Annotated in this window: 62 protein-coding genes (2 of these 62 only partly in view); 24 read left to right on the top strand and 38 right to left on the bottom strand. The window is 35.1% G+C overall.

What is annotated here, in order from left to right; all coding sequences use genetic code 11:
- Positions 1 to 453 carry the 3' portion of a tryptophan--tRNA ligase gene (trpS, locus tag MKY81_RS11665; RefSeq protein WP_066234158.1) on the top strand. It extends 537 nt beyond the left edge of the window, so only the last 453 of its 990 coding nucleotides appear in the window; the start codon falls outside the window, past its left edge; it ends in the stop codon at positions 451 to 453.
- A gap of 47 nt (positions 454 to 500) precedes the next feature.
- Here trpS and MKY81_RS11660 read toward each other — a convergent pair whose 3' ends face one another.
- The 7 genes from MKY81_RS11660 to MKY81_RS11630 all read right to left on the bottom strand — a co-directional run bounded on the left by MKY81_RS11660 (position 501) and on the right by MKY81_RS11630 (position 8,291).
- Complete coding sequence (locus MKY81_RS11660) at positions 501 to 1,247, bottom strand: YjbA family protein (protein ID WP_066234155.1); 747 nt, start codon at positions 1,245 to 1,247, stop codon at positions 501 to 503.
- Between the two features lie 155 nt (positions 1,248 to 1,402).
- Entirely contained in the window at positions 1,403 to 2,305 is a 903-nt protein-coding gene (gene opp4C / locus MKY81_RS11655; RefSeq protein ID WP_066234152.1) for an oligopeptide ABC transporter permease, read from the bottom strand.
- Between the two features lie 11 nt (positions 2,306 to 2,316).
- Positions 2,317 to 3,282, bottom strand: coding sequence for an oligopeptide ABC transporter permease (opp4B, locus tag MKY81_RS11650; RefSeq protein ID WP_066234149.1), 966 nt, complete (start codon positions 3,280 to 3,282; stop codon positions 2,317 to 2,319).
- Positions 3,283 to 3,317: 35 nt separating this feature from the next.
- Positions 3,318 to 5,045: an oligopeptide ABC transporter substrate-binding protein gene (opp4A, locus tag MKY81_RS11645; RefSeq protein ID WP_341117864.1), complete on the bottom strand. Its 1,728-nt coding sequence runs from the start codon at positions 5,043 to 5,045 to the stop codon at positions 3,318 to 3,320.
- A 26-nt stretch (positions 5,046 to 5,071) separates the two neighbouring features.
- Positions 5,072 to 6,082, bottom strand: coding sequence for an ABC transporter ATP-binding protein (locus MKY81_RS11640; RefSeq protein ID WP_066234146.1), 1,011 nt, complete (start codon positions 6,080 to 6,082; stop codon positions 5,072 to 5,074).
- The gene (locus tag MKY81_RS11635; RefSeq protein WP_066234143.1) at positions 6,079 to 7,107 is read right to left on the bottom strand and encodes an ABC transporter ATP-binding protein; all 1,029 of its coding nucleotides are present in this window, start codon (positions 7,105 to 7,107) and stop codon (positions 6,079 to 6,081) included. The genes MKY81_RS11640 and MKY81_RS11635 overlap by 4 nt, the downstream gene beginning before the upstream one ends.
- Before the next feature lie 392 nt (positions 7,108 to 7,499).
- Complete coding sequence (locus tag MKY81_RS11630; RefSeq protein WP_341117863.1) at positions 7,500 to 8,291, bottom strand: DUF2268 domain-containing protein; 792 nt, start codon at positions 8,289 to 8,291, stop codon at positions 7,500 to 7,502.
- A 186-nt stretch (positions 8,292 to 8,477) separates the two neighbouring features.
- Between MKY81_RS11630 and MKY81_RS11625 the strand changes: the two genes are divergently transcribed.
- The gene (locus MKY81_RS11625; protein WP_341117862.1) at positions 8,478 to 9,335 is read left to right on the top strand and encodes a nuclease-related domain-containing protein; all 858 of its coding nucleotides are present in this window, start codon (positions 8,478 to 8,480) and stop codon (positions 9,333 to 9,335) included.
- A gap of 45 nt (positions 9,336 to 9,380) precedes the next feature.
- Here MKY81_RS11625 and MKY81_RS11620 read toward each other — a convergent pair whose 3' ends face one another.
- The 3 genes from MKY81_RS11620 to MKY81_RS11610 form a co-directional block, all read right to left on the bottom strand.
- Positions 9,381 to 9,662: a hypothetical protein gene (locus MKY81_RS11620; protein WP_341117860.1), complete on the bottom strand. Its 282-nt coding sequence runs from the start codon at positions 9,660 to 9,662 to the stop codon at positions 9,381 to 9,383.
- A 151-nt stretch (positions 9,663 to 9,813) separates the two neighbouring features.
- Positions 9,814 to 11,052 (bottom strand): beta-ketoacyl-ACP synthase II, encoded by a 1,239-nt coding sequence (gene fabF, locus MKY81_RS11615; RefSeq protein ID WP_066234132.1) that lies wholly within the window; start codon positions 11,050 to 11,052, stop codon positions 9,814 to 9,816.
- Between the two features lie 90 nt (positions 11,053 to 11,142).
- Entirely contained in the window at positions 11,143 to 12,081 is a 939-nt protein-coding gene (locus MKY81_RS11610) for a beta-ketoacyl-ACP synthase III (protein WP_066234129.1), read from the bottom strand.
- A 203-nt stretch (positions 12,082 to 12,284) separates the two neighbouring features.
- Between MKY81_RS11610 and MKY81_RS11605 the strand changes: the two genes are divergently transcribed.
- Complete coding sequence (locus MKY81_RS11605) at positions 12,285 to 12,638, top strand: hypothetical protein (protein ID WP_066234125.1); 354 nt, start codon at positions 12,285 to 12,287, stop codon at positions 12,636 to 12,638.
- 50 nt (positions 12,639 to 12,688) lie between these two features.
- Here MKY81_RS11605 and MKY81_RS11600 read toward each other — a convergent pair whose 3' ends face one another.
- The 4 genes from MKY81_RS11600 to MKY81_RS11585 form a co-directional block, all read right to left on the bottom strand.
- Positions 12,689 to 12,874, bottom strand: a complete 186-nt coding sequence (locus tag MKY81_RS11600) for a ComZ family protein (RefSeq protein WP_066234119.1) — start codon at positions 12,872 to 12,874, stop codon at positions 12,689 to 12,691.
- A gap of 20 nt (positions 12,875 to 12,894) precedes the next feature.
- A complete protein-coding gene (locus MKY81_RS11595; protein ID WP_341118776.1) occupies positions 12,895 to 13,806 on the bottom strand; it encodes a BMP family ABC transporter substrate-binding protein in 912 nt (303 codons plus the stop codon).
- A gap of 121 nt (positions 13,807 to 13,927) precedes the next feature.
- Positions 13,928 to 14,731 carry a hypothetical protein gene (locus MKY81_RS11590; protein ID WP_341117855.1) on the bottom strand — a complete coding sequence of 268 codons (804 nt, stop codon included), beginning with the start codon at positions 14,729 to 14,731 and terminating at the stop codon, positions 13,928 to 13,930.
- Between the two features lie 20 nt (positions 14,732 to 14,751).
- Positions 14,752 to 15,438: a hydrolase gene (locus tag MKY81_RS11585; protein WP_341117854.1), complete on the bottom strand. Its 687-nt coding sequence runs from the start codon at positions 15,436 to 15,438 to the stop codon at positions 14,752 to 14,754.
- 288 nt (positions 15,439 to 15,726) lie between these two features.
- Here MKY81_RS11585 and MKY81_RS11580 point away from each other — a divergent pair, with 288 nt between their 5' ends.
- Complete coding sequence (locus MKY81_RS11580; RefSeq protein WP_108071793.1) at positions 15,727 to 15,909, top strand: YjzD family protein; 183 nt, start codon at positions 15,727 to 15,729, stop codon at positions 15,907 to 15,909.
- A gap of 36 nt (positions 15,910 to 15,945) precedes the next feature.
- Here the strand turns inward: MKY81_RS11580 and clpB are convergent, their stop codons facing one another.
- The 4 genes from clpB to MKY81_RS11560 all read right to left on the bottom strand — a co-directional run bounded on the left by clpB (position 15,946) and on the right by MKY81_RS11560 (position 20,068).
- Complete coding sequence (clpB, locus tag MKY81_RS11575) at positions 15,946 to 18,534, bottom strand: ATP-dependent chaperone ClpB (RefSeq protein ID WP_341117853.1); 2,589 nt, start codon at positions 18,532 to 18,534, stop codon at positions 15,946 to 15,948.
- An 84-nt stretch (positions 18,535 to 18,618) separates the two neighbouring features.
- The gene (locus MKY81_RS11570; protein WP_066234102.1) at positions 18,619 to 18,798 is read right to left on the bottom strand and encodes a YjzC family protein; all 180 of its coding nucleotides are present in this window, start codon (positions 18,796 to 18,798) and stop codon (positions 18,619 to 18,621) included.
- A gap of 84 nt (positions 18,799 to 18,882) precedes the next feature.
- On the bottom strand, positions 18,883 to 19,194 hold the full coding sequence (locus MKY81_RS11565) for a metal-sulfur cluster assembly factor (protein WP_066234099.1): 312 nt from the start codon (positions 19,192 to 19,194) through the stop codon (positions 18,883 to 18,885).
- A 103-nt stretch (positions 19,195 to 19,297) separates the two neighbouring features.
- Positions 19,298 to 20,068, bottom strand: coding sequence for an alpha/beta fold hydrolase (locus MKY81_RS11560; RefSeq protein WP_066234096.1), 771 nt, complete (start codon positions 20,066 to 20,068; stop codon positions 19,298 to 19,300).
- 104 nt (positions 20,069 to 20,172) lie between these two features.
- On the opposite strand from MKY81_RS11560, the gene MKY81_RS11555 reads away from it, so the two are divergent.
- From MKY81_RS11555 to MKY81_RS11545, 3 genes are all read left to right on the top strand, one after another.
- Complete coding sequence (locus tag MKY81_RS11555; protein WP_066234093.1) at positions 20,173 to 20,985, top strand: Cof-type HAD-IIB family hydrolase; 813 nt, start codon at positions 20,173 to 20,175, stop codon at positions 20,983 to 20,985.
- 194 nt (positions 20,986 to 21,179) lie between these two features.
- Entirely contained in the window at positions 21,180 to 21,335 is a 156-nt protein-coding gene (locus tag MKY81_RS11550; RefSeq protein WP_165797763.1) for a hypothetical protein, read from the top strand.
- Positions 21,335 to 21,520 carry a DUF3813 domain-containing protein gene (locus MKY81_RS11545; RefSeq protein WP_108071798.1) on the top strand — a complete coding sequence of 62 codons (186 nt, stop codon included), beginning with the start codon at positions 21,335 to 21,337 and terminating at the stop codon, positions 21,518 to 21,520. The genes MKY81_RS11550 and MKY81_RS11545 overlap by 1 nt, the downstream gene beginning before the upstream one ends.
- A gap of 25 nt (positions 21,521 to 21,545) precedes the next feature.
- Here MKY81_RS11545 and MKY81_RS11540 read toward each other — a convergent pair whose 3' ends face one another.
- Entirely contained in the window at positions 21,546 to 22,157 is a 612-nt protein-coding gene (locus tag MKY81_RS11540; protein WP_341117851.1) for a BsuPI-related putative proteinase inhibitor, read from the bottom strand.
- A gap of 115 nt (positions 22,158 to 22,272) precedes the next feature.
- Positions 22,273 to 23,127 (bottom strand): YitT family protein, encoded by an 855-nt coding sequence (locus tag MKY81_RS11535; RefSeq protein ID WP_341117849.1) that lies wholly within the window; start codon positions 23,125 to 23,127, stop codon positions 22,273 to 22,275.
- Positions 23,128 to 23,250: 123 nt separating this feature from the next.
- Between MKY81_RS11535 and MKY81_RS11530 the strand changes: the two genes are divergently transcribed.
- The 5 genes from MKY81_RS11530 (at position 23,251) to MKY81_RS11510 (ending at position 26,694) form a co-directional block, all read left to right on the top strand.
- Entirely contained in the window at positions 23,251 to 24,108 is an 858-nt protein-coding gene (locus MKY81_RS11530) for a DegV family protein (RefSeq protein ID WP_341117848.1), read from the top strand.
- 56 nt (positions 24,109 to 24,164) lie between these two features.
- Complete coding sequence (locus tag MKY81_RS11525) at positions 24,165 to 24,296, top strand: DUF3941 domain-containing protein (protein WP_084347787.1); 132 nt, start codon at positions 24,165 to 24,167, stop codon at positions 24,294 to 24,296.
- A gap of 127 nt (positions 24,297 to 24,423) precedes the next feature.
- Positions 24,424 to 24,990, top strand: a complete 567-nt coding sequence (locus tag MKY81_RS11520) for a hypothetical protein (protein ID WP_108071806.1) — start codon at positions 24,424 to 24,426, stop codon at positions 24,988 to 24,990.
- 67 nt (positions 24,991 to 25,057) lie between these two features.
- On the top strand, positions 25,058 to 25,549 hold the full coding sequence (locus MKY81_RS11515; protein WP_066234072.1) for a YajQ family cyclic di-GMP-binding protein: 492 nt from the start codon (positions 25,058 to 25,060) through the stop codon (positions 25,547 to 25,549).
- A gap of 860 nt (positions 25,550 to 26,409) precedes the next feature.
- On the top strand, positions 26,410 to 26,694 hold the full coding sequence (locus MKY81_RS11510) for a hypothetical protein (protein ID WP_066234068.1): 285 nt from the start codon (positions 26,410 to 26,412) through the stop codon (positions 26,692 to 26,694).
- Positions 26,695 to 26,803: 109 nt separating this feature from the next.
- Here the strand turns inward: MKY81_RS11510 and MKY81_RS11505 are convergent, their stop codons facing one another.
- Complete coding sequence (locus tag MKY81_RS11505; protein WP_066234065.1) at positions 26,804 to 27,313, bottom strand: GNAT family N-acetyltransferase; 510 nt, start codon at positions 27,311 to 27,313, stop codon at positions 26,804 to 26,806.
- A gap of 49 nt (positions 27,314 to 27,362) precedes the next feature.
- Between MKY81_RS11505 and MKY81_RS11500 the strand changes: the two genes are divergently transcribed.
- Positions 27,363 to 28,226 carry an SDR family oxidoreductase gene (locus tag MKY81_RS11500; protein ID WP_066234062.1) on the top strand — a complete coding sequence of 288 codons (864 nt, stop codon included), beginning with the start codon at positions 27,363 to 27,365 and terminating at the stop codon, positions 28,224 to 28,226.
- 29 nt (positions 28,227 to 28,255) lie between these two features.
- Here the strand turns inward: MKY81_RS11500 and MKY81_RS11495 are convergent, their stop codons facing one another.
- Positions 28,256 to 29,752 (bottom strand): alpha-amylase family glycosyl hydrolase, encoded by a 1,497-nt coding sequence (locus tag MKY81_RS11495; protein WP_108071812.1) that lies wholly within the window; start codon positions 29,750 to 29,752, stop codon positions 28,256 to 28,258.
- Between the two features lie 185 nt (positions 29,753 to 29,937).
- On the opposite strand from MKY81_RS11495, the gene MKY81_RS11490 reads away from it, so the two are divergent.
- A complete protein-coding gene (locus MKY81_RS11490) occupies positions 29,938 to 30,501 on the top strand; it encodes a DUF2777 family protein (RefSeq protein ID WP_108071814.1) in 564 nt (187 codons plus the stop codon).
- A gap of 46 nt (positions 30,502 to 30,547) precedes the next feature.
- Here the strand turns inward: MKY81_RS11490 and MKY81_RS11485 are convergent, their stop codons facing one another.
- The 3 genes from MKY81_RS11485 to MKY81_RS11475 all read right to left on the bottom strand — a co-directional run bounded on the left by MKY81_RS11485 (position 30,548) and on the right by MKY81_RS11475 (position 33,092).
- Positions 30,548 to 30,925 (bottom strand): YisL family protein, encoded by a 378-nt coding sequence (locus MKY81_RS11485; RefSeq protein ID WP_108071815.1) that lies wholly within the window; start codon positions 30,923 to 30,925, stop codon positions 30,548 to 30,550.
- 74 nt (positions 30,926 to 30,999) lie between these two features.
- Positions 31,000 to 31,896, bottom strand: a complete 897-nt coding sequence (locus MKY81_RS11480) for a fumarylacetoacetate hydrolase family protein (protein ID WP_341117847.1) — start codon at positions 31,894 to 31,896, stop codon at positions 31,000 to 31,002.
- A gap of 29 nt (positions 31,897 to 31,925) precedes the next feature.
- The gene (locus MKY81_RS11475; RefSeq protein ID WP_235598356.1) at positions 31,926 to 33,092 is read right to left on the bottom strand and encodes a DUF418 domain-containing protein; all 1,167 of its coding nucleotides are present in this window, start codon (positions 33,090 to 33,092) and stop codon (positions 31,926 to 31,928) included.
- 132 nt (positions 33,093 to 33,224) lie between these two features.
- On the opposite strand from MKY81_RS11475, the gene MKY81_RS11470 reads away from it, so the two are divergent.
- The 6 genes from MKY81_RS11470 (at position 33,225) to MKY81_RS11445 (ending at position 35,186) form a co-directional block, all read left to right on the top strand.
- Positions 33,225 to 33,446, top strand: a complete 222-nt coding sequence (locus MKY81_RS11470) for a spore germination protein (protein WP_066234043.1) — start codon at positions 33,225 to 33,227, stop codon at positions 33,444 to 33,446.
- 24 nt (positions 33,447 to 33,470) lie between these two features.
- Complete coding sequence (locus MKY81_RS11465) at positions 33,471 to 33,683, top strand: spore germination protein GerPB (RefSeq protein WP_084347785.1); 213 nt, start codon at positions 33,471 to 33,473, stop codon at positions 33,681 to 33,683.
- Positions 33,684 to 33,732: 49 nt separating this feature from the next.
- Positions 33,733 to 34,347 carry a spore germination protein GerPC gene (gene gerPC / locus MKY81_RS11460; protein WP_066234040.1) on the top strand — a complete coding sequence of 205 codons (615 nt, stop codon included), beginning with the start codon at positions 33,733 to 33,735 and terminating at the stop codon, positions 34,345 to 34,347.
- On the top strand, positions 34,337 to 34,513 hold the full coding sequence (locus MKY81_RS11455) for a spore gernimation protein GerPD (protein WP_066234037.1): 177 nt from the start codon (positions 34,337 to 34,339) through the stop codon (positions 34,511 to 34,513). The genes gerPC and MKY81_RS11455 overlap by 11 nt, the downstream gene beginning before the upstream one ends.
- Positions 34,513 to 34,887, top strand: a complete 375-nt coding sequence (locus MKY81_RS11450) for a spore germination protein GerPE (RefSeq protein WP_108071817.1) — start codon at positions 34,513 to 34,515, stop codon at positions 34,885 to 34,887. Before MKY81_RS11455 ends, MKY81_RS11450 begins: the two co-directional genes overlap by 1 nt.
- Before the next feature lie 77 nt (positions 34,888 to 34,964).
- Positions 34,965 to 35,186, top strand: coding sequence for a spore germination protein (locus MKY81_RS11445; protein WP_066234028.1), 222 nt, complete (start codon positions 34,965 to 34,967; stop codon positions 35,184 to 35,186).
- Between the two features lie 78 nt (positions 35,187 to 35,264).
- Here the strand turns inward: MKY81_RS11445 and addA are convergent, their stop codons facing one another.
- The 5 genes from addA to MKY81_RS11420 all read right to left on the bottom strand — a co-directional run bounded on the left by addA (position 35,265) and on the right by MKY81_RS11420 (position 46,713).
- On the bottom strand, positions 35,265 to 39,035 hold the full coding sequence (gene addA / locus MKY81_RS11440; RefSeq protein ID WP_108071820.1) for a helicase-exonuclease AddAB subunit AddA: 3,771 nt from the start codon (positions 39,033 to 39,035) through the stop codon (positions 35,265 to 35,267).
- The gene (gene addB, locus MKY81_RS11435; protein ID WP_341117846.1) at positions 39,032 to 42,514 is read right to left on the bottom strand and encodes a helicase-exonuclease AddAB subunit AddB; all 3,483 of its coding nucleotides are present in this window, start codon (positions 42,512 to 42,514) and stop codon (positions 39,032 to 39,034) included. Before addB ends, addA begins: the two co-directional genes overlap by 4 nt.
- Before the next feature lie 355 nt (positions 42,515 to 42,869).
- On the bottom strand, positions 42,870 to 44,279 hold the full coding sequence (locus MKY81_RS11430; RefSeq protein WP_108071824.1) for a sigma-54 interaction domain-containing protein: 1,410 nt from the start codon (positions 44,277 to 44,279) through the stop codon (positions 42,870 to 42,872).
- 94 nt (positions 44,280 to 44,373) lie between these two features.
- Positions 44,374 to 45,159: a 3-hydroxybutyrate dehydrogenase gene (locus MKY81_RS11425; RefSeq protein WP_108071826.1), complete on the bottom strand. Its 786-nt coding sequence runs from the start codon at positions 45,157 to 45,159 to the stop codon at positions 44,374 to 44,376.
- A 111-nt stretch (positions 45,160 to 45,270) separates the two neighbouring features.
- Positions 45,271 to 46,713 (bottom strand): GntP family permease, encoded by a 1,443-nt coding sequence (locus MKY81_RS11420; protein WP_066234013.1) that lies wholly within the window; start codon positions 46,711 to 46,713, stop codon positions 45,271 to 45,273.
- 444 nt (positions 46,714 to 47,157) lie between these two features.
- Between MKY81_RS11420 and MKY81_RS11415 the strand changes: the two genes are divergently transcribed.
- Positions 47,158 to 47,826 (top strand): hypothetical protein, encoded by a 669-nt coding sequence (locus MKY81_RS11415; protein WP_107920877.1) that lies wholly within the window; start codon positions 47,158 to 47,160, stop codon positions 47,824 to 47,826.
- A 50-nt stretch (positions 47,827 to 47,876) separates the two neighbouring features.
- Positions 47,877 to 49,373, top strand: coding sequence for a glycine betaine uptake BCCT transporter (locus MKY81_RS11410; protein ID WP_107920878.1), 1,497 nt, complete (start codon positions 47,877 to 47,879; stop codon positions 49,371 to 49,373).
- A 213-nt stretch (positions 49,374 to 49,586) separates the two neighbouring features.
- On the opposite strand, the gene MKY81_RS11405 is transcribed toward MKY81_RS11410, so the two are convergent.
- Together MKY81_RS11405 and MKY81_RS11400 are read right to left on the bottom strand one after the other, a co-directional pair.
- The gene (locus MKY81_RS11405) at positions 49,587 to 50,213 is read right to left on the bottom strand and encodes a TVP38/TMEM64 family protein (protein WP_108071828.1); all 627 of its coding nucleotides are present in this window, start codon (positions 50,211 to 50,213) and stop codon (positions 49,587 to 49,589) included.
- A 208-nt stretch (positions 50,214 to 50,421) separates the two neighbouring features.
- Entirely contained in the window at positions 50,422 to 52,407 is a 1,986-nt protein-coding gene (locus MKY81_RS11400) for a S9 family peptidase (RefSeq protein ID WP_108071830.1), read from the bottom strand.
- Positions 52,408 to 52,816: 409 nt separating this feature from the next.
- On the opposite strand from MKY81_RS11400, the gene MKY81_RS11395 reads away from it, so the two are divergent.
- Complete coding sequence (locus MKY81_RS11395) at positions 52,817 to 53,200, top strand: hypothetical protein (protein ID WP_107920881.1); 384 nt, start codon at positions 52,817 to 52,819, stop codon at positions 53,198 to 53,200.
- A gap of 122 nt (positions 53,201 to 53,322) precedes the next feature.
- Here MKY81_RS11395 and MKY81_RS11390 read toward each other — a convergent pair whose 3' ends face one another.
- Positions 53,323 to 53,889 carry a competence protein ComK gene (locus MKY81_RS11390; protein WP_066234000.1) on the bottom strand — a complete coding sequence of 189 codons (567 nt, stop codon included), beginning with the start codon at positions 53,887 to 53,889 and terminating at the stop codon, positions 53,323 to 53,325.
- A 190-nt stretch (positions 53,890 to 54,079) separates the two neighbouring features.
- Here MKY81_RS11390 and MKY81_RS11385 point away from each other — a divergent pair, with 190 nt between their 5' ends.
- On the top strand, positions 54,080 to 54,316 hold the full coding sequence (locus tag MKY81_RS11385; RefSeq protein WP_108071832.1) for an IDEAL domain-containing protein: 237 nt from the start codon (positions 54,080 to 54,082) through the stop codon (positions 54,314 to 54,316).
- A gap of 95 nt (positions 54,317 to 54,411) precedes the next feature.
- Here MKY81_RS11385 and MKY81_RS11380 read toward each other — a convergent pair whose 3' ends face one another.
- From MKY81_RS11380 to MKY81_RS11360, 5 genes are all read right to left on the bottom strand, one after another.
- Positions 54,412 to 54,876, bottom strand: coding sequence for a DUF5085 family protein (locus MKY81_RS11380; protein WP_066233994.1), 465 nt, complete (start codon positions 54,874 to 54,876; stop codon positions 54,412 to 54,414).
- Positions 54,877 to 54,879: 3 nt separating this feature from the next.
- Positions 54,880 to 55,323 (bottom strand): DUF5085 family protein, encoded by a 444-nt coding sequence (locus tag MKY81_RS11375; protein WP_066233991.1) that lies wholly within the window; start codon positions 55,321 to 55,323, stop codon positions 54,880 to 54,882.
- Positions 55,324 to 55,377: 54 nt separating this feature from the next.
- Positions 55,378 to 56,142 carry a hypothetical protein gene (locus MKY81_RS11370; RefSeq protein WP_108071834.1) on the bottom strand — a complete coding sequence of 255 codons (765 nt, stop codon included), beginning with the start codon at positions 56,140 to 56,142 and terminating at the stop codon, positions 55,378 to 55,380.
- Positions 56,143 to 56,193: 51 nt separating this feature from the next.
- Positions 56,194 to 56,937, bottom strand: coding sequence for a hypothetical protein (locus tag MKY81_RS11365; protein ID WP_341117842.1), 744 nt, complete (start codon positions 56,935 to 56,937; stop codon positions 56,194 to 56,196).
- A gap of 80 nt (positions 56,938 to 57,017) precedes the next feature.
- Positions 57,018 to 57,671: the 3' portion of a hypothetical protein gene (locus MKY81_RS11360; protein ID WP_107921366.1), read on the bottom strand. 120 nt of this gene lie beyond the right edge of the window; 654 of the gene's 774 nt are visible here — the last part of the coding sequence; its start codon lies beyond the right edge, outside the window; it ends in the stop codon at positions 57,018 to 57,020.

The following is a 57,671-nucleotide window of genomic DNA, read 5'->3' as shown; positions in this document are numbered from 1 at the left end:
GGTGCAAGAATCATGTCATTGCAAGATCCAACAAAGAAAATGAGTAAATCTGATCCAAATACGAAAGGATTTATTTCGATCCTTGACGATCCAAAAACGATTGAGAAAAAAATCAAAAGTTCCGTCACAGATTCGGATGGAATTGTTAAATACGATAAAGAAAATAAGCCTGGAATTTCGAATCTGCTTTCCATTTATTCCATTATCGAAAATCGATCCATTGATGAAATCGTTCGGGAATATGAAGGAAAAGGTTACGGAGAATTTAAAAATGATCTCGCTCAAGTACTCATAAAAAAACTTTCTGCGATTCAAGAAAAATACCTTTCATTAGTTGAATCGGATGAACTTGATCGTATATTAGACATGGGCGCAGAAAAGGCCAACAAAGCAGCGAATAAGATGCTAAAGAAAATGGAAAATGCAATGGGACTTGGAAGAAAGCGAAAGTAAAAAAAGTAAAGGTGCACCAGTTAAATCGGTGTACCTTTACTTTTCCATTAATTGACCTTTGGACCATGTTCCAATTCCCAAAGCTTTTCAAAAAATGGTTGTCCTTTAATTAAATTTTCACAGAGATTTTCGTGTTTTTCACTCCAACCTCTTTTCACTTCTTCAAATAGACGATTCCAAACATCATTAAAATCCATAACCTGAATTTCTTGATACTGTTCCGGAGCCCACTCTGTATACCAATAACGAATTTCAGCTGCGTTGTTTGAAGAATGAAGTTGATCTAAAGCCATAAAAAGCAACTGCTTTAATTGCCTTTCTTTCCTTGTTAAACCATACATGCTCGCTGGGTCTGGAGATAAGATATGATGTTCTTTTTCTCCAACTCCCCCTTCAAATTGATAATTAATTGGTTCATGCTGTTCAATCATATCATATACAAGCTGTTCTTGCCGAGGGATTAATCGGCTTTTTCTAATCGGAATATTATATCCTATCGTATCTACAGCTAAAATTCCGTTTCCATCCGTTACAACAAAACAATATTCCAATTGTACCCGTTCATGATTTTTTCTTGAATAGGCCTTTTGATAGACATCATTCATTAGTTCCTGCGGTAAGTCACTCAAATCATTTTCTATGTAATGAAACAATAAAGAATCCACCAATAATAACGGAACTTGATCTAATAATTCGATCGTGTCATCCCTTCTCCATTCGTGGAAATGACAAATGTTATAGCTATTCTCTTCCCCTTCAAACCAATTCACCCATACATCATGTAGATATAGCATCAATTATTACCCCCTTGCATCAACTATTTAACAATCAGTATGGGCATACTTTAGTAAAATTATTCCTTGATTTACATATAAATCATTCACTCTAAGGAATAAAAAGAGAATGAAAAACTCCAATCAAACGATTGGAGTTTTTCATCGGATATTTTCTAATTTTTTGGATTCAGTGCATCTTTTAAGCCTTCACCAATGAAGTTAATAGAAAGAATAGTAAGTGTAATAATTATCGCCGGTGGCGCCCATATCCAAGGTTTATATTGGAGAACGTCAGGCTCCTTTGAAGAAGACAACATATTTCCCCAGCTCGGAACCTCTTGTGGAATTCCGAAACCTAAATAACTTAGACCAGCTTCCGCAACAATCATACTAGCAAAAGTTATACTAGCTTGAACAATTATGGTAGAAAGTACATTAGGTAATAAATGCTTAATAATAATTTTAGAGGATGAGCAACCAATCGATTTCGATGCCAATACATATTCGTTTTCTTTTTCAGCTAATATTTTGCTTCGAACAATACGGGCAACGCCACCCCAGCTAAGAAAACTAATGACGATAATAATTACCCAAACACCTGATAATTTACCGAATAAAATAGCACTTAGAACAATAACGAAAACAAGAAATGGGAAATTTAATATAAAATCGGTAAAACGCATTAAAACGCTATCTATTGCACCACCAAAATATCCTGCAAGAGAACCAATGATTGTTCCAAATAGTATGACAAAAAATGTACAAGTTATTCCAACTAATAAGGAAACCCTGCCACCATATAGTAGACGTGTAAATACATCTCTCCCACTTTTATCGGTTCCTAAAAAGTGCTCGGATGATGGAGATAAAGACATTTGTCCAATATTAACCTTTGTTATGTCTTGAGTTAAAACGAATGGTGCAATTATCGAAACAATTGTTACAGCCAACAAAAATATTAAACTCACCATAGCCAATTTATTTTTTACAAATTTCCGCCTTGCAACTGCCCAAGGGGAAAGACTTTTTTGAACGCCGCCTACATTCTGACTTGATTTCTTAGTTACAATTTCCATGTCTTCCCCCCCTATTCTATTCGAATTCGCGGATCAACGACCCCATACAATATATCAGCAATTAAATTCCCGAATAATGTTAAAAACGAGAACATCATTGTCAAAGTCATTAATACTGGATAATCATTCGTTGAAACTGATTCAATGAATAGTTGTCCAATACCAGGATAAGTAAAAATTGTTTCAGTTATGATTGCACCACTAATAACGGATACAACATCAAATCCTAAAAATGTGACTAGCGGGATTATTGAATTCCTTAAAATATGAACATTATAGATTTTACTTTCTCTAGTACCCTTTGCTCTTGCTGTGCGTACAAAGTCTTTACGACTATTTTCAATAATATCATTTCGCAAAAATTGTGTATAACTGGCTGTACTTAAAAGACCGAGAACAACCGCTGGTAAGACAACATGATGAACTCTACTTAACCAATAATCCAATGTACCAGTAGAATACATAATATCAACCGAACCATTTGATGGAAAAATATTTAATTGAAATGAAAAAAAGTATATTGCAAATACAGCAGCAACAAATGATGGAATAGCTAGACCTAAATAATTCAAACCGCCAATTAAATGATCACCAATTGTATAAGGTTTTCGACCAGCATATATGCCCATAATAAAAGCTAATATGTAGGTAATTAAAAGCGACGAAAATCCTAGAAAAATAGTATTTGGAATTCTTTCACCTATTAGATCAGAAACAGGCATTTTATAACGTGAGGAATTCCCAAAATCCCCTTGAACAAAATTAGAAACCCAACGAAAATACTGAACATGGATCGGATCATTATATCCTAATTTTTCACGCATTTCTTTAATATATTCTGGATTCGTATTTGTTGGATCAATTTCTCCACTGAAGGAATCCCCTGGCATTAACTTTGCCAGGGTAAACACCACAATGGAGATAAGGAGTAACATTGGAATCATGCCCAAAATTCTTCTTATGCTATACTTCAACATGTTCATTCTCCTTATCTATTACCACTAAAAGTAAATTATTGTTCAATCCACCATTCATGTGGTCTATTCGTTCCGGATACATCTAATTTAACACCTTTTAAACGTTTACTTACTGCATATACTTCATCAGTTTCACCAATAGGTATCATTGGTAGTTCTTCGTTAACCAGTTTTTGCCATTCAACATACAATTGTTTACGTTTTTCTTGATCTGTTCCAACAATTTTAACATCTAATGCATCAGCTAATAATTTATCGTTTTGTTCATTTACCCAACGAGGATAGTTCCAAAGTGCATCAGAAGTCCAAAGTCCAGATGGATCTGGGTCCTTACCAGTACTCCAACCACCGTAGAATACTTCTAGGCTTTTATCTGCTTTATCAAGCATGTCATAGTAAAGATTTGAATCAATCATTTTTAACTTCGTTTTCAGTCCTACTGCTTCCCAATATTGAGTTAATGCTTTTGCTCGGGACTCAAATGTTGGGTTATCTGTTGCATAGTGACTGAAGTTTACGACAAATTCCTTACCGTTAGGATCTTCACGGAAACCATCTCCGTTCGTATCTTTATAACCGGCTTCATCTAACAATTTCTTTGCTTTTTCTGGATCGTATTCATACTGATTTGGTAACTCACTATTGTCAGCAGCAATCCAGTGTGCTGATGGTACAGGACGATTAACAGGTTTTCCTAATCCGAAGAAGAAAGCCTTTGTCCATTCTTCACGATTAATCGCATAAGCCATCGCCTGACGTAATTTTTTATTTTGATATTTATCAAAATTCATTACATTTTTATTTTTATCTCCATCCCATGTACCTAACCTAAATCCAACATAGAAATAAGATAAACCTGGAGCTTTTAACACTTCGACATTATTAAGCTTTTTAACTTCATCGTAAATACTCATATGAAATTTAGTTAAATCAAGTTTTTCATTTTTAAGTTCACCAACAACAAGACTAGGATCAATAACTTTTAATATAATCTTTTCAATATGTGGTTTACCTTGCCAGTAATCCTCATTTCGAACAAATTCAATTGATTCCCCAGGGACAATTTTATTTACTTTAAATGGTCCTGTCCCGATTGGTTTTTGACGAACTTGAGGAGATGACATCATATCTTTTACAGCTATACCTTCAAATTCTTTTCTAGACATTGGATGTGTCCAAAGATTTTCTAAGTTGTTTACACGTGCTTTATCAAAAGTAATTTCTATGTTATAGTCGTCAATTTTTTTCAATCCAGTAATTGTTTTTGCTTTTTTATTACGATATGCAGGTGCACCTTCAATATTTTTTACATTTTCATAACGTGGACCTTCATAATCTTTATTTGCAAGTGTTTCTATAGCAAAAATCCAATCATCAACAGTTAATTCTTCCCCATTATGCCATTTAACACCTTTTTTAAATGTAAATTTATATACTTTATTATCTTTAGTTTCCCATGAAGCAATATTTGGCTGTGCTTTTAATTGATCATCATATTTAATTAAGTCATCATCAAAAAAGTCAACAACCTCATGATCTACTGTATCTTTTTCAAAATTTATATTGAACAACCCTTTTGGAGCACTATCAAGTGCATAAACCAATGTTCCTCCATCTTTAGGAGCGCTTGCATTTTCGCCTTGTTTATCTGTGTCTTTGCCTTTTTCATTTGTATTTGCCTTATCCTTTCCACCACAGGCAGCAAGAAAGATCGACAACATAAGCATTAGCGCTGTCAATAGCAATATCGATTTTCTTCTCAATGTTATTCCCCCCAAATATTTATTTATTAATTATAAAGTACACAAGCAACTTGGTGACCAGGCTTCACCTCCTTTAAAGTCGGTTTCACCCTGGAACATTCCTCTTTCGCAACTGGACATCTCGTATGGAACGGGCAACCTGAAGGAGGATTTACCGGGCTCGGTACATCGCCTTGCAAAATGATACGTTCTTTCCGTTTACGAGGATCAGGTTCCGGTATTGCTGAAATTAATGCCTGTGTATATGGATGTAGCGGTTCTGCATATAAACTATTTTTATCTGCTATTTCAACTAAGTTACCAAGATACATAACCCCTATGCGATCACTCATATGCTTAACTACACTCAAATCATGAGCAATAAATAAATAGGTTAAATCAAATTCATCTTGAAGTTCTTTTAATAGATTCAGTACTTGCGATTGAACGGATACATCAAGAGCGGAGACTGGTTCATCTGCGACAATTAATTTTGGTTTTAAAGCTAACGCTCTTGCAATCCCAATTCTTTGCCGCTGTCCACCAGAGAACTCATGTGGATATTTATAATATGCATCCCCCGGTAATCCCACCTTTGTTAATAGTTCCATTACTTCATCTTTTAATTCTTTCATGCTTTTATTAGAGAAATTTCTTATTGGCTCAGATACAATGTCTCCAACCATTTGCTTTGGATTTAAAGATGCGTATGGATCTTGAAAAACCATTTGAAAATCTTTTCTAGCTAATCTTAATTCTTTTCCTCGTAACTTTGTAATGTCTTTTCCATCAAAAAATATTTTACCTGAGGTTGGGTCTAACAGCTTTAATATCGTTCTTCCGGCAGTAGACTTTCCACAGCCTGATTCACCAACTAACCCTAGTGTTTCGCCTTTATTTATTTCAAAACTAACATCATCTACAGCTTTTACTTCTGCTATCGTCCTTCTAAAAAAACCACCCTTAACCGGATAATAGGTTTTGAGATTTTGAATGGCTAATAATGATTCCGGATTTAATTCTTCCTTTACCTGATTTTTTGTAGCAGTATTGCTCATTGTAATTTCGCCCCTTCTTTCGGCATGCTAGTCTCATATAGTAAGCATGAAACCTCATGACCTGCATCTGTTTCGGCAAGCTGTGGAGTAATGCTTTTGCATTCCGGCATTGCTTTCGGACATCTATTAGCAAATCGACAGCCTACTTTAGGCATATTTTTCAATGAAGGTACAATTCCCTCAATTGAACTAAGTACTTCCACATCTTCATCCATTTTCGGGATAGCGCCCATTAAAAGCTCTGTGTATGGGTGCTTTGGATTATGAAATAATGTATCTACATCCGTTCTTTCAACGATCTTCCCAGCATACATTACGATAACTTCATCACACATTTCCGCAACTACACCCAAATCATGGGTAATTAAAATGATTGCCATATTATTTATTTCTTGAATTTCCTTTAATAAATCAAGAATTTGAGCTTGTACAGTAACGTCCAAAGCAGTTGTTGGTTCATCTGCAATTAGTAGTTTTGGTTGGCATGCTATAGCAATGGCTATCATGACACGTTGCCTCATCCCGCCTGATAATTGGTGAGGATATTCATCAACGATTTTTTCCGGTCGAGAGATTCCGACACTTTTCAAAAGAGCAATACTTTTTAATCTAGCTTCTTTTTTAGTAATTTCCATGTGATTGAAAAGAGTTTCCTGAAGTTGATAACCAATTGTAAAGACTGGATTTAATGATGTCATAGGTTCTTGGAATATCATAGAAACATCTTTTCCACGAAATTTATTCATTTCTTTGTCAGATAGCTTTTCTATGTTTCTCCCATCAAATATAACTTCACCTGCACGAATCTGTCCGATTCCCTTTGGTAAAAGTTTCATAACGGATAAAGACATAACACTCTTACCACAACCTGATTCCCCAACAACACCGACAATTTGCTTTGGCTTAACACTAAAGGAAACATCATCAACTGCATTATGTAGTTCACCATCTATTTCAAATGCTGTTTGTAAGTTCTTCACTTCTAAAATTGGTAATTGATTATTGAAGTTTGTTTTTGTACTCATCGATACACCTCAAACTCTTTTATTATTCTGAATGTTATTATATTAAACAAAATTTTATTACAATAAGATTACAATTGCAAGAACTTTTTAAAATTTCAAATCCAGGTGTAATGTGATTAAAATTCAAGTTTTCAAATTATAATTTTTTAGTTTCATAAATAAATTTTTGGAAACCTCCCCTCTTATGTGATGAATGTAGTTATCCATTCGATATATTTTTACATCATTTGTAATTTTGGTAAATAAAATGGGGAGTTTTCAGATTTTTGAACGACTCGTCTCCTGACAGGTTAATGTTCCAATTGATCAATAGCTAGATAGAAATGTTTTCATCTACCGGAAGAAACTACTAGACAGTATTATTTAATTAAAAAAACCCATTAAATATGGGTTCAGTCATTAAAAATATTACGCGAGATAAACTTTTCAGAAGTACTTGAAAACATTTTACCTATAGAGTAGATAGTATTTTTGTTATATTCCGAAATTATTTTATAACCAATCGCATATCCCATCATCGTTGGAACAAATTTTCTTCCGAAGAGGAGGTTATCATGTGTAGGATCTTTCTTTTTGATCGTTAATCTGTCTTTAAAATCACTATTCCAAAATCGTTTTAGTAATTTGTCTGAATAGGCTCTTGTCCATGGTGCTAAGTAATTTGCTCCGCAATAATGTTCTACTGCATATTCAGCTAATCCCTCTAATATCAATGAATCGAGTAATGTATAATTTAAAGGATCCCCAGACATATAAGACATCCTTGTTGCATGATTGTATTCATGGACAAAAAGTGATTCCCATTCCTTTAAATCCTCTGTAGGTCCAAGAAATAAGATCATTTTATCTTTAAACGTTACGCCCGATTTTCCATTTGTTTGGCGGATAAGAGATCGATTCAATCCGTTTATCGGCAAAATATAAATTTTGATTTCCGGTCCATTCCATAACTTTTTATACTTTTTATAAAACTCGTTTATTTTCTCCCATGCGTTTGCAGCTTTTAATTGTTTGAAAATGTTTTTTGACATTTTAGATGGTCTGTACATACCAAAAAACAACAAGTATTCATAGTACGCTCTGGCATTTTTTACGGCTGGATCGATTTTTTTACATATTTCCTCCGGTTGATCAATTATATCCTCTAACCATGCATCTGTTCGAACTACCCCATTTTTCGTCACCTCGCAATATCTCCTTTTATCATATGTGGATATTACTTAAAGTTTTATTGCAATTTTCGCAAAATTACTTGTACAGATTTGATATATCATTTAAAATGATGGGAAATAACAAGAAGGGAGTGCAATATTATAAAAGCTCGCAAGGAATCCAAAGAATTACTTTCATTTCGGTATCTAAACAAGAGGATGAAATTATTAGAGGCTGACTTATCTTACTTTAACTATCTTGAAAAAGGCTTTGCTGGTGAGAAAAAGTTTGACAATATGATTAAAGAGCATATTTCTATTGAGCATATTGTATTAAATGACTTATTACTTGAACACAATAACACCAAATTCCAAATCGATTCTCTTCTATTTCTTTCAAATACCATACACTTTTTCGAAATTAAAAATAATGAAGGTGATTATTATATTGATAATGATCTATGGTATAAAAGTCCAAAGAAGGAAATAAAAAATCCACTTCATCAACTAAAGAGAAGTACAACTTTACTAAGAGGACTCCTTCAAGAACTCCGTATTAATACCCAAATAGTTGAACACCTTGTATTTGTAAATCCTGAATTTCATCTTTATAATGCCCCAATGAATTTACCGATTACTTACCCCACACAACTTAACCGTATGATGGATAAACTTAATAGTTTAAACAATTCTAAAATAAATGAAAATCATATGAAATTAGCAAATCAGTTATTAAACCTTCATATAAATGAGCCTTCATACTTCAGACTACCAGATTATACATTTGATCAGCTTACAAAAGGGATTACTTGTGCTAACTGTGATGCATTTATAGATAGATACCAAAAAACAACGATTAGATGCAATCATTGTGGATTTAAAGAAAATATTACAAATGCAGTTATGCGTAGTATCGATGAATATTCTCTGCTCTTTCCTGATAGGAAAATAACTAAAAACACGATCCAAGAATGGTGTAAAATTGCATCCCATAAAACAATCAAACGCATTCTTACAAGTAATTACAAACAATTAGGTAAGAGTGTATCAACACACTATGTAAAACAAGGTAATTAACATGTTTTTTGAGAAGGTGTGGTAGTAATTTGACAGTTCATCTAATTAGGCGTTCCCATTACTGCCCATTCTTCCTGCCCATCGGACCGCTACTCCTCTTACCGGACCCATAGCCATACGTGTTCCTTCTCCATCGGACCGCTTTTCTTCTTTCCAGCCCCATAGCCTCACGTGTTCCTTTTCCATCGGACCGCTTTTCTTCTTTCCAGACCCATAGACACACGTGTTCCTTTTCCATCGGACTGCTTTTCTTCTTTCCGGACCCATAGCCACATGACTTCCTTCTCCATCGAACCGCTTCACCTCTTTCCGGACCCATAGCCACATGACTTCCTTCTCCATCGAACCGCTCTTATTCTTATTCTACCTTATACTGATTTATTAACCTAAAAGTGCACCCTGCTCATTCTTTGTACAGTCCTAAATTACTAAAATATAAAGAAAGGACAGAGAATTATCCCTGTCCTTTATCAAACCTTTATTCATATTTTCTAAAGACAATTGTTGCGTTATGACCGCCAAAACCTAAAGAGTTACTTAGAGCAACGTTAACATCTTGTTTGCGTGCTCCGTCGGAAACGTAATCAAGATCGCATTCTGGGTCTGGTGTAACTAAATTAATTGTCGGCGGAATAATTCCTTCTTTAATTGCAAGAACCGTCAGGATAGCCTCTACTCCACCGGCAGCACCGAGTAAATGGCCTGTCATTGATTTCGTTGAGCTTACAGCTAGTTTGTAGGCATGTTCACCAAATACTTCTTTAATTGCCATCGTTTCATATTTATCATTGTATTCCGTGCTTGTACCGTGAGCATTAATATAATCAAGTTCCTCAGGTTTAATATTGCCATCATTAAGTGCCGCCTGCATCGCACGGACACCGCCTTCGCCACCCGGTGCGGGTGCTGTAATATGATGGGCATCACCTGTTGCACCATACCCTACGATTTCTGCATAAATCGTTGCTCCTCTAGAAAGAGCATGGTCTAATTCTTCTAAAATAACGATACCTGCACCTTCGCCAATGACAAATCCATCACGATTTAAATCAAATGGGCGACTAGCTGTTTGAGCATCAGGATTTGTAGATAAAGCTGTATTTGCACAGAATCCTGCAACAGACATACGAGTGATTGGAGCCTCGGCACCACCTGTAATCATGACGTCCGCATCACCGCGTTGAATAACTTTAAACGCATCACCTATAGAGTTTGTTCCAGTGGCACAAGCCGTTACCGTACATGAATTTATTCCTTTTGCTCCAAGAAAAATTGATACTTGGCCCGCAGCCATATCAGGGATCATCATCGGGACAAAAAATGGACTTACACGACGATAACCACGTTTTTGGAATGTTTCAAATTGGTTTTCAAATGTTTCCATTCCACCAATACCAGAGCCAATCCAAACACCCACTCGATTTGCGTTTTCTTCATTTATAGTTAAATGAGCATCTTTTACAGCCATCATCGATGCAGCAATTGCATAATGCGTAAATCGATCCATCTTTCTTGCTTCTTTTCTCTCAATAAACTGCTCAATATCAAAATCTTTAACTTCCGCTGCTACTTTTGCTGGATAGTCATCCGCATTCACTCTTGTTAATGGGCCAATACCAGATTTACCTGCAATGATATTTTCCCAAGTAGTTTTTGCATCATTTCCAACAGGAGATACTGCTCCAATACCAGTAACAACTACACGTTTGTTTTCCATTTTCGGATCTCCTTCCAAATCAAGAAGATTTTCTATTTATTATATCCTTTTTACATAATACCCTTTACTTATCGAAATTTCCAGTAACACCTACCGGCCCCATTTTAATGCGATGGCACCCCATGTAAGCCCGCCGCCAAAACCGACTAGAACGATGACATCATCATCTTTGATTTTACCTGCTTCATATTCTTCAACAAGTGCCATTGGAATGGAGGCTGATGATGTATTCCCGTATTTATGGACCGTCTTAGACATTTTTTCAATTGGTAAGTCTAAACGTTGTCTAGATGCTTCCATAATTCTAATATTTGCTTGATGAGGAATAAGGAAGTTTACGTCCTCCTTCGTTAAGCCTGCCTTTTCAATTACATTGACACATGATTCGCCCATTTGCCTAACAGCAAATTTAAAGACTTCTCGCCCATTCATAATGATATGTTTGTTTTCGTCTTCGTACAAATATTTTCCACCAGAACCATCAGCACCTAGTTCGAAAGCTAGAACTCCTCTTCCTTCAGAAACCGGCCCCATAATAGCTGCGCCTGCTCCGTCACCAAAAAGAACAGCCGTATTACGATCTTCCCAATTCGTAATTTTTGATAATTTTTCAACACCTATAATGAGAACATATTTATATGCATTCGTTTCAATAAATTGTTTTGCAGTAATTACTCCATACATGAATCCGGCGCAGGCTGCACTGACATCCATTGCAGCTGCTTTTTTCGCTCCTAAACGATCTTGAAGCATGCAAGCAACAGATGGAAATGGCTGGTCAGGTGTAACTGTCGCAACAAGGATTAAATCAATCTCTTCCGGCTTTATGTCTGCATCTTCTATTGCTTTTAATGCCGCTTCATACGCCATGTCAGATGTATCCATGTCTTTATCTGCTATTCGACGTTCCTCAATACCAGTACGTGTACGAATCCATTCATCCGATGTATCCATCATTTTTTCTAAATCAAAATTTGTTAAAACCTTTTCAGGACTGAACTTCCCAACTCCAATTATTCCTGCGTTCATCACGTGCATCTCCTTTTTAAAGGCAAAAATATTATTTATAGTTAATCTTATGACCTGCTCCTAATTATAGCAGTTAATTTTATTTTTGTCACTTATCTGTTTTGGAGAAAGCATGATATTCATCTATCCCCAAAATAATTATTTGCATATTTTATATCGATGAGAATTTTAAAAGAGACTTTAAAAAGGAGGTGTATGTGAAAATGAGTGAAGAAATTACCCCTGAAGTGGAAGATAATATTGAAAAGATTGAAGAAGAGAAAAAAGAAGAAGAAAGTCTTCATCCATTTGATCGAATGTTTTTTGGTGGTGGTGGACCCGGGAACAGACGCCCTTTATTTGATCGACCAGTTCAACAAACAGAACGTTCCAATGAAACTGCGAACGAAAATGATATGTTAAGCAGTATATTAAATCATCCAAATCTTAAAAACATCAATTTAGATGAAATGATGACGCATGTTGATAATTTAATGACATCCCTCGGTGAATTAAAACCGATGTTTCAAAAAGTTTCCCCCTTAATTAGCAAGTTTATTCAGAATTCAAAAGAATAGGAATGGATGAGAAAGAGGCCTTCGCAAATGAAAGCCTCTTTTCACGTAATCTATTTACTTAATGCGTCCTTTTTCCCTAATTCATAGGCTTCATTCATTACTTTAGTAAAGAGCTCCATGAATGGTTGTAGTAATTCAAAAGAAATTTCAACACCAGCTTGATCCAATTTCTCTTTTGCCTCTGGTAAGTATTTCATCGCTATTTGCATGAATTCCATTGATTTGTCTTGATCCATTATTACATCCTCCACTTTTTCTAACTAGGTAATTTTCCTGTTTTTTTGTATTTTTGAACATTGTCACGAATTTTGTTTTGAAATTTTTTATCAACTAGTGGACTAAATTTCCCCATAACAATAACACCATCTTGAAAGTCAAATGAAAGATTTCCGGATGGAAGTTCACCTTCGGCATATTTTTTTGCAACAATATCGTACAGTTTACTTACTTGTTGCACAGTACTCGTTAAGACGGTATTTTTCCCTAATTCAGCTTGGTCCGAAACATAGCCTATTGCATAAAGCCCTTTTTCCTTTAACCTTTCAATGACGGGTATATTAAATCCATCTCCCGCAGGATAAACAACATCTACACCTTCAGCGATTAATTGATCGAGTAGAGCTAATGCTTTTTGACCATCATCCCAATTGTCTGTGTAAATGATTTTCACCTTTGTTTGAGGATCTTCAAATTTCGCACCGTTAACAAACCCTTTTATTTCCGGTTGCCAACTATGTGTTCCAATAATTCCAATCTTTTTTTTGGAACTCATATGTGCTGCGGTCATCCCGCCGAAAAAGCCCATCGCATGTCCTTCAAATTTAATGCTTGTTGTATTCTTTTTTTTGGCTTCCCCGTTAAAACTAACAAAATGAATGTTCGGATACTTATTTGCAATTTCATTAAAGGTATTTGCATATTCAGCACCATGACCAAAAATTAAGTTCACTCCCTTTTGACTTAATTCCTGGACGGCTTGTTTAATCGCGTAATCACTTTCAATGCCTTCCCGATAATATACATCTACATTGAAGTCATTTTGAATATTTAATATCCCTTTATACCCTTTTGTACCCCAAACTTGATCATTTATCGTTTCGGGAACGAGCAGTCCAACCTTTTTTATTTTACCCTTTTCAATAGGATTCGAGCAACTGGCCAGAAGCATAACGAGAACGAATAATACTACTTTTTTCTTCAAATAATAAGCAACTCCTTTTTCAAGCAGCACAAAAACATACAAATAAATTCTTTCTTATTTTACTTGTATGCTAAAAATATGAAAAGATTTATTGTTTTTTTCGAGAATAGCAAGCGATTTGTTTATCAATACCTTCCTTAAATGATATTGATTCTTTTACTTTAAGAATTTCTACATTGTAACGGTTCATTGATTCACTTCGCTCTGGTAATGGATAAGAGGGGTTGAGATAAAGAACACATTTCCTCCAGTTATCCCCTGTCTCACTTTGCAAATAAACGGTTTTACCACAAAACTTATCATCCATATTTTCAAGAATTGAATGGACAGCATCCTCAACATAAATCGCATCCATTAGATCATCAAAATAGCTATTCAATTCAGATTCTGAAATGATTTGCTGAAATAAAAAACAATTGGGCTGCCATGGACCAAAAATAGTTGGCAATTGAAATTCAATGACTGGAGTTTCTTCACTATTAATTACTTCATTTTTCAATTTCTTATAAAAATGTTCATTAGCTTTTCGTTCATTTGAGGACCATTTCACTGGATTTATGAAAATAATCCTCTCAATAGAAGATTTTGATTCTTCATAAAGCTTTTGCAAGTTAATGGTCCAATCCATTATTAGTTTCTCATTTTTTACGGTAAATAAATCGTATAAAGGTATAAACCAAATATAGGATTGATCGTTTAAGTCAATGTTAGTATTGAGAGGTTGATAAGTAACGTTTGCATTTCTTCCAATTTCAAGCCATTTTTCATTACTGTAATCATTTACCATTTGTTCATGCTCAATTGCCATCACTTCATAACCTTGATTCAATAATTCTTTACAAATCTCAAAACCAAGAAATTGCTGGGCAGCAAAAACAATTGCTTGATCCATATCAATACCTCCTCATAGTACTATAAAACTTTTTCATTTTCTTTTAAAAACCGTATGATTTTTTCTGTAATGTATTGACGATTTTCAAGCAGAATATAATGAATTTCGACGGGCAGCTTTTTTTCCTTCCGTTTAAGCAACAGTTGATGAATCAATTCAAGTTGATCTTTATAACGATTTTGGTCAATTACTTGAATAATGAATAAAGATTCCTTCATTTCCTCGATTGGCTTTTCTGTGTTTATATGAACACTTTCTTCATTAAAGGCGGCCTTTATTTCTTTCATTAATTTTTTGTAGTAAAACTTTCTTGTTTGTTCTTGTTCAATATGTTTTTCTAATGAAATGCATGGGGCAAATAAAACAATTGAACGGATGTTATCCTCCATGAGTGGAATTAACTGTGCCGCCGTAAGTGTTCCCATTCCCTCTGCCAATATATGAATTTTTTGATTTAATATTTCTTTTCTCATAATTAGTTGATATAGATTATATGAATGTTCAACAGATTGTTGATTTCCCCAGTTTTTTTCAAATAAATTAGAGTAATAGACAAAATATCCCGCTTGTGTTAATCTTTCTATCATTTGTTTGCGTCCAATATTATCGATCCAAAAACTGGATTCTTCATTAACATAATGCTGCTGATCTCCGATGATAAAGATGGCAAACCATTTGGTTGTTCGGGATAATGAAGCATACACCATTGTTGATCGAACAGAAGTGTTCTCAACATTTTAGAAAACTCCTTGTATAATTATTTCTACTGTTTTTTCCGTTTTGGACATGTATTCAGAAATACGGATTTGGTCATTATAATGTATGCATGCCAAGTATCTTTAGACAGGGAAAATGCCTAGATTATTGATAAATTAATCTTTGTAGAATTTTTGTGAAATCCATTTATAATTTAATCAAGCTATGTTAATATAAATTGGGATATTTATTAGTATATACTGTTAAAATACATAGTTTATTTAAATGAGGTGAATTGAATGAAATTAATAGCCACTTTATTTTGGACATTTATCCTTGTACAAGTTTTAGGATATGTTGCAAGCTCAATGACGAATACAGAATATAGTATACAAACCATTTCAATCATTGGTGTAATTGCTACTGTACTTATTGCTGTTCTTGCTGCAATAATTCCGAAACCATCTGTTGAAACTCATTAAAAATAAGAAAATAAAAACCTCGCCTTAGCGAGGTTTTTATTTTCTTATTTTTAACATATTATTTTCAACATCAATCATAATTTTGGTTTGTGGATGTATATTCCCACGAATGATTTCTCGGGCCAATTCCGTTTCAATATGATGTTGAATATACCGTTTTAACGGACGGGCACCATAAATAGGGTCATATGCTGATTTCGCGATCCATTCTTTAGCTTCTTCCGTTATATCCAATTGAATATGTTGTCCACTTAAACGCGATTGTAATTCATGAATTAGTTTTGAGACGATCCCTTTTATATTGCCAATTGTTAATGGTTTAAAAATAACAATGTCATCGACACGGTTTAAAAATTCCGGTCTAAATGATGCCCGTAAATGACTTAATACTTTCTCTTTCGTTTCTTCCGTAATTTCCTCTCCCAAGTTATCCCTTTCCAATAAAAAGGAAGAACCGAGATTTGATGTCATTATGATGACGGTATTTTTAAAATCAACCATTCGACCTTGAGAATCTGTCACACGCCCATCATCGAGTATTTGAAGAAGGACATTAAAAACTTCCGGATGTGCTTTTTCAATTTCATCCAATAAAATAACGGAATACGGTTTACGCCTAACAGCTTCAGTTAATTGACCGCCTTCTTCATAACCAACATATCCTGGAGGTGCTCCAATAAGCCTTGATACTGTATGTTTCTCCATATATTCGGACATATCCAGTCGAATCATTTGTTCTTCACTATCGAATAAACTTTTCGCTAACGCTTTGGCAAGTTCCGTTTTGCCGACACCTGTAGGACCTAAGAAGATAAAAGAGCCAATGGGACGATTTGGATCTTTAATACCTGCCCTTGCTCTTATGACAGCATCACTGACAAGACTAACAGCTTCATCCTGCCCAATTACCCGTTCATGTAAAATTTGTTCCAATCGTAATAATTTTTCCCGTTCGCCCTCAACTAGCCTTGTTACAGGGATTCCAGTCCAACGTCCAACAATTTCTGCGATTTCTTCTTCCGTAACTTCTTCCCGGAGCAATTTATTATCATCTTCGTTTGACATGGATGCTTCTAAACTTGTTAATTCTTTTTCTAAAGCAGGGATTTTTCCATGCCTTAATTCTGCTGCTTTATTTAAATCGTAATTATTTTCGGCATCCTCAAGTTGCCTTCTTAGTTTTTCTAACTGCTCTCTCTTTTCTTGAATACTTTGAAGCTCTTTTTTCTCTAATTGCCATTTTGCTTTCATTTCATTCGCTTTTTCCTTTAAATCAGCTAAATCCTTTTGCAAAATGGCTAAACGCTCTTTGCTCGCTTCATCAGATTCCTTAGTTAAAGCCGCTTCCTCAATTTCAAGCTGCATGACGCGTCTAGTGACTTCATCTAATTCACTTGGCATCGAATCAATTTCGATTCTGATTGTGGCACATGCTTCATCCACTAAATCAATCGCCTTATCTGGTAAAAACCGATCAGTAATATAACGATTCGATAAAGTTGCAGCTGCAACAAGTGCACGGTCATGAATTTTAACACCATGATGCACTTCAAATCGTTCTTTTAATCCACGTAAAATGGAAACGGTATCTTCAACATTTGGTTCTTCCACTAATACTTGTTGAAATCTTCGTTCCAATGCTGGATCTTTTTCAATATATTTCCGATATTCGTCAAGTGTTGTCGCACCGATACAATGGAGCTCACCTCTTGCTAACATTGGTTTTAGCATATTTCCGGCATCCATTGCCCCTTCCGTTTTTCCAGCACCTACAATCGTATGAAGTTCATCGATAAATAATAGGATTTGACCGTTACTTTTCTTAATTTCTTGCAATACTGCTTTCAGTCTTTCTTCAAACTCACCGCGAAATTTAGCTCCTGCAATAAGTGACCCCATATCTAAAGCAAAGATCGTTTTATCTTTTAGTCCTTCGGGGACATCTTTTCTAACGATCCTCTGAGCCAATCCTTCAGCAATCGCTGTTTTACCAACTCCGGGTTCCCCTATTAAAACAGGATTGTTTTTTGTTTTTCTCGATAATATTCGAATTACATTACGGATTTCACTATCTCGTCCAATAACAGGATCAATTTTTCCTTCCTTAACCGCTGAAACTAAATCACGGCCATATTTTTTTAACGTTTCATATGTAGATTCAGGGTTTTGTGATGTCACTCGTTGATTCCCCCTTATATTCATTATTTCCTTTTTTAACGCGTCTTTTGTTATCTTTCGTTTGCTTAAATATTGTACGATTTCATTGGAAGGCTGTTTCATTAATGCAAGAATAAGATGTTCTACTGAAACATACTCATCCTCAAATTGTTTCGATTCCTTTTCTGCATCATTAAATAATGTAGTTAGCTGTGCAGATATGTAAAAATTTTGAGTACTTCCAGTAACTTGAGGTTTTTTTGATAAAAGTTGTTTAAACAGCTGTCTTAATTCTTCTGTTGAAATTCCTAAACGATTATAAACACTCGTTAATAAGCTGTCCGGCTTATCTAATAATGCCGACCATACATGGATAATATCTATTTCAGGGTGTTCGTATTCCACACATAATTGTTGAGCTGCAGCAAGTGCTTCCTGAACAGTATAGGTAAACTTTTGAATATCCAATAATCTCACCTCTTTAAAATGAGTATAACAGCTATATTATACAGTTCCACAATTATGAAGGAAAAAACCATCCGAATGGATGGTTTATGGTTTTCTTTTATACGTCCATTGACGATCATCATTCGATGATTCAGGGAAAGGATCGCCGGCTTTTAATTTTATTTGTTTCGGGTTTTTGACATTGCTCCCCGTTTCCCCAACTTCAATATATATCCCATTATTTGGTGCTTTATCTCCAGATCGAAAACGATGACTTTGTCCCATTTGTTTTCCCCCTTATTTAATCAATCACAATATTATTTTGTGTAATTAATATTGTTTATAACGAGGAAAATAATAGAAAAAGGATTAGTCAGTTATTCCTAATGCAATTTTCGCATAGCGTGACATCCGGTCTTTAGACCATGGCGGATTCCAAACAATATTTACTTCCGTTTCTTTTACTTCCGGCAAGTCTTTAAGGGCTAATTGAACTTGATCAACAATGATGCCTGCTAACGGACAACCCATTGCAGTTAAAGTCATCGTAACTGTTACTTTGCCTTCTTCATCCATTTCTATATCGTAAACAAGCCCTAAATTAACGATATCAATCCCTAATTCCGGATCAATAACTTGTTCTAGTGCTCCAAGAATACTTTCTTTTAATTCCTCATCCATTTGATTCACTCCTTTTTTTAATGTCTAGCTCCAGCGCTGATCAAGGCGCTTGCGCTTTTCCTAATATCATAACAAAAAAATCTAAATAGTTAAAACAACAGACCTAAGACAACCAAGTATCAAACCATTCAACGGTTTTGAGCAAGCCCTCACGGGAAACTTTATGTCCTGATTTTTCATCCGTTAGAAATAGCAGTTTTTCCGGGTGCTTGTTGTATCTTTCTTTAATTTTATTATAAAAATGAAAAGTTGGATCATATGGAACTGTTTGATCTTTTTTACCATGCCAAAACATTAAGGGACGATTTTGAAGCTTTTCTATATGTTTACTTAAATCGTAGGGAATTAATGCTTCATATTGTTCATTAAGCTCATCTTCTGTAAATGGAATATGTACACCTAATTCCTGAAAATGCTGAACTTGTCCTTTTGCAAATTCTACATAATAAGGACTTCCCATTAAGCTTACTGCAGCTTTTATCCAGTCGTACTGTGTTAATGCACCTAATGTGACAATTCCGCCCATTGAGGTACCGACTACACCGATTTTATCTTCGTCTGCAAGTCCAATATGTACATAATGATTTTTCAGTATATTTAGTTCATGAATTGTCTGAATGATCACTTCCCAGAAACGAAACATTAAGTCATGCTGATTAAGTTCTGCAGACCTTTCACCATGATATAAACTTTCAGGTAAAACCACTCGAAATCCTTTTTCCGCTAATAGATAGGCATAATGTAAATTATGTTCTTTAGCTGATTCAAATCCATGTACAAAAATGATAAACGGAAGTTTTCTTTCTTTTAACTCCTCTTTCACTACGTGTAAGACGGGAACTGAATCAATTACCGGATGATCTACTATTATCACTTTTCTCTCTCCTTCTAGGATGTTATCCTTCTAATTGATTGGATAATTTAGTATATTGTAGTAAACAGTTAATTTTTCAATATTACATAATAAAGGAGACAATTATGACCAATCAATATTTAATCGCATTAGATTTGGATGGAACTCTTTTAACTGATGATAAAATAATTTCTGAAAGAACGTTAAAAACAATAAAAAAACTTCAACAGGAAGGGCATATCGTGATGATATCAACAGGAAGACCTTTCCGTTCTAGTGTTAAATATTATCATGAATTAGGATTAAATACACCTATTGTAAACTTTAATGGTGCTTTCGTTCATCATCCAAAGGATGCAAACTGGGGTTTGTATCATAGCCCAATGTCATTAAATACAGCAAAGGAAATAGTTGAATCATGTAATCAATATCGTATACATAATATTGTCGCTGAAGTTTTGGATAATGTTTATCTCCATTATCATGATGAAAAACTTCTCGATGTATTTAATATGGGGAATCCGAAAATTACTACTGGTAATCTTGGCGAGTTTTTGACCGATAACCCAACATCAATGTTAATTCATGCAGAAGAAAAAGACGTCCCTTATATTCGTGAACATTTAAGTGAGGTTCATGCCGAGGTTATTGATCACCGTCGTTGGGGAGCCCCATGGCATATTATTGAAATTGTCAAATCAGGATTGAATAAAGCGGTCGGTATTCAACGTGTGGCTAAGCATTATAATATTGAACAGAAGAATATCATTGCTTTCGGTGATGAGGATAATGATTTAGAAATGATTGAATACGCCGGCATTGGAGTAGCAATGGGAAATGGCATTAAACAGTTAAAAGACATTGCAAATGAAATTACTTTTTCTAATATGGATGACGGGGTATCTGTCTTTTTGGAGGACTTTTTTAGGCTAAAATAAGAAAAGCGAAAGCGCCTTGATCAACTCCGACAAGCAAATAACCTTCGAGGGGCTAGGCGCCGTAGCTGGAGAACGTTAGAAATATTTGAAATCCCATTTTTTTCTCGTTGTAATTCATTTAAAGTGTTCCATACTAATTAACGAACGGGGCCACTTTCCGTTCATTAAAGAAAATTTAAAAGGCGGTGTTTCGTTTGGGTAAAAGAAACAAGTCTAAACGCTTTGTTCAACAAGGAAAAGACGCGGTATCTAAACACGCTGAGCGCTTTCCATATCGCTCCACGTTAGCTGAAGCCGAAGAACGCCAGGTTGAATATATGAAAGAATCCTCATTAGGAGGAATAGAATAATGGCGAATAGATTGTTTCAACAAGCGAGACAAATGGTAGAACTAGCGAAGGATGCTACCGGCAGCGGTCAGCATGAGATGATTGCGAAAGCTAAAAACGCTTTATCATCCGCTCGTGCAAATTCTACTTTTGCTGAACAACGACAATTACAAGAGCTTCAAAATGAATTAAATCAATTGAAATAGCTGCCTTTATGGCAGCTATTTTTACTTAAAAACTTCCAACATAAACCGGTTTTCCCTCTTCATTATAAATGGTAAGAATATACGAATTAGTTTGAAGAGGAAGCTCCAAAGAAAATTCCCCGTTCTTTGTATTTAAAGATGTTTTCTTTATTAATTCATTATGGCCATCATCAACAGAGTATGAATATCCTGTCAATGAATGAAATGTCTTTCCTGTTACGAGCACACCATTTTCCAATTTTTCAATAGTAAAATCTTTAAATAATGGGATTGAAAATTCCGAAGTTGCCACAAATTTTTTCGTCGGACGTTCACCATTAATTTTGGTTGGAAGTAAAGTCGCTTTTAACATAAACAGTCCATCTTCTAGCTTTTTACCTTGTACTGTATAATCCCAGCTGCTTTTCCAGACTTTTTTCGTTCCTTTTGGGATGTTGACATATTGAAACGCTTGCAAAAAATACCGTCCTTTACTAAATCGAAAAACCTCTTTATTACTAGCATCATAAATAGAATAATCATAATACTGACTAGTTGGAAACTCCAATGTGACATCACTATCCCCATTGTTGCTTACTATAAATTCAATGTCTAGTTGATTCGGCTTAGGTGTTAGATGGACATTCCACGATATCATTGATAAACCATCCCTTTCAGCCTTTGCTTGTAAAGGTATCAAGCAGGTAATAAGTATTGAGAAAAACACAATTAACTTTTTCAATTGTAACTTTCCTTCCTCCATAGTTTACTTCTTAATCCTTTCGAAAGAAACCAAAAATTGCAGTTGTTTGAACAATATTTGTAAAGGCTTGTGGGTCAACGTCTTTGATAATGTGTTCTAAATCATACAGCTCATATCTCGTAATAACAATCATCAGCATTTGCCGTTCTTCATTTGAGAATGCCCCTTTTACTGGAATCATCGTAATTCCTCGAACCAATTTCCCATGTATGGCTTTTTTCAGTTCGTCCGGTTTTTTTGTAACAATCATAGCAGTAAGCTTCTGAAACCGTGTGTGAATGGCATCAATTACCCTCGTTGATGCATATAATGATAAAAGCGTGTACAATGCTTTATCCCATCCATATACAGCACCTGCTGTTATGATAATTCCTGCATTGAGGATAAAAAAGTAATTTCCGACCGGTTTATCCTTCATTCGTGATAAAACCATTGCAATAATATCTAGGCCTCCAGTAGATGCACCGAACTTTAAAGTAATTCCGACCCCGGCAGCGGAAATAACCCCTCCAAAAATGGAATAAAGCAAAATATCGTTAGATGATTTCTGAATTGGGATGATTTCTAGTAAGAGAGACATAAATATAACTGATATAAAACTGTATAATGTAAACATTTTACCGATCTTTCTCCACCCTAAAATAGCGACTGGAATATTTAATAGGAACAATAGTAATCCAGTTGATACGTTTAATGGAGTAAATTGAGTGATAATTTTCGATAATAATTGAGCAATTCCTGTAAATCCACTTGCATAAACATTCGCTGGTTTTAAAAAATAATTCATTGCAAAGGCATTTAAAATAGCCCCAATAAATACGATAACAAGTTTTTTAATATGCTCCGAAAGCGAATCGATTTTCATAAGCGGCCTCCTTCTCATTATTGATTTACCCAATTCTCTAAAGTTCATACTGAAATGATTGTGATTTTCCCCGAAAATGGTAAACTGAATGTGAAATTATCTTTTCATTAAGGGGTGAAACAAATGACTGTAAAACTATTTGCTGATAGTGCAAGCGATATGCCACTATCCTTTTTTGAAGAAAACCAAGTTGCTTTAATTCCTCTACGCGTATACATAGATGGCACAGAATATGAAGATTTGAAAACAATTGATCCTACACAAGTATTTCAAGAAATTAAAGCAGGTAAAATGCCAAAAACATCTCAGCCAACTCCGGAGGATTTTCATAAATTATTTACTGAACTGGCAAAATCAAATGAATCAGGAATTTATATAGCTTTTTCATCCGCATTATCAGGAACATACCAAACGGCCGTAATGGTTCAGGAACAGGTAAAAGAAGAATATCCCGAATTAGATTTAACAATCATCGATACGAAATGCGCTTCCGTCGGATTTGGTCTTGTTGTGAAAGCTGCTGCTGATTTAGTAAAGTCCGGAGCATCTAAAGAAGAAATTATCGAGGATATCCAGTTCCGATCTCAGCATATGGAGCATTTATTTACTGTTGATGATCTTGACTTCCTAGCTAAAGGCGGTCGTCTTTCGAAAGCATCTGCCTTCTTAGGCGGGCTATTGAATATTAAACCCCTTCTGCACGTAGACGACGGGAAACTAATACCAATTGAAAAACATCGTGGAAAGAAAAAACTTCTTAAAAGAATGCTTGACGTAATGGAAGAAAGAGGGATTGATTTAGAAAATCAACTAATTGGGATTAGCCATGGTGATGATGAGCAATCGGCACTTGAATTAAAATCATTGATTCAAGAACGCTTTGGTACAAAAGATTTTTATATTAATATTATCGGTGCTGCTGTTGGCTCCCACGCGGGACCAGGGACACTTGCTCTCTTCTTCTTAAACGCAAAAAAATAGCGTTCATATTCTTCTTTCAAAAGGAAAAGCTATACTTTGAAAGGAGAATGACGTTAATGCCACATACATCTGATAATGATAAAAAAGCAAAAGACAATAATGCACTAAGACATGAAAAAAACATGCAAAGAGAAAAAAATCGCCAAGCAGGGAAAAATCAATACTCGAAGAAAACGGATCATTTATAGAAAAAACAAGGCATATCTCGCCTTGTTTTTTCTTTTTCCAATGCCTACCAATCGTAATATAATTATACATATAAATATTTAACTATTAATCATTTGTTTATGCTTGTTAGCGAGCTGCTCAAATCAAGTGGAAACCGCAAAGAAAAACACAATAAAACCTGCAAAATTAACAAAATCAGAATCAAGCTTGCTAAAGGCGGTTGGGATAGAAAAACAATTTATTTTTGATGTTCAATTAGCCCAAAGATCGTCATATTTGGAATATTGGGTGGATCATTATGAAAAAGGAAAAAAAATTGAGTCCTTATCAAAAGGTACAACTGATACCGAATGGAGAAAAAAAGATAAAAACAAAAAATATAAAATCATCTTTCATAAAGCAACAAATCCTGATGAAGGAAAAAAGTCAGAGGACTTTTTTATCTCTGTAATTGATGATAGTGGATATACAAAAATGGACTTTGAAGTACCTGTTTCTAAACAAAATAGGGGAGCGTTATCGGTCGCTATACAGGAAAGCAAACAATTACAAGTAGGGAAACCAATAACAGTCGGAATGATCATCGAATCGAAGGATGGAAGAATAGAAGCACAAGATATTTCTCACTATAACTCAAACGCTGAAATAGAGAAAAAAGTAAAAAAATATGACCAAGCGTATTTCTTTAGAGTGAAATTACTGGCGAACAAATGAATGGTTGGACTTTCCACTTATAATTTGATATTTTCTAATTAAACTTTACGTAATTGGGAGGATATTCATGGCAAAAGATAGTTCGTTTGATATTGTATCAAATGTTGATTTCTCTGAAGTGACCAATGCAATTAATTTGGCAACGAAGGAAATTCAAACTCGTTATGATTTTAAAGGCAGCAAAAGTGAAATCAGTCTGGATAAAGAGGAATTGGTGCTCGTTTCAGATGATGAATTTAAAATGAATCAATTAAAGGATGTTCTCTTTAGTAAATTAATTAAGCGAGGCGTACCCGTTAAAAATCTTGACTATAGCAAAATAGAAAAGGCTTCAGGAGGTACTGTACGCCAACGTGCGAAACTTATTCAAGGCATTGATAAGGATAACGCAAAAAAGATTAACGCCATCATTAAAGATAGCGGCGTAAAAGTAAAAAGCCAAATTCAAGATGATCAAATTCGTGTAACCGGAAAAAGCCGAGACGATCTACAAAAAATAATTGCAGCTATCCGTGAAGCAGACTTTCCGATTGATGTTCAATTTGTAAATTATAGATGAGATAAAAGAATGGGTAATTCAACTAACGGGTTCGGAACGTGGGAAGATAACATTAAAAAACATACCAAATGTGGACACAATTCCTGATGGTTTAAGACTCCGTTCCGGATATAAGTGAAAAATTACATTTTAGGAACAAATATAATAATAGTAAACACCACTAGATCAATTTAGATGTCTGGTGGTGTTTTATTGAAATAATTAGCCGCTTTGACTATTTCCCAAGATCCGATGACCAAAGGGAACTAGTTGTCATAGCGAGAGAATGCCTCCCAAGATCGGAATTCAAATGGGACTTGGTCGTCATAACGGGAGAATGCAGCCCAAGATTAGTATTCAAAAAGGGACTTGGTCGTCATAACGGGAGAATGCCTCCCAAGATTAGAATTCAAAAGGGAACTTGGTCGTCATAACGGGAGAATGCAGCCCAAGATTAGTATTCAAATGGGAACTTGGTCGTCATAGCGAGAGAATGCAGCCCAAGATTAGTATTCATAAAGGGACTTGGTCGTCATAACGGGAGAATGCAGCCCAAGATTAGTATTCAAATGGGAATTTGGTCGTCATAGCGAGAGAATGCAGCCCAAGATCGGAATTCAAATGGGAACTTGGTCGTCATAGCTCTCAAGTGTAGGTACAAATTATCATACCCGTAATTGGGAAGTACTGATCCTAACTACTCGTTCAACAGCCCTAAAATCGCGACTTACTTATTTAGGTTATAAAATTTTGTACTAAAATAGATTATAAGTAAATGGCTTATTCAGCAAACAAGCCATCAAAATAGGATAACTGACCTTTTAAAATATATTTTTAGAAAAATGTTCATCTTAAATAAAAATATAATGGGGGAAATAATTTTGTGGTTAATATTAGGACTTATTGCCATAGTAGCAACTTTTATAAATCTTTATATGTATAAAACAGGAAAAGATTATAAACTTGCGATGGCAATGGGATTATCATTTACAGTATTGACACTCTGTGCAGAACATAGCCTTGTATCTAATTGGGTAAAAGGTGAAGATTGGTCAGCTTTATTGGATGTTGTACCTACTATGGAAAAGGCATTATGGTTTTTGACAATTGTTTCTATCTTACTAAATATAGTACCTATACTTTTAGAATTAAAAAATAAAAAATAATTACTTATTGTCGCATCATTTACTCCTGTAGCGTAAATAACGGTCTAAGTTTCCAAAGACAACAAGGAGGAAATATACTTTTTTCCTCCCAATCTTTAAGCTAGGTGGCCTATTTTACAAACCTAGACATTAGTATTTCATCAACATACGTGCCATCCTCAAATTTGATATGTCTTTTCTTTCTCCCCTCCTCAGAAAAGTCTAATGATTTATATAAATAAATCGCTCTTTCGTTATGGGAAAATACTTCTAAAGATACTTTTTCGATCATTGGATGATTTTCAGCCCATTCAATCATATAATTCAGCATTTTTCTTCCAATTCCCATATTCCAATAATCTTTTTGAATGCTAATGCCAAACATACAATTATGACTTACTCGTTTCCGTTGCGAACGAGAAGCATTTAAAAAACCCACGATTTTACCATTCACTTCACAACCCAATAATAGATTTCCTAAGGTTGATTGTTGGATGATCCATTCCCGTTGCTTCTCTACGTTTAATACAAATTCCTCCGGAGTTGTTAATAAGAACGAAGATTGGGTAAACACTAATTGAGTGTGATGAAGAAGAGCTTCAGCGTCTTCTCTATTTATTTCACGGATAGAAATATCCATTTGCACTCCCCCCTTTCTATCCTATTTTAGCAAATGAAGGAGTGATTTGATGAATAATCAACCAAAAAAAACGATGCCAAAACAACATCAAAATCAGCAGCCAGGAATTGAATCAGAAATGAATCCACTTCCTAAATCAATTGATCCCTCATATAAAGGAAGCGGGAAACTTCAAGGTAAAGTTGCCATTATTACCGGTGGTGATAGCGGCATAGGAAAAGCGATTGCTATTTATTTTGCTAAAGAAGGCGCTGATGTCGCCATTTGTTACTTAAACGAAAATGAGGATGCATCAGCAACAAAAGAATTAATTGAAAAAGAAAATAGAAAATGCTTACTTATTCCCGGTGATGTGGGTGAAGAAAAACATTGTCAATCCACAGTGAAGCAAGTGATTGATCATTTTGGTCACATCGATATTTTAGTTAATAATGCCGGGGAGCAGCATCCGCAGCAGACCATTTTAAATATAACGTCCAGTCAGCTATTGAAAACATTTCAGACTAATATTTTTTCATACTTTTATATGGTACAAGCATCTCTTCCTTATTTAAAAAAAGGGAGCTCCATTATTAATACAGCTTCCGTAACAGCATATAAAGGTCATAAAACATTGATCGATTATTCTGCAACAAAAGGGGCCATTGTTTCTTTTACAAGATCATTAGCTCTCTCATTAGCGAGTAAAGGAATTCGGGTAAATGGAGTGGCGCCAGGTCCTATTTGGACACCGCTCATTCCTTCCACATTCACAGAAGATGAAGTAGAAACATTCGGTTCCAACGTTCCGTTATCACGGCCAGGTCAACCTTATGAACTTGCGCCTACCTATGTTTATTTAGCGTCCGAGGATTCAAGCTATGTATCCGGTCAAATTTTACATGTTAACGGCGGAACGATTGTCAATGGGTAAACATCAAAAAACCTGCCACAAGGCAGGTTTTATTGTATTTTTTTCTGTTTTCCACGCTTCCAAGCGATAAATAAAAAGGCAAAAAATACGATCCAAATAAGAACTAAAATTGCGATAAACATAAAGTTTATGCCTGTTTTCTCAACAACATTATAGATTTCGGAAGTTTCTCTTTCGAAGGCTAGCTTAAACGTTCCATTTTCTGCTCGGACGACACCGCCGCTAATTAATCCTCGTAATTCCTCTTTATCATTCTGCAATTGATCTTTAGATAACTTAATCACTTGCGTTTTGTCTGTATTATTTATACCGATAAGATTGATTTGATCCTTATATTGTCGTTTGAAAACGACCATCCCATTTTTTTCATAGAGAATTTCCATTGATCCCTTTGTCAATGCCGGTTGTTGCTGACGAATTTCACCAATCATCGTAATATAATCAATCAATTCTTTTTCTGTCCTGAAATTCATCATTTTACGATTTTCGGGTACTCCGCCACTATCCTCAGCTATTTCAGTTCCGTAATAAACAATCGGAATTTCAGGCTGAGTATATAAATATGTTAATGCTAATTTCCATCTAGTACCCGGAAATTGTTTGTTTATCACCATATCTCTCGTATATCTTTTCATATTATGGTTATCGAAAAAAGCGCCCATTAAGGAAGGTTGATCAAATTCTTTTCTATTGTCAGCTTCAATGGAAAGTACTTTTTTAAGTGATTGATTAATAGTTGCAAATGAATCACGTAAAGGCTGATTTAACCGAAAATCCAACGTCCCATCAATCCCAGCCTCTTGGTATTGCTTCACTAATTTACTGTCTTTAGAATTGACTTCACCTAATAAATAGAAATCTTTTTTAACTGATTTCACACTACTAGAAAATTGCTTCCAAAATTGTGTCGGCGATTGATTTGCATTGCTTAGTAAATACCCATCAATATCCGTTTTGGTAACCCACCATTTCGCCGCATCAATGAGATATTGATTTACTTCCGAATTTGTATGATCAAATGAAACTAATTGATCATTTGTTTTCCCGGAGAACCAATTCTTCTTCTTTGGATCCTTAACTATAGAACTACTTGCACTTACTTGATTCGTTGGAAAATCAATGATAATCTTCATCTTTTTCTTATGTACTTCACTAACTAATTTTTTAAACTCATTGATGGTGCCAAAGTGGTCATCCGTTTTATAAAAGTCAGTAATCCGATACCCATCATATCCCCTGTCATCATTTTTAAAGATAGGTGTAAGCATTACTGTTGTAAAACCTTGATCTTTAATAAAATCTAATTTATCAATAATACCTTTAAAATCTCCACCTTGAAAGCCTACTGGATCAAGAACTTTTACGTTACGATCATTTGTCGAGTCGCCATTATTATATCGATCAACCATTAAAAAATAGATTGTCTCATCTTGCCAGTTTCGTTTTACTTTTTCAGCAGCATTCGCCGGAACAGTTTGAAAAAGTAAAATGAAAATGAAACAAAATGCCAAAACTTTTTTCAACATTTTTCGTCCTCCTAATTATTCCTCACGAAATAAGATTATCCTTTCTCGTTTATCACGTCAAACTGATTCAAATGAATCTAAGAAAATATCTAAAAAAGTTTGAAATTTATATGACATATATTATGTATGAAATTCCTTCTGTTTGTCTAAAACGATGTTAGATGATGATGAATGGAGGTAATTTGTTGGATCAATTGCAGAGATTACAATTAATAGAGCACCAATCCCGTGCCTTTTTAGAGGGAGACATTGAAAATATCAATGATCAATGGGTATTTTTTGATAACGAAACAGATGAAGCAACCATGTTGGAACACTACGTTAATCAAGAAATAGAGGTTTATTATCATCATAAATGGATGAAAGGTAAATTACATCCGGATGGTCGGATTCTACATAGAAATGAAACAATCTTTCTTTTAGATAAAATGAAACTGAGGATTAGAAAGCAAATTTTGTTCTCATTTGAAATGCTCCTTGATGAATTAAGTGATGATATATTTTTCCACTTCATAAATACATTAAATTCACTTGAGTTTTCTGTTTATGATTGCATATTTAGTCATAACCATCTTTCTTTTTTAGATTCAAATGATAAGAAAAAAGGTGTTAATATCCTTATTTTTGATAATGGAGAGGTTGTTCTTGCTGTACATCATCATTTTCATCATGAAGATAAAAAAGAAGATCGTTTTGAATTTACTTTAAGTACCGGAAAAAGAGTAATTATAGATAAAATGCAAAAATAAAAACGAGGGATTCCTCGTTTTATTTTTATCATATTAAGATGATTTACTATTTTCCAAACGGGTGTAATCCCATTGGAAGTTTGACAAATCCTAAATAAAGAACAATAGCGAAAAAGATAATAAACAATAACCAGAAAATACCGGAACTCTTTCCTTTTTTCATACGTGATAAGACCATTTCCATCATACCAATAACTAATAGCCCGCCTAACAATTTCATTCCATATAATGCTGGACCATAAGCAGATTGGAATTTAAAGAACAATATTCCACCTGTAATAATGATTAGTATGTAGAATAACCGTAAAATCATATTTACAATTTTGGCGCCCTTTGTTTTACCACTTTTATATAGGGCAGCAGCAATGATAAATAATATAATGCCAATCACCCATGTTGTTACATGTGCATGTGTAGTGTACACGTTTATGTCCTCCTCAAATAATCATATTTTTCTTATCGTATCACATATAAACCAGTTAAGAAATAAATACTGGTTTATTGTACCTTATTTGTCAAAGTTCCAATCCCTTCAATACTTATTTCAATCACATCGTCTTTTTTCAAGAAAATAGGCGGCTTGAAACCTTTACCGACACCAGCTGGAGTTCCTGTTGCAATAATATCCCCCGGCTCAAGTGTCATTCCTTTGGAAAGTGTTGATATAATCTCCTCTATTGGAAAGATAAAATGTTTCGTATTCGAATTTTGGCGGATTTCATTATTCACCTTCGTTGTGATATTTAATTGATTGGCATTATTAATTTGCGAATGGTGAACAATCCATGGTCCGATAGGGCAAGACGTATCTAAGCTTTTTCCAATAAAAAATTGTTTATGGCGATCTTGAAGGTCTCTTGCCGTGATATCGTTTAAGATGGTATAGCCAAATACATGTTGGAGTGCGTTTTCCCTTTTAATATTTTTTCCTCCAACACCAATAACAACAGCTAGCTCCCCTTCATAGTCAAGTTCATTTGTAATTTCTGAATGTGCGTCAATCGGTGATAGATGACCAGTCACAGCTGTTGGAGCTTTCGTAAAGACCATCACATGTGCCGGAATATCTGCTTCACTTCCCATTTCAATCGCATGATCTCGATAATTCTTTCCAACACACATAATGTTTTTCGTAGGATGTGGAATCGGTGAAAGCCAAGTAATAGAATCACTTTTTACTAAAAAAGTTTCCTTTTCTTTCTCTAATTTTCTTAATGCCCTATCTACTTCAGCAACAAAAGAATCTCCTTGTTTAATCCCCTCTATAAGGGTAAGCGGTAAACTAAAATTTTCTTTATTTTCAACAACTGATGAAAGATTTAATATATCATTTGTTTGTTCATCAATCACACCATATTGTTCAATGCCATTCCATTCAAAACTAACAAATTTCATTTTCCAATCACCTCATCATAATTATTAACTTAGACACTTTTTCCGTATGTGAAATACCGCCAAATTTTTTCCAATGGTCCATATTTAAACTTCATAAACCAAATTTCCGCAAGTACAACTTGAATGATAAATATTCCTATTGCTAATAACATACTTGTTCCCAGTGTAAGTTTACTATATAATCCTAAACCATATCCGTAAAAAATGAACGTTCCAACAATAGATTGGGTAATATAAATTGTTAATGACATTCTCCCAGCTGCCGCGAATGGTTTCAGTAATCTTCCAGTCCATTTATACGACATGAACAGAGCAATTATCGCTACATATGCAAAACTAAGAATGGTGCCCCCTAATGATTGTTCAATATACTTAAACGCAAGATTGGAATCAACAAACATAGGCAGTGATTTCAGGAATAGACCTAAAGGGAGAGATATAATCAAAATGAATAACCATTTCTTTCTTTCGCTTTGCGCACTTTGTAACCATTTTAGTTTAGCGGCACCAGCTCCAATCATCATTAACGGAATGACAGAAAAAAGGATAAAGATTATATTTGAAGATCCGTTAACCAGCATCCAATCCTTAAATCTTTGGACGGTAATATTCCAATAATTACTCGATGAATATATATCCATAGATTTTGTGAGATTCATAATATCAGTATACATGCTCATATCCTGAGAAGACACTAAAGTTATGATCATAAGATACAAACTAAAAAACAGATTAGGAATGACAAACAGAGACAAACCAATAATCATAAGAGATTTCCCGGATAATTTCAGCAAAAAAATTAATATGAAACCAAATATAGCATAATTGATTAGGACGTCGCCTGACCAAATCAAAAAAGCATGGATAATTCCGATAATTAATAAAATAAAAAGTCGTTTTACGGCAATTTTCTTAAATTCACCCCCCTTTTCAATTGTCCGATTTCTAATTAAAACTAACCCATAACCAAACAGCATAGCAAAGATTGGATAGAAGCTAGCTTGTACAAATAATTCAATCCAATTGTATAATGATTGATCTGTTCCTTGCCACCATTCTTTTGGATTATAATATAATATTGGAGATTCATAGGACATCATATTAATGAGAAATATCCCCAATAAACTAAATCCACGTAATCCATCTAACGAAGAGATCCTTTCGAAGAATTGGGTTGGGTATAACTTATTTTCCATCATGTCACCATCTTAATAAAATTTTGTTCTTCTTTTTATTTTACAATGACTTCATAATTTAGGCGAATGAATCACATTTCAATCGATTACTCATATGATATTTTATAAATTATTTTAAGGATGTGAACGGTCATGCCTGCAATCGTCGGCGCCGTTCAAGTTATGAACATTGGTTCGAGCGGTGTTTTTCATATCGGTGATGTTTTTCAACTTACTCCCATTTCAACTGCAAAAACATTTGCAGGAGCTGGTTCATTTAATACAGGAGAAACTTTAGCCATTCAGAATTATCAATCCGCAACAAATACGTTTGATAATGATGGCATCGATCAAGGAATTAATTTTAATGTGTGATAGCCATTTTAAACAGGTGATTATATGAAAATTAGTGTGCAACAAACGATACAAATACGCATGATTAAAATTGGTGGAATATCCAATGCATCTGTTTTCCAAATTGGTACAGCAGGAATCATTAAACCCGCTGCCTACCTATATAATACCGGATGCTTTACAGAACCCGCACCTGTGATTAGTCATGCACAAGGTACAGAAGGCATCCCTCCATTAGTCGTTCCATTTAGGAATTGATGGCTCAAGTTCCGTCGGATTGTAGAACACCAAAAAGGGAGGTTTTCAAATGATCGATTACAATAGACAAATCCAACAATTGTATCAATATATCCAATACCAGCAAAAAAAAATTTCCCAATTTGAAAAAACATTAGAAAACTTAACTAAAGATATACAATCTCTAAAAGAAAAGCCACCTATAAATGTTGAACGTCTAGAATATAAATTTGACCAATTAAAAATTGAAAAACTTGATGGCACTTTAAATATTGGGGTTAATCCCGCCGACTTAAATAGTATTGAGGATATGGACGTTCCATCCTCACCAATGCCGCAAGCCTTTTTAATGAACCCGGCCTTTAAACAAAACCTATTAGAAAGGGTAAATCAATATATTAGTAAAGACCTAAATTCAGTCATCCATGAAACAGAAGATCAATTAGGCTATAGGCTTGATACGCAATATCGCGATTTCATCATTGCTGATTTGCAAAAGCAAATTCCACAGCGAATCGATTATTTTATTAATATACTAGCTGGGGAAAATCACAAAAATGAATCCCAGGAAGAAGTATTGAATCAACTTTTTGCAAGAATGAAAGCAGATATTGATCAAGCGGTTTATATGTTTATATCAAAGTTACCTCAAAATATGAATGGAGATGATCCGAATGGAGCTTAATGTGGTAAATCGAGATATTAATGTTGAAAATGTACGGATTATTGGGATAGCAAGCTCATCATTATTCTTAATTGGTGATGCTGAAACGATTCAACAGGCAGCCACCTTTGACACGCCTGCTGAATCACTAATAATTGGCCCTTTAACCCCATTTGTTCCGAAATAATGTTTAAATCGAATCGAAGCTCGATTGTCAACCAAGTAAAAATTAATGATATATTTTATGCATCAAGTTTCAATATTGGAGATTCATCGTATATTAATGCCTTTGCAAAGGTTTTTGCCGTTCAAAGGGAGCAAGAGCTATTTTATGGATTTGAAGCAGATTACGAAGACTTCGCCAATTTCAAGGAACTAATTCCACTCCCACCAATTACAGAAAAATTACAATTTAACCGCTTTAATGCGAATCCTACTATTCACGTGTCAAAAGTGAGAATTATCGGGATCTCCACAAGTTCTATTTTTCAAATTGGAAACACGAAAAGAGCATATCTAGAAGCAAGAGTTCACCATACTCGACAGCTGGAACATAGGTAGGAAAACAGACACAAAACATCATCTCTATCATAAACTATAATAGTAAATTATTTTCTTTATAAAAAGGATGTTGTCTCATGCCTGCTATCGTCGGAGCTACACAAATTGTAAATGTTGGTGGCAACGGTGTTGTACATTTTGGTGATACCGCGGTTATTTCTCCTAAAACCAGTACAAAAGCATCTAGTGGATCGGGATCTACAAATACTGGTGCCCTCTTCTATGTTGCTAATGGATTTAGTATCAATCCTACCATTGACACCAATTTAGTTGATCAACCGATTGCGGGAAATAACTAAGTAAATGTGGAGGACAATAAAAAATCGGCGCAATGCCGATTTTTTTACGTTTTTATTGAAGTGAATAGTAGCTAAAGCCTACATTTTTATTAAGTGTCCACCATCAAAGAAGTATAGGTACTTCCCCGCAACTTCTTTTTTCAATATTTGCTTTAATGCTTTTTCGTATATATCAATTTGGACTCTGTATCGATTTTCGAGGATCGGCTTTGCTTCCTCAAATCCACCTTTATATCGATCATGAATCCCATCTGTTTTATAATCAAGGAGATAAATCCCTTCATCGTTTTCAATGATACAATCAATTACCCCTTGAACGAGAATCGTATCATCATTCAATTGATAATCTGAATAGATGTCCTTATCCTGAATGGCCATACTAAAAGGAACTTCCCTTTGGATATTGTTCGCCGCTAACATCATTTTTCCGATTTCTTGAGAAAAAAGGGACAGAATTTGCTCTATATTTATCACTTCAATTTGTTCTGCTGTTAATAACTCTTTTCTTTTCATTTCCTCTAACAATTCTCTGATGCTATCGGCTGTAGGTGTTGCATTTAACGGTAAATGTTGCATTACCATATGCATGGCCGTTCCTCGTTCAGCAGGAGATAATGATTTTTCTCTCATAAAGCGAGGACGGTTAAAAATTGGTTTATTTACTTGTCTTAATAACTCAGTACTCGCTGATGCATCCCGAATTTCATACAAACGTTTAATTTCTGAAACGGATTGTTTTGAACGTTTACTTGTTGACTCTTCATACGGATATTTATATGCTAGTCGATCAAATATCTCGTTCTTTTGTGAAGAGCTAAAATTAACCGTTTTGCCTTCCTTTACATTTTCAAGCCATGTATCATCGTTTTCTAGGTCTTCCACAGGGCTTTCAACAAGACTTGATTTGTTAATTATTTCGATATGCCAACGAGACATATGATTAGTAATGTCTTCAGGAATAAGTGGATTTCTTTCTACATTCGTAAGTCCAAATGTTTCACTTTGTTCGTGTCGAATGATCGCAGGGCCAATCCAATCTAAATAATTGGAAGCTCTTGCTCGAAGGCTATCCTTTAAAAGCCAATCCGTATGTCTTAACGTTTTTCCCCAGCGATTCAATGATTTCTCCGCATTTTTCAGGGAGCCTACGAGATATAGCTTTTCCTTCGCCCGCGTTAATGCAACATAAAGCACGCGCATTTCTTCTGAGATAGTTTCTAATTTCTTCTTTCTCTTTAATGCTAGTTGTGGCAAAGAAGGATAGGTAATTCGTTTCGCTATATTCACATATTTTGTTGCAAATCCTAATTCTTTATCAAATAAATAAGAATGATTGATGTCCATCATATTAAACTTTCGTGATAGTCCAGCAACAAATACCACCGGAAATTCTAATCCTTTACTGGAGTGAATGGTCATTAATTTTACAACATCTTCTTGCTCACTTAGTGCCCTTGCTGTCCCTAAATCATCCCCTCGCTCTTGCATTTTCTCAATAAAACGAAGAAAACGGAATAAGCCACGAAATGATGTTGCTTCATATTGTCTTGCCCGATCATAAAAGGCACGCAAATTCGCTTGTCTTTGCTTTCCTCCAGGCAGTCCACCAACAAAATCATAGAAATGGGTGTCGCGATATAATTGCCAAATAAGTTCAGATAGGGCTCCTTGGCGTGCCAAACTTCTCCAATCATTTAGTTGATTAATAAACATGCTAAGCTTTTCATGAAGTTCCCCATTTTCAGGGGTTGGCTTTATTATCGTGAAATTTTTTACCGCCTCATAAAATGTTCCGTGCTTGGAATGAATACGAATCGTAGATAATTCTTCTTCGTCTAACCCACAGACAGGCGAACGCAAAACGGACGCAATCGGAATGTCTTGATATGGATTGTCAATCACCTTTAATAAGGAAAGCATGATTGATATTTCAGTTGCATCGAAATAACCTGTCCGGAGATCCGCATAAATCGGAATTCCTTCAAGTTTAAACTGCTCCATAATTTCCGGTGCCCATGGCATGGATCGTAAAAGAATAACAATATCACGATATTGAATAGGACGGTAACTTTTAGTTTTCGGATTATAGACGGGCACTTTTTCCGCTATTAAGTGTTTAATTTTTCTCGCCATATAACGAGCTTCCAGTTGCGATTGTTCTAACTCTGTACGATCAAATTCATCTGTATTATTTTCAGTGTCCTCTTCACTTTCCGATTGTACACTTTCATCTGCCTGATCAATTAGGACAAGCTCAACAGGATAGTCTTCATCTTCCGGATATGCTGCACCTTTCACAAGCTCCGCTTGTGAATCATACTCAATTTCTCCTACCTTCGTACCCATTATTTGTTTAAATAAATAATTCGTCCCTGCTAACACTTCTAATCTACTTCGAAAATTTTGCGAAAGATCAATTTTTAAACCAGTATTTTCTCCTTCAGAGGAGAAACGATTATATTTACTTAAAAAGAGATTTGGTTCCGCCAATCGGAAGCGGTAGATGGATTGTTTGACATCACCGACCATAAAAAGATTCCCATCATAATCACCGTCCGTTGTAACAAGCTTTAATATCGTTTCTTGGACCATATTCGTATCTTGATATTCGTCAACAAGTACCTCCTTAAATTGCTTGCGATAGGCAAGTGCTGCAACAGAAGGTTTAGGGCTTTCCATATTTGATTCGGAATCCATTAATATTTGAAGGCAATAATGCTCTAAATCCGAAAAGTCGACTAATCCTTTTTCTTTTTTTATATTTGTAAAACGAATTGCGTATTTTTTGGTAAGCTCGATAAGTGAAGCGATAACATCCTTCATCTCATACATATCTTTTAGAAAACTTTCCGGCTTCCGTGAAAAAAACTCTTCTTTTAACTTTTCTAACCCCTTTTTTGCAGCTTTTCTTAAATCATCCGCCTCTTTGACAAGTTGTTTATCAAAGTCGTCCCCCCTGCAGCTTTTTGCACGGGTGAAACTCCAGGCATTCATTTCATCGTAAAGATCTTGCCAAGACAATTCACTTGCCTGTAATAAACGATCCACAATAGCGATATCATTCAAATAATTTTCTGCACGCGGTGCAGGTCCGGCAGGAAGCTTAGTCATCTCATAGGCTTCCTCAAGTGATTCTTTCGCGCCTTGTAATTGGAGTTTGATATCAAAAAGCAATATGTTTATAAACGGGAGGTTTTCAATTTTTGTTGCTTCATCGACATGATACATCGTTAGTACATCATCTAACCACTTATCGGGAAAAGGATGAGAGCGTGAGAATTCATACAATTTTTGGATTAACTCTTGTAATGCAGAATCGCTACGGTCATTCGTAAATGTATCAACAACTTTAAAAAATGACTCATTATCTTCTTTTCCATACTCATCCTCAAACAATTCGTCAAGTACTTCATCCCTTAATAGAACAGCTTCAGTAGAATCAGCTATTCTAAAGCTTGGATCAATATCTATTAAATAATAATATTTTCGTATCACTTCCAAACAGAAGGAATGAAGGGTTGATATCGATGCTTTGTTTAAGAGACTGAGTTGACGTCGCAAGCGGCTAGAACTTGGGTTTTTAACAATTTCCTTTTCAATTGCTTCCCCTATTCGATGTCTCATTTCAGCTGCAGATGCATTCGTGAATGTAACAACCAATAATTCATCAACGTCTATCGAGTCTTCATCGTCAATAATTTTTTTTATCATTCTTTCTACTAATACTGCCGTTTTCCCCGATCCCGCTGCTGCAGCGACTAATATATTTTGGTCCTTTGCATAAATGGCTTTCCACTGGTCATCTGTCCATGTTACATCCTGTGGCTTAGATGGTATGAATGTTTTCATTGATTTACCTCCTCTCTCATGCGCGCTAGAATTTCCTCCGGTTTACTTGGGGTTAGTACTCTGTAATCATTATCTTCTAATGACTGGTCAAATTGACAAACCGATTTGAATGAACAATATTCACACGGTGTTTTCTTTTTAAGCTTGTACGGAGCAATATCGACATTTCCAGATGTAATTTCATTTCCCGATTTCTTATATCGATTTCTAACATAATGACTCATCAGCGAGAAATCCTTTGCTGAAGCGACCTGTGAACGCGCTGATAAGGAACCATCTTTTTTGATTTCGGCGGCAACGATTTTTGAACTTCCCGTCTCTAATGTTTGATCCATTAACTTTATAACATCCGGATCCTCTACTAACAAACCTTTCATTTTAAATCTTTTAAAAATCTCCTCATCGATCTCATCCATTGTTAAAATTCGATTACTGTTAATAATCGGATTGTGCATATGAAAATATAACACACCAGCCGGTAAGCCTTCTGTACCGATTAAATTTTTTGAATGGGTTACGACAATATCCAAATAAGTCAGCATTTGCAATGCCAAACCATAATATACTTCAGTTAAATCCAACTCCCGTGGGCTTGATTTATAATCAATAATTCTTAAATAAACGCCATTTTGATCTTGGGCTTTGTCCACCCGGTCAATTCTTCCTTGCAGTTCCATTTTTGTTCCATTTTTTAAAGTAAACGATAATGGCGGCAAGGCGGCTTTCGGTCCAAATCCAAGCTCCATCCCAATAGGAGCAAATCCACTAATTTTAGCATGCTCACTTAATATGAGCGAAGCCCTTCCAATGACTTGTTCAAGCTTACGTTTAATATAATGATGACGATTCGAGCTTAACAATATTTGATGCTGAAGTCTTGGTGACAAATATGCTACTGCTTCTTTTGCTAGATGTAGACATTGTTTTTCCGTAAGATTCGACCAGGTAAATCCATTTTTTTGAAGATTATCTGAAATCCATTTTAATGCACCATGGAATAGATCACCGATACCTGGTGCCTCAAGCTTAAATATTTCTCGTTCACGAAGTCTTAATCCGTGGGTTGTAAAATGTGCAAATGGACAGGAATGAAAAAGCTCCATCCTCGAAACACTGGCTAATATCGTTTCACCATATAGCTCCTTACTCGTTTCTTCCGAAAGTTTCTTTGCATGATTTTGATAAAAGAGGCTCGATAATACATGTTTAGCACGCTGTTTCTGGAATAAATCTTCAAAATAAAAATTGTAAACATCCCACCACATATCGGCAACAGGGTACTTTCGTATTTTTAATTGCAACTGTGATGTTAAAAAGGCAATCGCCGAATTTGGATGTGAGATGTAATCAATTTGCTCCTCATCCATTAATTCGGAAGGATCATTTACGATCACTTTCTCGTTCAATTTTGGAAACATTTCTTTCATTCTTTTTATATACGGAGATGGTAGAAGTGCTTTTCCCTCCTCATTTGCAATTGGGTACGATAGATATAATTTCTGGGAAGGTGTTGTGAATGCTTTATAGGCAATAAATTCCTCATCAAGTAATCTCGTTTTGCTGCTCGATGCGATTTTCATTCCATTATTTATTAACTCTTCGCGATCGGAATCAGCTAATACACCTTCCTCATTGATTTTGGCAGGCATCACACCATCATTTAGGCCGATGATGAATGCAACTTTTATATCCGATAACCGCGATTGCTCAAGATTTGCAACTATTACCTGATCAATAGCCGGCGGAACAATGGAGAACTCCATCGCTTCAATTCCCGCATCCAAAATAGTTGCAAACTTCTTTATCGTTATATTTTCATCATCAAAAATTTCCACAAACTGATCTAATAACTCCATCACCGCATTCCATGCTTGATCATGTTCCCCGGCAGACAATAAGTTACCTTTTTCCTCCGCTTGATTTCTTAGCATTTCAAGCTTTGCAGGAATTTGCAACTCTTCTAAAAATAAATACAGTGCCTCACATAATTCCCTTCCGTTTACCCCTTTGTTCATTCTTTTTGATAGTTTAACAATCGGATTTGTAATTAATAAACGTAGATCATTAATTTCTTGTTCCATTTCCTTTTCTTTGTCCGTTTGTATCGTATGTTCCATCTCTAACCCTCGGAATCTACGATAACTCCAGCGATCTTTACTTGTCCATTTCGATCCTTGGATTCCGTATGCGAGTACATAATTTTCGAGCATGTCCATCTTTTCTCTAAGTCTTCCGGAATGCTGATTTAAAGGAAATAACAAATCCGTTTTCACCGCTCGAAACACAGCTTCATACCGCCAAGACCCGGTAATAATTTCTAAAACAGAACGAATGAGTTCAATCAAAGGATGATTTAACATTGATCGCTTTTGATCAATGAAATAAGGAATATGATGATCAAAAAAACAAGTTTCAAGTAACTCTTGATATTCGTGACCATTCCGAACTAAAACAGCTATGTCCTGATAACGATACTTGTTTTTTCTTACGAGCTCACGAATTTCTCGGGCTATTGCTTCAATTTCAGCCCTTCGATTGACTGCCTGAAATAGCCCAGCTTGAGGTTCATACTCGTAAGGTTGTACAGGAAGTGTTTCAAAATTTGCTTCCAAATAGGCTAAACTCTCATCTTTATAACGAACTAATTGTTTTAAAACAATATTTTCTTCTACTTCCACCCCATTCACAGTAGACATCTCTACTAATGTTGAATAGGTTTCACCCGTCATTCTAAATAAATGCAAATCGTTTGGTAATTCGTTACGGAACGGTCGATCTAATGTCAATGCGATTGTTACACGTTTACAAGCTTTCATTAGTTGTCCAATAACCATATATTCTTGTGGTGTAAAACTATGAAAACCGTCGATATAAATCTCCGCATCTTGTAAATAATGAGAGGATTGGATTGATTCTGCAAGTAAATTTAAATAATCATCCGAATCAATGTATTTATTTACTAGTCTCTTTTCAAAATCATGATAAATTAATTGTAAATCATGCAATTTATCCGCAAGCACCTTGGATCCATTCGTCTCCATTTCTTCTCGCTTAACGACGATGTCTTCCGGATGTATACAATATCGTTTGAATTCTGTTAACATCATTTCTACATGATGAATGAACCCTGTTTTATCGGCAGCTCTTCCAAAAAGTTTTAATTCATCTTTTTTATCCTCAATGATTTTTCGAATTAACATATTTAATCCTTCATTTGTAATATGCATTCGATTGAATCCACCTGTTTCTTGTAAAATTCTCCAGGCGAGTCGAGAAAAGCTAAACACTTGTGCACGGATCATTCCCCCTAATCCTGGGGTTTTGATTAAGCTATATTCAGATAAAAAAGTCATTTGATCAGGGACTAAATATATTATGGGTGTGCCATTAGGATTATCATATAGATTGGTTCGAATTTCCTCATTAATAAACCTTGTTTTGCCCGTTCCAGAACGACCAATGACAAAGCGAACAGACATAATTTCATCTCCTACTTAAACTCGTATTCTTCTATTATAATATATCTTCTCCCATTTTTTCATGGATGAAATAACTGGCAGCACAAAGACCGTTCCTTTCCGCTACAGGAACCTGCTTTCCGCGGGGAGGAAGTCGAGCCTCCTCGGCGCACGCGCCTGTGGGGTCTCGACTTTTCCTCTATGTCCCGCAGGAGTCAGGTTCCTTCCGCTCCAATCCACTCTGCGTGTTCATATTTGTTAAATACAATGACCTAATCACCTTCATACTGATCAATAGCAACAAAGTTTGCGAAAACAGCCTATAGATAAAAAAAGGAGTTAGTCCGGCAATTGTTGGACTACTCCTTAAGTATGATTATTTAATATTATATTGTTTACATTTATCATATAAACTAGTTTTCCCTATTCCTAATAACTTTGAAGCTTCAAGTTTATTTCCGTTACTCAATTGTAAAGCGTTTATAATTGCCTGCTTTTCTACTAAAGATAAAGTTTCCTTCAACGTTGGGAAACTATCCGAATGATTATTGTAATCGACATACACTTTTTGTTTTTCGGATAGAAAATGACCATTTTCGCGTAAATATAACGGTAAATGAACAATATCAATTGTGTTTCCCTCTAATACATTAACAGCTCTTTCCAATACATTTTCTAATTCACGGATATTTCCTGGCCAATTATGTTGTTGAAGCTTTGAAATAACACGATTGGTCAGGTTTATTCCGTGTTGATGAAACTTTTTTTCAAGCTTTTTCAATAAGTACGTCGCTATATACGGAATATCTTCTTTTCTTTCGCGGAGAGGTGGAATTTCCAATTTAATCACATTTAACCGATAATACAAATCTTGCCGAAAAGTGCCTTCTTCAATCATCTTCTCTAGGTTTCGATGTGTCGCTGCAATAATTCGTACATCAATTGTCTTCGGCTTCTGACCTCCTACCCGCTCAACTTCTCCTTCTTGTAAAACCCGCAAAAGTTTACTTTGCATCGATAAAGGCATATCTCCAATTTCATCTAAAAATATAGTACCGAAATTAGCAAGCTCAAACTTTCCTCTTTTTCCACCTTTTTTAGCTCCGGTAAAAGCACCCTCATCATAGCCAAAAAGTTCGGATTCCAATAAATGCTCTGGTATCGATGCACAATTAATTCGAACAAAGGGGAATTGCTCTCGAGAACTATTTTGATGGATAGCATGAGCAAATAATTCTTTACCTGTACCGGATTCACCTGTTAATAAAACCGCTGAGTTGCTGACCGATATTTTTTCAGCCATTTTTTTTGCTAGCATAAATTTCGAACTTGTACCGATAATATCAGAGAATTTATATTTACTTTTTAGTCCATTTTCATAATTAAGTTTGTAATAATTCAACTCTTCTAAAAGGGGTTGGATTTTTTTAGAGTAATCCCACCATTCTTGTTGATTACGAAATAATACCGTTCCTACTGCACCTACCAATTCTCCTTCAACAAAAAGAGGATAGCGGTTTGCTATCATTTCCCCACCTTTTATCGGCTGTATCGCGGACAATTCTGCTTGTCCTGATTTTGCAACAATATGCATTCGGGAATTTTCGATAATATTTTGTACTGGCTGATTGATAGCATCTTCAGCTTTGATTCCCAGGAAGTCACAATAACCTGAATTTATATAGCGTATCAAGCCGTTCGAATCAACTACTACAATTCTCTCAGCTGCTAGATTAATAATTTCTTCTAACCATTTATATGGGAGATAATCAAATCCAAATTGCATTATAAACTACTCCTCAAAATTTTCTTATTATAAATTATTATAACAAAAGGAGAGGAATAACTTACGGTATTTTCTAACAATTAAGACAGGAATATTACTGTACGGTATATCCGCCATCCAAAACGATTGCTTGCCCTGTAACTCCTTTCGCTTTATCACTGCTAAGAAAGACAGCATAATCAGCTATTTCAGACACATCTAGAAGTCTCTTTTGGGGGACAAGCGGATAAATAACGTCTTCAATGACACGTTCGAAAGGAACATTTCTAGTTTTGGCGAGGTCTTTTAATTGATTTTGAACTAAAGGAGTGTCAACATATCCAGGACATAGTGCATTAACTGTAATCCCGTGTTCTGCACCCTCTAAAGCCGCTACTTTTGTTAACCCAATCACTCCGTGCTTTGCACTATTATAAGCAGCCTTTCCAGCAAATCCGATTAATCCATTAATTGAGGACATATTTATGATTCTTCCAAATCCTTGTTCTTTCATTATCGGAAATACATGCTTAATTCCAATAAACGGAGCAGTTAACATAATTTTCATAAGCAGCTCAAATTTTTCAGTCGGAAATTCTTCAATTGGTGATACATGCTGTAAGCCTGCATTATTGACTAAAATATCAACCTTTCCAAATGATTGTACCGTTTTCTGAATAGCTTCTTTAAATTCCTGTTCATTTGTTACATCACATGAAAGAGCTATAGCTTCATAGCCTTTTTGTTGAAAAACTTTAATCTCACCTTCACTCTTCTCTTCATTAATGTCAGAAATAACGACTTTTGCTCCTTCTTCCGCAAAGACTTTAGCAATTTCCAATCCGATTCCACTTGCTGCTCCTGTAATAAAGGCAACTTTTCCATCCAATGTTTTATTCATTTTACTGTTCCTCCTCATGTTGTATTTTCTTATTGTAATAATAATGACCAATGAATCTTTTTTTAAAAGATTCCAATGAATCTCTCTAATAAAGATTCATTGGTTAGCTTTCTAGACAAGTCCTGTTAACGTGTAAAGAGCGATAACGAAGAATACAGCTAGGGTTTTAATAATCGTAATTGCAAAAATATCCCGATAGGATTGTTTATGTGTTAATCCAGTAACAGCAAGTAAAGTAATGACTGCTCCATTATGCGGAAGTGTGTCCATTCCTCCAGATGCCATTGAAATAACACGGTGCATAACTTCAGGAGGAATATTAAATTGTGCTATAGCCGCATTGTATTTATCAGCCATCGCACTCAAAGCAATCCCCATACCACCTGATGCTGATCCTGTAATCCCGGCTAGAGACGTTGTCGTAACAGCACCGTTGACTAACGGATTAGTAAACGTATGTGAGATTCCATTACTAATTGCTGTAAAACCTGGCAATGCAGCAATAATCCCGCCAAAACCATACTCTGCTCCTGTATTCATTGTCGCTAACAGAGCACCGCCAATACTCGTATTAAGACCCGATTTAAAATTAACCTTCACACGGTTCCAGTCATAAAGTATCGTTGCTACTATCCCTACGACTAATGCCATTTCAACAGCCCAAATCGCTACGACTGCTGAAACATCTACTTTTCCGAAGGCATCTAAACCAATAGCTGAAAAATCAAATCCGTTAGGGTACCATTTGGGAATAAAGATAGTAAAAACTTTATTCATGACACCAACTAATACTAATGGAACAAATGCAAGTATTTGACGGCTCAGCGAAGTTTGCGAACTGAGGTCAGGACCTGCTTCTGCTTTCATATTTGCAGCGGCATCATTTGCAGCCGCTAATTCCTCATTATTTACCCCAAAATACCCTTCACCAGCTCTTGCAGCCTTTTTTCTTCTAGATTCTAAATACCAAAGACCTAAAACTAACACAAAAATCGTTCCGATAATCCCTAGAATTGGGGCTGCGTAAATATCTGTTTTAAAAAATGTTGTCGGTATAACGTTTTGAATTTGCGGTGTCCCAGGTAGGGCGTCCATCGTAAATGCGAATGAACCTAATGCGATTGTTCCAGGAATTAAACGCTTCGGTATATTTGCTTCACGGAATAAATGGGCAGCGAATGGATAAATCGCGAATACAGCTACAAATAAACTTACCCCGCTATATGTTAAAATAGCCCCTAATAAAACAATTGCAAAAATGGCCCTTTTTGCGCCAACAATTTTTACAATTGTCTTTGCAATGGATTCAGCTAAGCCGGACATTTCTACCACTTTTCCAAAAATAGCTCCGAGTAAAAAGACAGGAAAATAGGATTTAATAAAACCAACCATTTTCTCCATAAATACATTTGAAAAGAATGGCAATACGTGACTAGGATCGGTTAGTAAAACTGCAAACAACGCACAAATTGGTGCAAATAAAATAACTGAAAAACCACGGTAAGCCACAAACATTAACATCCCAAGCGCTAAAAGAATAATAATAATTTCCATACCTATCCCCTTTATTTTTTATTATTGGTAAACGCTTACAAAAACCTTTATAATCTAATCCCTCCCTAAAAAATAGTATTCTCTTTTTTAAAGATGCAATATTTGTGCCAAAAGAAAAAATTTTAAAATAGTTCACTAAATATCTATATTTTAAAGCTTTGTTATGCCATCTTGTTTACGTCTATTAAACTATGTTTTCCGCAATACCGGAAAATGAAAAAAATATATTTCCCGAAAGGCGGAATTTTCCGTAAATGTGGAATAAAAGAGATTCTGCTATATTATTTACGAAAATTCCAGTTATAAGCTTTAAACTGTTACATAATGGCGATACGCTATTCCCTCATTCTGCGGAAAAGTATGATATCATATACACTTAGGTTATACCTATCAATTTTCTTAGCATTTTAATTATTTAAAAGCACTGAAAGGAGAGTATAATACGTGAAACTGTATCAAGTAAGAAAAGGGCAATTTGTATATTTTAACAACGAATTGCACAGGGTGTATTCTGTGAAGCCTATGTACAAACAGTCCGTCCATCTTGTCAAGCTAAAAGATTTGACACAGCATTTAACGAATGCCTCGAAAGTTGAAAGATATAAACCGATGCATCTTGACAGCTTTATTTTCAATAATAAGCCTTTTACACTACATAAGGAAAAAAAAGCTGAAGAAGGGGACTATATCTTAATTACAAACCCAAATCCCGATTACCTTGACCACTACTCATTAAACGAAATTGAGATTGTGTCATCTGTTGAAACCAAAGGGGTTATTACCACTAAATCTAACGGGATCAAACATAATGAATATTTATTAATGGTTCCGGGCCGCGATAAGAATTCTCACCCGATTGATTATTTAGATAAAAATAAGGAAGATAGTGATGTAAATATCTCCGATCAATCTCAACCTGCAAATAGTTTCAAAGGTGAGATGCCAAATATCGGTGATGTATATAGAAAACGCAGCGGCAATCATTTCATTGATGCGATGGTCGTTGCGATCAACGGTGGAACGATCTTTTTAGGGAACAATTTAGAAGTCTCATTAGAAGAGTTAACCGATAGTGAAAGATGGGAGTTCCAATATAGTCTCTTAGAAGATTGACGATGGTATGAGACATGTTGTGAACTGCAAAAGTTTGAAAGGTGGATTTGATGAAGAAAGTAACAATTGTTTTTACGATTTCAGTTATTATTACCATTTTATTTGTTCTTTGGGGAGCCTTTGCTGCCGATAATCTGGCAAGTGTAACAGGCGATATCCAAAAATTTCTGCAAACGCAATTTGGGTGGTTCTATCTTATAGTAGCAAGTGTCATTTTGCTTTTTGCGATTTACTTAATCTTCTCTAAATACGGGAAAATTAAACTTGGAAAAGATGATGAAAAACCCGAATATGGCCTTATCAGTTGGTTTGCCATGTTATTTAGTGCCGGAATGGGCATTGGTATTGTTTTCTATGGCGTAGCCGAACCATTGCAGGATTATTTGGCTCCGCCGTATGGGGATCCCGGTACTAAGGAGGCCGCTGCCGATGCCATGAGGTATTCCTTCTTCCACTGGGGACTTCATCCGTGGGGAATATACGCAGTGATCGCTCTCGCCCTTGCCTATTTTAAATTTAGAAAAGGGGCACCCGGATTAATTAGTGCCACGTTTTATCCATTATTAGGAGATAAGGTAAAAGGATGGATCGGTAAACTCATTGACATTATTGCCGTTTTGGCAACGGTATTTGGTGTCGCTACATCATTAGGACTAGGTGCAGCCCAAATCAACGGCGGTTTGCATTTTATATCTCCTAACATCCCAAACAGCATTTCCGTTCAATTTATTATTGTTATAATCGTTACGGTTTTATTTATATTATCAGCTGTATCCGGGTTAGGGCGTGGAATAAAGTGGCTGAGTAACGCGAATGTAGCCTTTGCAATTATTTTGATGCTATTTTTATTATTTGCGGGAAATACAGGTTTTTTGCTTGATTACTTTACATCAACCCTTGGAAATTATATTCAAAAACTTCCGAGCATGAGTTTGAATATTTCTCCATTTGATGAGCAACATAGCGAATGGATGCAGAATTGGACACTCTTTTATTGGGCATGGTGGATTGCTTGGGCTCCATTTGTAGGGACGTTTATTGCCCGCGTTTCAAAGGGACGTACAGTACGGGAGTTTATTATCGGTGTTTTAGTTGTTCCAACTATTTTCTGTACATTATGGTTCTCCATTTTTGGCGGTTCCGGAATGTACTTAGAAAGGATCATGCATGTAAATCTTGGTGACGTGATCAAAAGTCAAGGTACTGAAGTTGCATTATTTTCCGTATTGGCGCATTTCCCATTGAGCACGATCACATCTATATTAGCGATTTTACTTATTAGTATATTTTTCATTACATCAGCTGACTCAGCAACCTTTGTTCTCGGTATGCAAACGACAAATGGAAGCTTAAATCCTCCAAATCTTACTAAAATTATATGGGGAATTCTTGTATCTGCTACGGCATTGGTTCTGCTTTGGTCCGGTGGATTGACAGCTTTGCAAACAGCGTCAATTATCGCGGCTTTCCCTTTCGCCTTCATCCTAATTTTTATGATGTTCTCGCTGATTAAATCCTTTAAAAATGAGGTAAAACGAAGAAAATGAACAGAAGGCAAAATTGAGCAAAGGCAGTAAATACTATTAGATCATCGACATGATTAATATAATCAGTTAGTTTCATATCGAAGCTAAGTATAGTGTAATAGTTCAAGCTGCATATCCATAAAAATGCACCTCGCAAAATGGTATTTGAGGTGCATTTTTATTTTTTTATGCTTTTATGCGAAATTAGGGCCATTTAAACTGGCTCAATTTTCCCTATTGGCTTTTTCCTAGTTTCTTCTCCTTTTCCAATCTTTTTGCTAATCTTACTTCAATTCTTTTGCCAATGAACCATAGAATGACGATGATAAGAAGAACAGATGCCGTTTTTAATGGTTTATATATTAATGACACAACATCATGCCCAACAAAACTGATAATAAAAATCATAACCATTTTTCCAGTTACAACAGCTAAAATATATTGAAAAGTATTGATTTTTGATAAACCTGCAACAATATTGACGACTGCTGAAGGGGTGAAAGGAAAGCAAAGAAGCAGAAAAATAGGGCCAAATCCGTGTTGTTCCACCCAGCGTGTGATTTTTTCGACTTGTCGATTTCTATGTAAAAAAGATAATATTCTACTCTTTCCAAATCTACGAATAACTAAGAAAACGAGAATTGCTCCTGCGCTGGCACCTGCCCAAGATATTAAAAAGCCTAGCCATAGGCCAAATGCATTTGCATTTGCCAATACAATTAAAAACAGTGGCAAGAAAGGCAAAAACGCTTCAATTATTATTAATAAGATCCCTGGTAAAGGTCCGAATGAACGATATTGCTCAATTAAATTCATCATATTTTCAATGGTGAACCATTCTTTAAGTGAGTGAAAATCCATCTTGTTTCCCCTATTCTATCAGGCACTTTTCTTAAAATATTACCGCAATTTACTTTCTAATAGAAATTTTTTTCTTAAGTATAGCATACAATGGGAAAGGATTATAATTCCAAAATAAGATTTTTCCGAAAAAAAAAAAAAAACCACAAAAGGGCTGTTGCAAAACATTTGTTAATTGTCCCTTTGTAGGTTTTTTTAATGAGTATTATTAAACATATTGCAAGAACCAATCTTTAATATAATTTAACCGTTTTATTCTTAAGTCAGGTTTCCCGCTTCTTGATAGTTCGTGATTGGATTCGGGAAATCGGATAAATTTTGTTTGTTTTTGTTGACGTTTAAGAGCAATAAATAATTGTTCCGCTTGTTCAATTGGACAGCGATAATCTTTCTCACTATGGATAATTAGCAATGGTGTTTCAATATCTTTCGCATAGGCAAGCGGGGAATGCTTCCAAAGTTTTTCAATATCATTTAAATCTGCGAGAATTTGCCACTCGGAAAAGTAGTAACCGATATCACTTACACCGTAAAAACTAATCCAATTGGAGATCGACCGTTGAGTGACGGCAGCTTTAAATCGATTCGTATGCCCGACGGTCCAATTGGTCATAAATCCGCCATAACTGCCCCCTGTTACACCGAGACGATCTTTATCAATAAATTCATATTTATCTAAAACATAGTCCACAGCATTCATTAAATCCTTATAGTCATTTCCGCCATAGTCGCCGCGAACTGCATCGACAAACTTTTGTCCGTAGCCGTGACTGCCCCGTGGATTTACATATAGGACGGCAAATCCTTGTGCAGCCAAAACTTGGAACTCATTAAAATAGGTGTTCGCATACATCGCATGTGGTCCGCCGTGGATTTCTAAAATTAATGGATATTGTTTCCCTTCTTCAAATCCAACTGGTTTCATAAGCCAACCATGTACGTTCCATCCATCTTCACTTTCGAATTCAATTGGTTCGACATCAGAAAGCACTCTTGTTTGCAAAAATTCCTGATTTACAAACGTTAGTTGTTGTTTTTCCCCATTTTGTAAATTAACAAAATATAACTCACCAGGCTCTGTTGCTGTACTAATCGCAACCACTGCCGTATGGTCTTTTGGATGTAATGAGAATCCATAGACGTGTTGCTCGTCATGTAATGCCGGATAAATTTCTCCCGAGATATTTCCATAATAAACAATCGTGTTTCCGTGGTCAGAAATGACGAAATAAAAACTTTCATTATCTTCTGCCCACTGTACACCTGGCAAAGCCGCTCCCTGTTGGAAATCGCCAACAGCATAATCCCCTACCGGTGCGTCAATTTCACTTGTAAAACAATTAAGTTCCTTCGTCTGTAAATCATATATCCAAACCTTACTATGAGTAGCATTTTTAAACTCTTGCTCATTTCCTTGGAATGATAAATAACGACTATTAGGCGACCAAGAGGTTTGCCAAAAACTACCTGTCCCTTTCGTCACCGGAATCGACTCTTTTGTTTCTAGATTAAATAAATAGACATCGGAAATAAACGACGCATCACTATCCTCGGAAAAATCGGCAAGAAATGTTACATATTTTCCATCTGGCGACCACGAGCCAAGTGAGTAATGATTCTCACCGTTTGTTAACTGTTCAATTTCTCCTGTTTCAAGATTCACCATTCCAATATGTGAAAATTGTGTAAGATCCAAGAAACCACTTGAATCGGACTTATATTTCATCTTTTCAACTTCTAATGGTTTTAATTCTTTATCTTCCTCCGTTTCCTTTTTCACTTGATCATGGATCGATTCCTCTTTTCCAATTACAACTGAAAAGGCAATTTTCTTTCCACACGGAGACCATACCGGGTTTTTGGCTCCATTTTTGCAAAATGTAATTTGTTTCGCTTCTCCTCCAAATTTTGATAGAACAAAAATTTGGGATTTCCCTTCCCTTGTTGATACAAATGCAAGCTCATTTCCGTTTGGAGACCAGCGTGGGGAATGTGTGCGATCGTTACCAAATGTCCACTGTTTTGTCCGCTTATCACGTAAATTCATATAATATAAATTTGATACGTAATCCTTTTTCTCTTTTTCAATATGTGTTTGTACAAAAACCACTTCATTCCCATTTGGAGAAAGTTGTGGATCAACTATTGATTTCAAATCATATAAATCTTCGGCTTGTATACCTTTTTTTGTCATTTGATCACCTTTCCTCATATTCAGTCGAATTTGATATATTCTTACTTATCTACTTATTTATTTCGCCACCCAAAACATTATCCCTGCAATTATTTTTTAATTTTGGCACTTTTTTAAGGAACCGTTCCTTTCCGCTACAGGCACTTGCTTTCCGCGGGGCTGGCGATGAGCCTCCTCATCGCTTCGCTCTTGCGGGGTCTCATCTGTCCAGCTGATCCCGCAGGAGTCAATTGCCTTCCGCTCCAATCCACTCTGTGCGTTTGATATTGTTGAAAGTAACAATCTTTAAGTAATCGTGTCGATAATCTGTATTTTTATGGAGAAACTACAGTCATAATTAACTTGAAATTTTTGCTCGACACGAGTAAAATATATACGAACACATGTTCCTTTAAAGGAGGACTCTTCAATGACTAAAATACCTGAAAATGATCGAAATATTATTGAGAAAGCAATTTATCTGCCAATGATATTGATTATATTAAATCGCGATTTGGAAATTATTAATAACAGCCCATTCAAACTTAAAAAGCCTTATCTCGAATGGATTGAAGAAACGATGATATGTATCCAAAAAGAATTAGCTGGTGTGAAGCGTTATATGAAACAGCAACAAATTAAAGTGGAAAAAATAAAATCGGATGATGCCTTTACAATGTATATGTTTCTTTATAAAGGTTATGAGGAAGCACACAATTATTTTAATCCAAGACTGCGGAATCGATCGGAGGAATTAATGAAATACTACCTGTTTCAAAGATTCCAAAACGATTCAGTTATAAAAAGAGCGTAGTAAGAAAAGCGGAAACGCCTTGCTCAGGCGCTGAACATTGCAGGATACTCTGTAAGACTGCTTTTTAAAGAAGAAGCAATCATTAGTAGTAAGATTGCTTCTTCTTTATCTGTCAGACTATTTTATTCCTCAAAAAATCTTTTGTAATCATATTCCCTTTTCCGTTCTGAGGCCTCCATGTTTAAATAAAAGCCTGTACGTTTATATTTGTTATCCATGTTTTCTATATGTTGATAATATTTTATTTGTAGTTGAGAAGCCCTTCGTAATTGGTTGGTGAATGAACTTAAGGAGATTGGAATTTCTAGCGTCTGTTTATTACGAAGAGTGACTAAGGTGTTATTAGAAGATGATCGTTCGTGGTGAAGAACATGATTAAGTGAAAGCCATATACAATCTGGATTCATTGGTGATGTAGTTGGAAAAAAATAAATAGATGAATAAGGATCAACCATAATAGGTGCTTTATGAGTAATCCCTATAAGGCGCCTTGTCCCATTTTTCCTCCCTTCATAGGAAGCTCCATAATACTCACAACTATTCTTCATAATTTCTAACGGCTTAAACGGAGATATACATCGGTTGTCAACCTCTATAATTTCTGAATAAATTTTAGACCCATACGTAATCGGCAAAATAGCCATTGTAAATGGTGAAATTTCAAATTCCTCGATTATTTTTTCAGACATTTTCTTCTCCCCTTTTCAACAAAAATAGTTAAATATATACATATTATAATGTATTTTTACAACTTTAGCACTATTTTTTGATAAAAAATTTAAAATATTTTCAAAACTATATATCTGAATATTTAAAGTATTAAATTGACTTTTTGTGTAAAAACCTTTACACTAAAAAAAAGGTTAGAGGTGATCATCGATGGAGAAAAAAAAGTCCTACACAGAGATGGTTAAGGAATATGCGATGACACAAATAAAAAACGAAAAATTTATGGCGGAAATTTATGCGGAAATGATTTTAAATGAATTGCTATTAACTCGAAGAAAAGAGCAGATAATGAAAAGAATTGATCTTGCTCTAGATTACAAAGACAAGCAAACATTTTTATTATTAACAGATGAATTAAAGGAATTGGAAAAACAATTTGGTTCATGAATGAAAGGGATATCTTAAAGCGGGAAAATATCCTAAGATTAGCTACTATCTAAATCGATAGTAGCTTTTTAATTGAATATAGACGAAACGTCTCATTATAATCCTAATTCCTCTGAATCATCGACAAAAACTTTTACTTTAATTTCAACCCACTGTCCTTCATCATCACCTCTTAAAATATGAAAAATCGGCGAGTTTATTTTATAGCCATGATTAACCGCAAATTGAAATAGTTCATCATATGCATGCTCTGTTTCAGTCTCAAAGTTACTTCTCACTCTTGTCATTAGCATTTGATCCATATAAAAATAACTTTGGAAGAATAAATCTGATTCTTTAGGTACATATGATTGCTCGACGGGAATAAAAATATCAATTAACATTCTTTCGTCAAAAGGGATATTGTACAATGCATAAAAAAGAGGACCCGCAATCGTTAAATTAGCTTTTACAAGTTTTTCGTTAAAATCTTCTAATGCCATTTCAAACTGGCTATAGTGAATTTCATAAGTGTGCCAAACGACATTTTTATGCATAATTGTTTCGTATTCAATAACCATATCTCACCCTTCCTTCACTTGAGCGTAAATGTCCATGATGACATTATCAAACGCATCAAAACATACGTGATAAAAGGATTCATCGATTTCTAGACCGTTCTCTTTCGCATAATGTCTTAAAAGTTCATATGCTTCTTCCAATTCATCGACTTCCGGACAGCGAACATAAATAGCAGGGGTGATTTCCAAATACTCTAGTTGTTTAAAGTTCGCATCTTCACCTACTTCTACTTCCGTATTCAACCCAATATAATATGTATATTTACCGAAAGAAGGTTCATTCTTCATTTCCTCCACCTTAAATACAACCGGGCTCGTATAATAAATGTCTTCATTCACCAAATTCCTTCGCAAACCTAAAGCGGGTAAAAACCATTCATCATGCGGAATAACCTCTTCCACAGTCACAACATTCCTTATCACTAACGACTCTTCTCGTACAATCATCAAAGATCCCCCTCATGAACAATTATAAATCTATAAATTTATTAAATGTGCAAACTATCTTCTTTTCTTCTTCCTTCTCTTTTTCTTTTTAACATATTGTTGCTTCGGTGGTGGATTGACGGCGAAGGATGGGAAGCGTAAGATACAATAGGCATCCATTATATAGTCACATACTGCATTACCCGTATAAAAAAACAATGCGATAGCGGCTATTAGAAAGAAAATTATATCAAAATCAGCATATCTTGTTAAAAGTAATATGGAACAGACCACCATTGCTAAAAAGATAGGTATGATTAAGACTAGGCTTCCCTTTTCTTTTTTTATTTCTTTGTCGCTTAAGGAATACATACCTTTCTTAATATAAAATATCAAACGGTATAATAGAACAAAGTGGAGGAGTATTCCCAATAAAAATAACGTCAATAAAAACGCTTCTATATTTTCAAAAACGCCACGATCCATTGCACTAATCGAAATGAACACAAAAGGATCAATTATAATTTTATAACCATAGATGACCTTGGAAAAACTTAATATTTTTTGATTAATATTGTTCTTTTTGTGGCAAAAAAGCAAGAGAAGTATTTGGCATACAAATAGTCCCCCTTCAGAAAAGGCCACTCCTTTCCAAAAGGAACTAAAATTGCTCCAGCCTACGGCGTTCCAATTAAACACCGCATAGTAGGGGAGTCCAAGAACAAATATGGTATAAATCAATGTTCCTAAATGAAACATATACATATCATCAAAATCATTTGAACGCCCGCCTATGATTCTTTTTAATCCTGCGAAGTTTTTTTCACTGAAAAAATTCATTATCTCAATACTTCAAGTTTCATAAAAAAAGATATATTAGTTATAGCTATCTCACTTTTTTGGGTTTTCCTTTTTTCTTTTATTTACATATTGTTGCTTTGGTGGTAGATTGACTGAGAAGGATGGAAATCGAAATATACAATAGGTCGCTATAATGAATTCACATACACCGACGAGCGTACCTAAATAAATCAATGTTACAATGAGCACACCAAATAAAAGCTCGAAATTCCCTAATATCCCTTTATTTATTAAAAGGCCAGATAGCAATACAAGGAAAAATAAAACCGGTAACGAGAGTTTAAATTTTGAAATATTTGTCTCTTTAAGGATATTTGAATTCTTTTTCTTTAATCTATTTATTAATATTAATAGAACTAAAATATGAAATAGAAATCCAAAAATTAATATCATATAAAACACAAATGCATATGATTCATAAACTCCACTATCTTTAAAAAACATAATCATCATTAAAAATGGATCCAAAGCCATTTTATATAAAAATACAACTGTACCAACAATTAAAACCTTCTGGTTAAACGGATTATTTGCCCTACAAAATAGAATGATTAGAATTTGAATTGCAAATAAAATTGCCTCAATATAATAAAGGATATGCCATCCTAAGGATAATTGATCCCACCCTATTGTATTGGCATTGGCTACAATAAATGATAATCCCACAAAAAAACCAGAAACTACAAGTAAAATAAGGAGGTGATTCCTCATACGAGGCATACTCATTCTTCCCTCTTTGATTTCGTCCTTAAATCTAGTGAAATCTTTTTCCAATAATTGAACTATACCAACACCCCCATTGTCATCATATCCTTTTCAATTACTATATCAATTTAAATTAATTATATTAATTTTTACTTTTTTGTCTTCTTTTTTTTCTTAACATACTGTTGTTTCTTTGGTTGATTGACGGAAAAAGACGGAAATCGTAAGACACAATAGGCTACTATAATAAATTCACAGATTGCATAAGCAACGCACAAAAGTAATACGGTCGCTATAATTATTGCAATAGTAATATCAGAGCCTGGGATTTTTCGAATTAGTACAAACGAAAAGATGACCATTACAAAAATAATGGGAATTACAACATACTTCATACTACGAGACTTTTTAGTTTCGTTATTGCGATGCAATGAATATTCACCTTTTTTTATATTTCGAATCCACCTATAAAGAAAAATACAATGAAGTAGTAAACCTAAGAGAAGAATTGCAAACAAATAAATTTTAATATTCTCATATACTCCTCTATCCATTGTAAAAAAGGCAATTAACACGAAAGGATCTATTACCATTTTATATCCGTAAATAACCATTGAAAGACTTAATATCTTTTGATTAAGGTTCGTTTCCCGGTGACAAACGAGCAAAATTAATAATTGAAGTACCATTAATACGCCTTCACAGTAAAAAATGCTTTGCCAAAAGGGAGATAACTGATCCCATCCAACTGAACTCCAATTAAATATAAAGATAATTGGAACTCCAATCATCACACATGAAAA

Origin of the sequence: Heyndrickxia sp. FSL W8-0423, from assembly GCF_038009395.1 — a bacterium.
GTDB classification, from domain to species: Bacteria; Bacillota; Bacilli; order Bacillales; family Bacillaceae_C; genus Heyndrickxia; species Heyndrickxia sporothermodurans.
The sequence above is the reverse complement of the archived record's forward strand: the minus strand, read 5'-3'. Positions and strand labels throughout refer to the sequence as shown.

Excerpts from the sequence above, each read along its gene's own strand:
- MKY81_RS11660 (WP_066234155.1), bottom strand. The coding sequence starts at position 1,247 with ATGCTATATCTACATGATGTATGGGTGAATTGGTTTGAAGGGGAAGAG.
- opp4C (WP_066234152.1), bottom strand. The coding sequence starts at position 2,305 with ATGGAAATTGTAACTAAGAAATCAAGTCAGAATGTAGGCGGCGTTCAA.
- opp4B (WP_066234149.1), bottom strand. The coding sequence starts at position 3,282 with ATGTTGAAGTATAGCATAAGAAGAATTTTGGGCATGATTCCAATGTTA.
- MKY81_RS11640 (WP_066234146.1), bottom strand. The coding sequence starts at position 6,082 with ATGAGCAATACTGCTACAAAAAATCAGGTAAAGGAAGAATTAAATCCG.
- MKY81_RS11635 (WP_066234143.1), bottom strand. The coding sequence starts at position 7,107 with ATGAGTACAAAAACAAACTTCAATAATCAATTACCAATTTTAGAAGTG.
- MKY81_RS11625 (WP_341117862.1), top strand. The coding sequence starts at position 8,478 with ATGAAATTATTAGAGGCTGACTTATCTTACTTTAACTATCTTGAAAAA.
- MKY81_RS11620 (WP_341117860.1), bottom strand. The coding sequence starts at position 9,662 with ATGTGGCTATGGGTCCGGAAAGAGGTGAAGCGGTTCGATGGAGAAGGA.
- fabF (WP_066234132.1), bottom strand. The coding sequence starts at position 11,052 with ATGGAAAACAAACGTGTAGTTGTTACTGGTATTGGAGCAGTATCTCCT.
- MKY81_RS11610 (WP_066234129.1), bottom strand. The coding sequence starts at position 12,081 with ATGAACGCAGGAATAATTGGAGTTGGGAAGTTCAGTCCTGAAAAGGTT.
- MKY81_RS11605 (WP_066234125.1), top strand. The coding sequence starts at position 12,285 with ATGAGTGAAGAAATTACCCCTGAAGTGGAAGATAATATTGAAAAGATT.
- MKY81_RS11600 (WP_066234119.1), bottom strand. The coding sequence starts at position 12,874 with ATGGATCAAGACAAATCAATGGAATTCATGCAAATAGCGATGAAATAC.
- MKY81_RS11595 (WP_341118776.1), bottom strand. The coding sequence starts at position 13,806 with ATGCTTCTGGCCAGTTGCTCGAATCCTATTGAAAAGGGTAAAATAAAA.
- MKY81_RS11590 (WP_341117855.1), bottom strand. The coding sequence starts at position 14,731 with ATGGATCAAGCAATTGTTTTTGCTGCCCAGCAATTTCTTGGTTTTGAG.
- MKY81_RS11585 (WP_341117854.1), bottom strand. The coding sequence starts at position 15,438 with ATGGTGTATGCTTCATTATCCCGAACAACCAAATGGTTTGCCATCTTT.
- MKY81_RS11580 (WP_108071793.1), top strand. The coding sequence starts at position 15,727 with ATGAAATTAATAGCCACTTTATTTTGGACATTTATCCTTGTACAAGTT.
- MKY81_RS11570 (WP_066234102.1), bottom strand. The coding sequence starts at position 18,798 with ATGGGACAAAGTCATCGTTTTCGATCTGGAGATAAAGCACCAAATAAT.
- MKY81_RS11565 (WP_066234099.1), bottom strand. The coding sequence starts at position 19,194 with ATGGATGAGGAATTAAAAGAAAGTATTCTTGGAGCACTAGAACAAGTT.
- MKY81_RS11555 (WP_066234093.1), top strand. The coding sequence starts at position 20,173 with ATGACCAATCAATATTTAATCGCATTAGATTTGGATGGAACTCTTTTA.
- MKY81_RS11545 (WP_108071798.1), top strand. The coding sequence starts at position 21,335 with ATGGCGAATAGATTGTTTCAACAAGCGAGACAAATGGTAGAACTAGCG.
- MKY81_RS11540 (WP_341117851.1), bottom strand. The coding sequence starts at position 22,157 with ATGATATCGTGGAATGTCCATCTAACACCTAAGCCGAATCAACTAGAC.
- MKY81_RS11535 (WP_341117849.1), bottom strand. The coding sequence starts at position 23,127 with ATGAAAATCGATTCGCTTTCGGAGCATATTAAAAAACTTGTTATCGTA.
- MKY81_RS11530 (WP_341117848.1), top strand. The coding sequence starts at position 23,251 with ATGACTGTAAAACTATTTGCTGATAGTGCAAGCGATATGCCACTATCC.
- MKY81_RS11525 (WP_084347787.1), top strand. The coding sequence starts at position 24,165 with ATGCCACATACATCTGATAATGATAAAAAAGCAAAAGACAATAATGCA.
- MKY81_RS11515 (WP_066234072.1), top strand. The coding sequence starts at position 25,058 with ATGGCAAAAGATAGTTCGTTTGATATTGTATCAAATGTTGATTTCTCT.
- MKY81_RS11505 (WP_066234065.1), bottom strand. The coding sequence starts at position 27,313 with ATGGATATTTCTATCCGTGAAATAAATAGAGAAGACGCTGAAGCTCTT.
- MKY81_RS11500 (WP_066234062.1), top strand. The coding sequence starts at position 27,363 with ATGAATAATCAACCAAAAAAAACGATGCCAAAACAACATCAAAATCAG.
- MKY81_RS11495 (WP_108071812.1), bottom strand. The coding sequence starts at position 29,752 with ATGTTGAAAAAAGTTTTGGCATTTTGTTTCATTTTCATTTTACTTTTT.
- MKY81_RS11480 (WP_341117847.1), bottom strand. The coding sequence starts at position 31,896 with ATGAAATTTGTTAGTTTTGAATGGAATGGCATTGAACAATATGGTGTG.
- MKY81_RS11475 (WP_235598356.1), bottom strand. The coding sequence starts at position 33,092 with ATGGAAAATAAGTTATACCCAACCCAATTCTTCGAAAGGATCTCTTCG.
- MKY81_RS11470 (WP_066234043.1), top strand. The coding sequence starts at position 33,225 with ATGCCTGCAATCGTCGGCGCCGTTCAAGTTATGAACATTGGTTCGAGC.
- MKY81_RS11465 (WP_084347785.1), top strand. The coding sequence starts at position 33,471 with ATGAAAATTAGTGTGCAACAAACGATACAAATACGCATGATTAAAATT.
- gerPC (WP_066234040.1), top strand. The coding sequence starts at position 33,733 with ATGATCGATTACAATAGACAAATCCAACAATTGTATCAATATATCCAA.
- MKY81_RS11455 (WP_066234037.1), top strand. The coding sequence starts at position 34,337 with ATGGAGCTTAATGTGGTAAATCGAGATATTAATGTTGAAAATGTACGG.
- MKY81_RS11450 (WP_108071817.1), top strand. The coding sequence starts at position 34,513 with ATGTTTAAATCGAATCGAAGCTCGATTGTCAACCAAGTAAAAATTAAT.
- MKY81_RS11445 (WP_066234028.1), top strand. The coding sequence starts at position 34,965 with ATGCCTGCTATCGTCGGAGCTACACAAATTGTAAATGTTGGTGGCAAC.
- addA (WP_108071820.1), bottom strand. The coding sequence starts at position 39,035 with ATGAAAACATTCATACCATCTAAGCCACAGGATGTAACATGGACAGAT.
- addB (WP_341117846.1), bottom strand. The coding sequence starts at position 42,514 with ATGTCTGTTCGCTTTGTCATTGGTCGTTCTGGAACGGGCAAAACAAGG.
- MKY81_RS11430 (WP_108071824.1), bottom strand. The coding sequence starts at position 44,279 with ATGCAATTTGGATTTGATTATCTCCCATATAAATGGTTAGAAGAAATT.
- MKY81_RS11425 (WP_108071826.1), bottom strand. The coding sequence starts at position 45,159 with ATGAATAAAACATTGGATGGAAAAGTTGCCTTTATTACAGGAGCAGCA.
- MKY81_RS11420 (WP_066234013.1), bottom strand. The coding sequence starts at position 46,713 with ATGGAAATTATTATTATTCTTTTAGCGCTTGGGATGTTAATGTTTGTG.
- MKY81_RS11410 (WP_107920878.1), top strand. The coding sequence starts at position 47,877 with ATGAAGAAAGTAACAATTGTTTTTACGATTTCAGTTATTATTACCATT.
- MKY81_RS11405 (WP_108071828.1), bottom strand. The coding sequence starts at position 50,213 with ATGGATTTTCACTCACTTAAAGAATGGTTCACCATTGAAAATATGATG.
- MKY81_RS11400 (WP_108071830.1), bottom strand. The coding sequence starts at position 52,407 with ATGACAAAAAAAGGTATACAAGCCGAAGATTTATATGATTTGAAATCA.
- MKY81_RS11395 (WP_107920881.1), top strand. The coding sequence starts at position 52,817 with ATGACTAAAATACCTGAAAATGATCGAAATATTATTGAGAAAGCAATT.
- MKY81_RS11390 (WP_066234000.1), bottom strand. The coding sequence starts at position 53,889 with ATGTCTGAAAAAATAATCGAGGAATTTGAAATTTCACCATTTACAATG.
- MKY81_RS11385 (WP_108071832.1), top strand. The coding sequence starts at position 54,080 with ATGGAGAAAAAAAAGTCCTACACAGAGATGGTTAAGGAATATGCGATG.
- MKY81_RS11380 (WP_066233994.1), bottom strand. The coding sequence starts at position 54,876 with ATGGTTATTGAATACGAAACAATTATGCATAAAAATGTCGTTTGGCAC.
- MKY81_RS11375 (WP_066233991.1), bottom strand. The coding sequence starts at position 55,323 with ATGATTGTACGAGAAGAGTCGTTAGTGATAAGGAATGTTGTGACTGTG.
- MKY81_RS11370 (WP_108071834.1), bottom strand. The coding sequence starts at position 56,142 with ATGAATTTTTTCAGTGAAAAAAACTTCGCAGGATTAAAAAGAATCATA.